Below are 51,705 nucleotides of genomic sequence, written 5' to 3'. Positions count from 1 at the left end.
GATCTCGCCCTTGAAGTCGAGCACGCCGATCATCTCGCGGCCGGTCGACTTGTTGAATTCCTCGACCTCAGGCATCGGCTCGGTCAAGAGGTACATGTGCTCCATGGCCAGCACCGGCAGCTCGACGCCGACCATGCGGCCGATCTCGCGCGCCCACAGGCCACCGCAATTGACGACATGCTCGGCATGGACCGTGCCCTGTTCGGTGACGACGTTCCAGGTGCCGTCCGGCTGCTGTGTGAGATCGACGACGCGGTTGCGCAGCACGATCTCGGCGCCGAGTTTCTTCGCAGCCTTGGAGTACGCGATGGTCGTGCCGGACGGGTCGAGATGGCCTTCGACCGGGTCCCACATGGCCCCGACGAAATTGGTCTCGTCCATCAGCGGGAACATCGCCTTGGCTTCCGAAGGCGTGATCAACTCGGTGTCCATGCCGAGATAGCGGCCCTTGGCGTGGGCCAGCCGCAGGAAGTCCATGCGCTCCGGCATGTCGGCCATCATGACGCCGCCGGTCAGGTGCAGCGAGCAGGACTGGCCGGAAATCTCCTCGATTTCCTTGTAAAGCTGCACGGTGTAGGCCTGCAGCTTGGCGACGTTCGGGTCGCCGTTCAGCGTGTGGAAACCGCCCGCCGCATGCCAGGACGAGCCGGAGGTCAGCTCCGAACGCTCGATCAGCATGATGTCGGTCCAGCCAGCCTTGGCGAGGTGATAGAGCACCGAGCAGCCGACGACGCCGCCGCCGATGACAACCGCTTTTACGTGGGATTTCATGAAGATAGGTCCGTGTTGTGCAATGTGGAGTCAGAAATGAAAATTGGCGGCGGGCAGTTGCCCAACCGACCGATGATCAGAAATCCGTCGGCGCGCCGCCTTCGGCGCGGCGCTTCTCGACGAAGTCATTGAGTTCCTCGCGGATGGCCGGATCCATATAGGGCTCCTCGTAGGAGGCAAGGCGCTCCTTCCAGACCTTGTTGGTCCGCTCCATCGCCGTCGGCGAACCAGCCTCGGTCCAGGTCTCGAAGTTGCGCCAGTCGGACACGATCGGCGAATAGAAGGCGGTCTTGTAACGCGCCTGCGTGTGCGGGGTGCCGAAGAAATGGCCGCCGGGACCGACCGACTGGATGGCGTCGAAGCCGAGCGCGTCCTCGGAGAGGTCGAGCGGGGTGAGGAACTCGGCCACCATCTGCAAAAGATCTATGTCGAGGATGGTCTTTTCGTAGGAGCAGCGCAGGCCGCCTTCAAGCCAGCCGGCGCCGTGCATCATCAGATTGCCGCCGCCCTGGATGGCGCCCCACAGCGAGAACACGCTTTCATAGGCGGCCTGGGCGTCGACCGTGTTGGCGGCGCAGGTGTTGGAGGTGCGGTAGGGGATGTTGTAGCGGCGGGCAAGCTGGCCGCCGACAAGCTGCGCCTTCATATATTCGGGCGTGCCGAAGGCTGGCGCGCCGGACTTCATGTCGACATTGGAGGTGAAGCCGCCATAGCCGACCGGCGCGCCCTTCTTCACCATCTGCGCGAAGGCGACGCCGGAGAGGGCCTCGGCGTTCTGCTGCACCAGCGCGCCGGCGACGGTGACGGGCGCCATGGCGCCCGACAGCGTGAACGGCGTGACGATCACGACCTGGCCCATGCTCGACATCTGGATGATGCCTTCCATCATCGGCACGTCGAGCTTGAGCGGCGAATTGGTGTTGATGATGGTGAAGACCGAAGGCTCCTGCATCAGTTGCTCGCGGCTGATGCCGCGCGCGATGCGGGTGATCTCGATGCCGTCGACGTTGCGCTCCTTGCCGAGCGAATAGATGTGGAAGACCTTGTCGGTCAGCGTGGCGAGGTCGCGGATGCATTCCAGGTGCCGGACCGACGGATGGATGTCGATCGGCTCCACCGGATAGCCCCCGGTGCAGTGCAGGATGTTGTGCATCTGCGCCAGGCGCAGGAAGTTGCGGTAGTCGGCCTGGTTGCCGGGCCTGCGGCCGCGGTCGAGGTCGGAGCAGTTCGGCGCCGACGCCATCATCGACAGGATGACGTTGTTGCCGCCGAAACGCAGATTGTGCGCCGGGTTGCGGGCATGCAGCGTGAATTCCGAAGGACAGTGCGAGACAAGCTCGAGGATCATGTCGCTGTCGAAGCGCACGCGCTCCGAGCCTTCGCGCACGTCCGCGCCATGCGCCTTCATGATGCGGCGGGCTTCGTCGTGCAGGACGTCGACGCCGATCTCCTTCAGCACGCGCAGCGAGGCGAGGTGGATCGATTCCAATTCGTCGTCGGACACGAGCCTGGTCGGCGACAGCGGGTTCTTCAGCTGCCGGAAGGCGGGCTGCTCGAAAGCGGCCGAGCCGCCGGCGCGCTTTCCCGCGCGTCCGCCACGGCGGGCGCGATCTGTTGCCAATGCCGGTTCGGCGGGATGGAGGGCGGCAGTCATGAGAAGCCTCGTGAGGATGCGAAATTGGCGGCATAATGAACTGGCGGCAATGTCGCCGGTGAGGAGGCGGCGACCACTAGGGCGAGGGAAGCGACATGACGGAAGGGGAGCGGACTGGATCGCCGAATTGCTTCCGCTGAGGCATCAGGAGGGCTCTCGCCACTGATAATGATGCCGTGATTGTTCAATTGCGAGCCACGATGACCGCTTCCGTCCAGACCGCCGAAGATCGACCGCAATGGGCAGCCCTTGCCGGGGTCACGGCCGCGCTCGCCATGTTCGGCGCGGCGCAAGGGTTGAGCTCGCCGCTGTTCACCCTGCTGATGCAGGGCCAAGGCTTTTCGCCGGGCTTGATCGGACTGTCCGCGGCCATGATGCCGGTCGGGCTGATCCTGTCGGCGTCCTTCGTGCCGGCGGCCGTGCGGCTGGTCGGCGCGCGGAACCTGGCGGTCGGCTGCTCCCTGCTTGGTGCGCTGTGTTTCCTGGCTATTGGCTATCTGCAGAACTGGGTCGCCTGGTACGTCATCCGCTTCATCATCGGCGTGGTCATCAACCCGCTCTATGTGCTTGGGGAGGTCTGGGCGCTGTCGCTGGCGCCGCCATCGCGGCGCGGGCGTGTCATGGGCGTGTTCAACACGCTGATGGGCGCCGGCTACGCGGCCGGGCCGTTTACCCTGACCCTTGTCGGCACCGCCGGCTGGGCGCCTTTCGGCGTCGGCATTGCCGGTTTCGCCCTTTGCGCGGTCATTCTGCGCCTCGTCTCCTCCAAGCTCACCGGTTTCGAGGACGATGGCCAGCCCGCCGGTAGTCTTGTCGGTTTCGCGCGGCTCGCACCGGCGCTGCTTTTGGCCGTGCTGGTCTCCGCCGCCGTTCAGCAGAGCACTTATGCGTTGGTGCCCGTCTTCGGCGCGGGCTACGGCCTGCCCGAAGCGACGCTTGCCGCCCTGGTGATGATGCTTTCGCTGGGCAACATCGTCCTGCAGATCCCGCTTGGCCTGCTCGCCGAACGCTTCGGCGGGCGGCCGATGATCCTCGCCTGCGCGGTGGCGACGACGGGCTGCGCGATCCTGTTGCCGCTGCTGATCGCCACGCCGCTGATCTGGGGCGTGCTGCTGGTGATGGGGGCGGTCGGCTACGGCGTCTACACGATGGCGCTGGTCGAGCTCGGCAGCCGCTTCAAGGGCTCGCTGCTGGTCACCGGCAATGCAGCCTTCGCGTTGCTGTGGGGCGTCGGCGGCATTGTCGGCCCGCCCGGCGCCGGGGCCCTGATGCAGGCGATCGGCCCGCTCGGGCTGCCTGCCGTCATCGTTGGGCTCGACGTTCTGCTGGTGGCGTTCGCCTTGTACCGTACCTTGCAGCGTCAGCGCTCCTGACAGGGACTGGCTGGAACATGCGCTTTCGCCGCCAGTTGGCTCTTACGGCAGCCGGCCATACCGGCTAAGCCTCCAGGCGATTGGAGCAAGACCGATGGCTCTGGCTGGTTCGGAGAGCGGCGAGACGGTGCAGTGGGCCGCGATCACCGGCGTGATCGCGACCGTGTCTGTCTTCGCCATCGCGCAAGGACTTTCCTATCCGCTCCTCAGCTTCATCCTGCAGCGTCAGGGCGTTTCGCCGGCGATGATCGGGCTGTCGGCGGCGATGACGCCGGTCGGCTTCATCTTGTCCTCGCCGCTGATCCCGGGATTGGCACGCCGGTTCGGGGCAGGGCGCACCGCGCTCACTTGCGCCGCGCTATCAGCGCTGGTGCTGGCGCTGGTCGGCTGGACACCAAATGTCTATCTGTGGTTTCCGCTGCGCCTCCTGATCGGCGTCGTGACCAATCCGCTCTATGTCTTGAGCGAAATCTGGGTGATTGCGCTAGCGCCGCCGGCGCGGCGCGGCCGCGTCATGGGCATCTATTCGACAATCATCTCGGCGGGCTTCGCGGCCGGACCGCTCTGCCTGCTTGCCGTCGGCACCGAAGGCTGGCCGCCTTTCCTGGTCGGCATTCTGGCCTTCCTCTTCTGCGGCGGTTGCCTGGCCGTGGTGGTGAAGCGGCTGCCGAAGGTCGACGAGGCCGATAACAAGGTTTCGGTGCTGGGCTTCATACCCTTGGCCTGGCTGCTTCTGTCGGCGGTCGTGGTGGCGGCCGGGTTCGAGCAGGCTATACTCGCGCTGCTGCCGGTCTATGGAACGCATCACGGCATTCCCGAGGCGCGCATGTCGGCGCTGCTGTCGGTGATGATCGCCGGCAACATCGCCATGCAGGTGCCGCTCGGCCTCCTCGCCGAAAAACTGACGGCGCGCCTAGTGCGGTTCGGCTGCGTGGCGGTGACCATCTTTGGATGCGCGCTTTTGCCGGCGCTGATCGAGACGCCGCTGATCTGGGGCTGCGTCTTTATCTGGGGCGCCGTTTCCTACGGCATCTACACGATGTCGATCATCGAGCTCGGCGAACGCTTCACCGGCTCGGCGCTGGTCGCCGGCAATGCCGCCTTCTCGCTGATGTGGGGTTTTGGCGGCATCATCGTGCCGCCGCTCACCGGTGGCGTTATGGATGTCATCGGCGCCGCCGGCCTGCCGGTCACGCTTGGCGCAATCTGCGCGGCGCTGGCGGCGGCGACGATCGCGCGCCGGCGGGTTTTGTAATCGGTCCCGACATGGCTCTTGAATATCAAGGCAGCGAACGCGATGTAGGCGGGGCCGCCAGATGGAGACCTGCATGACCAGCACGATGACCAGAACCCAGCCCGAGTTGACCGCCAACGATCCCTACCTCTGGCTTGAGGATCGCAACGGCAAGGAAGCGCTGGACTGGGTCCATCGCCAGAATGCGCTGGCGGTCGCCGAACTGCAGGGCGATCCTTCCTATCAGGCGACATTCGAAACCGCGCTCGACCTGATGACCGCGGAGGACAATATGCCGGTCGGGGCCGCGCTTGCCGGCCATGTCTATAATTTCTGGCAGGACAAGACCAACGCGCTTGGACTGTGGCGGCGCACGTCCGTCGCTTCCTACAAGACCGACAAGCCGGAGTGGGAGACGATCATCGATTTCGACCAACTCTCGGCGAAGGAAGGCATCAAATGGGTGTTCGGCGGGGCGAGCCGGCTCTATCCCGATTTCAACCGCTGCCTGCTCCACATGTCGCCCGATGGCGGCGACGCCAGCGAGATGCGCGAGTTCGACATCGCGACGAGGTCCTTTGTCGATGGCGGGTTTTCCGCGCGCGCCTCCAAGTCGGGCTTTTCCTGGCTGGACAAGGATACCGTCATCGTCTCCGCCGCTTTCGAGGAAGACGACAAGACGCAGTCCGGCTATCCGCGCGTGATCAAGCTGTGGCGGCGCGGCACCAAGCTCGAGGACGCGACGCCGATCTTCGAAGGCGAAAAGCAGCATCTCGCGGTCGGTGGCGGCGTGGAGCATGACGGCGACAAGCGGCATGTGCTGCTCGGCAAGACGCTCGACTTCTTCACCTCGCACAGTTTCCTGCGGCTGGCTTCGGGCGAGAACCGGCGCATCCCGCTGCCCGACGACGCCACCGACACGGCGATCTTCAAGGGCCAGCTTATCTTCGGCGTGCGCAGCCCCTGGACGGCGCCGGACGGCACGCGCTGCCTGCCGGATGGGCTCTATTCGGTCGATTTCGATCGCTGGATTGAAACGGGTGCGTTCGAACGGATCGAGACGCTCCTCGAACCGGAGCACCGCGTTTCCATTGCGGGCCTCGCCAGGACGCAGGACCGGCTGTTCATCAACCTGATGGACAATGTGCGCGGTAAGGTCATCGCCTGCGACCGCGCCGCAGATGGCTGGTCGCTGAAACGGATCGCGCTGCCCGACAACGGCAATGTCGGCATCAGCCATGTCGAGCATTTCGGGTCGAGCGTCTCCTTCTCCTTTACCGATTTCCTGACGCCAAGCTCGATCATCTGGTCGGACGACAATGGCGAGACGCTTAAAACGGTGAAGTCGCAGCCGGCCCGCTTCGACGCCTCGCCTTATGTTTCGGAGCAGTTCGAGGCGCGCTCGAAGGACGGCACGATGATCCCGTATTTCGTGGTGCGGCGCCGCGACCAGAAAGGGCCGGTCCCGGCATTGCTCTACGGCTATGGCGGTTTCGAGGTGCCGTTGCTGCCGGGCTATGCCGGCATCCGCGGCAAGCTTTGGCTGGACAAGGGCAACGCCTATGTCCAGGCCAACATCCGCGGCGGCGGCGAGTTCGGTCCGGCCTGGCACCAGGCCGCGCTCAAGGGCAAGCGCCAGAACGCCTTCGACGATTTCGCTGCCGTCGCCGAGGATGTGGTCAAGCGCGGCATCACCACGGCGGCGCAGCTCGGCATCCACGGCGGCTCCAACGGCGGCCTGCTCACCGGCACGTCGCTGACGCAGCGGCCGGAGCTGTTCGGCGCCGTCATCATCGACGTGCCGTTGCTCGACATGCTGCGCTACACCGAACTGCCGCCCGGCGCCTCGTGGATCGCCGAATATGGCGACCCGTCGAAGCCGGAGGAGGCGGCCTGGCTCGGCGCCTATTCGCCCTATCAACATATCGCGGCCGATGCCGCCTATCCGCCGGTGCTGTTGATGACTTCCACCGCGGACGACCGGGTCCATCCCGGACATGCGCGCAAGATGGCGGCGCGGCTGCAGGAGGCAGGTCACGGCCAGACGCTGTTCTTCGAGGAAACCGAAGGCGGCCATGGCGGGCGCGGCGACCGCCGGCCACAAGCGGCGCAGACGGCGATGCGCTATATGTTCCTCAAGAGGTCGCTCGGCAAGACTGCCTGACCGGGATGGCTTGAATTTTGGGGCTCAGGCGGCATAAGCTGCCGTCATGATCCGCTTCAGCACATCAGGCGCCTTCGGGGTCGCGGTGACGCCGTCACCGCGGACGCTGCGCGCCGAGCTTTTGCGGCTGTGCGCCCGCATCGGCTATTCGCCGCCTGCCTTCCTCTGACGAATCCGCCTCCGGCTCCCGCCGGATTGGTTCAAGAGGAAAGATCAAACCCATGACCTATCAGAATTATTCGCTGAAGCAGCTTCAGCAGATCGATGCCGCGCATCACCTTCATCCCTTCACCGACCACAAGGAACTGCGTGAGGCAGGCTCACGCATCATTACCCATGCCAACGGCCCGTTCATCTACGATGCCGACGGCACCGAAATCCTCGATGGCATGGCGGGCCTGTGGTGCGTCAATGTCGGCTATGGCCGCGACGAGCTGGCCGAGGCGGCTTACGCGCAGATGAAGGAGCTGCCTTACTACAACTCCTTCTTCAAATGCTCGACGCCGACGCCGGTGCTGTTGTCGAAGAAGCTGGCGGAACTCGCGCCCAAGCATGTCAGCCAGGTCTTCTACGGCTCGTCCGGTTCGGAGGCCAACGATACGGCGCTCAGGCTTGTCCGCCACTATTGGGCGCTCGAAGGCAAGCCCGAGAAGAACCGCATCATCTCGCGCAAGTCGGCCTATCACGGCTCGACGATCGCCGGCACGTCGCTGGGCGGCATGGAGCCGATGCACAAGCAGCTCGGCGGCGCGGTGCCCAACATCGTCCATGTGATGATGCCCTATGCCTATGAGCTCGCTCTGCCCGGCGAAAGCGACCATGATTTCGGCATCCGCGCGGCGAAGGCGGTCGAGGATGCAATCCTCGAAGCAGGGGCCGACAAGGTCGCCGCCTTCATCGGCGAACCGGTGATGGGCGCGGGCGGGGTGAAGATCCCGCCGATGAGCTACTGGCCGGAAGTCGAGCGCATCTGCCGCAAATACGATGTGCTGTTGATGCTGGACGAAGTCATCACCGGCTATGGCCGCACCGGCGAATGGTTCGCGGCACAGACGTTCGGGGTCGAGCCCGACACCATCACCACCGCCAAGGCGCTGACCTCGGGCTACCAACCGCTGTCGGCGCTGCTGGTCGGCGATCGTGTGGCGAGGACGCTGGTCGAAAAAGGCGGCGAATTCTATCACGGCTACACCTATTCCGGTCATCCGGTGGCCTGCGCGGTGGCGCTCAAGAACCTTGAGATCATCGAGAAGGAAGGGTTGGTCGAGCGCGTCAAGAACGACACCGGCCCCTATTTCGCGCAGGCGCTGCAGGAACGCATCGCGGGCCACAGGCTGGTCGGCGAGGTGCGCTCGATAGGCCTGATGGGCGCGATCGAGATCGTCAAGGACAAGGCGACCAAGGAACGCTATCTGCCGTCAGGAAGCGCTGCCGTCGTCGTGCGCGACCATGCGGTCGCGAACGGCATGATGATGCGGGCCACCGGCGACACCATGATCCTGTCGCCGCCGCTGATCTGGACGCGCGACACGATCGACATGGCTTGCGAACGCATCGCCAAGGCGCTCGATCTCGCGGACGCGGATTTGCGGAAGCGGTAATTGGACTTCGGGCGCTCTTCGAAGAGGGGCGCCCGTTCGATCTCGATGTTCCAGAAACGCAAAAACCGCGTCCCTTCGGGAACGCGGCTCTGCCAAATACGCATGGCATTTCGCTACAGGAATACTTGCGAAACTTACGGGCTCCGGTACGCGAGACCTGATCCGGAGCGCCGGGCAGACGCGATGTCCGCCTCGCAGTCCGTTTTAAAGGCACATCGTTACCGGTGAGTTAGCGAGACCTTAAGCAAATCTAAATTTGCCGGCTTCTGACCGGCGGATATCGAAAATAACCTTAGAAAATCAGTATCTTACGCCGGATTTCCGCGCAGGAAATTAATAATTCCGGAAAAATCGGCGCCGGCATGACCTTGGGCGTTGAACAAGGCATAGAGCTGCGTGGCTTCGGCGCCGAGCGGGGTCACGGCGCCCGCGCCCTGCGCGGCTTCCTGCGACAATTTCAGGTCCTTTAGCATCAGGGCCGCGGCAAAGCCGGGCTTGTAGTCGCGGTTGGCCGGCGAGGCCGGAACAGGGCCGGGGACCGGGCAATAGGTGGTCAGCGACCAGCATTGGCCCGACGAGGTGGAGGCGACATCATACAGCGCCTGGTGCGACAGGCCGAGCTTTTCGGCGAGCACAAAGGCTTCGGCGACGCCTATCATCGAGATACCGAGGATCATGTTGTTGCAGATCTTCGCGGCTTGGCCGGCACCGTCGCCGCCGCAGTGAACGACACGCCCGGCCATCGGCTTCAGGATCGGCTCGGCGGCGGCGAAAGCGTCATCCGAGCCACCGGCCATGAAGGTGAGCGTGCCGGCCGCGGCGCCGCCCGTTCCGCCGGAAACCGGGGCATCGATCGACTGCAAGCCATGCCTGGCGGCAATCGCATGCGCCTTGCGCGCCGATTCGACATCGATCGTGGAGGAATCTATGAACAGCGCGCCTTTCTTTGCCTTGGGCGCGATGTCCTCATAAACCGACAGCACATGCTTGCCGGCCGGCAGCATGGTGATGACGACATCGGCGTCCTTCACCGCGGCGACGGCATTGGCCATGACTGTAATGCCGTGCTCTTTCGCAACCGTGAGGTTTTCAGGCACAAGGTCGAAGCCCAGCACCGCATGCCCCGCCTTGACCAGATTGGCGGCCATCGGATTGCCCATATTGCCCAAGCCGATGAAGGCGATCGTTGCCATAGTAGTGCTCCCGTGATTTCAGTAGGCAGTAGGCAGTAGGCAGTAGGCAGTAGGCAGTAGGCAGTAGGCAGTCTATTCAGGTGCGAGTTTGATAATAAGCTGGCGAAGCATTTTTCCGATGGCTTCTGTGGCTGACAGCATATGATGAACCTCATCACGAGTGGTCAGGCCGACGCGCGTTCAGCGATCTGGAGATGCGTTTCAAGCTCCTTTAGAGAGCCTTGGGCTATCCTGAGAAACTGCTGGTAAGAGCCGGTGTTATCTCGGCCGTAACCTTCCGCAATGTTTGCAGGGATAGATGTGGCTGAGCGGCGAATTTGGCTGGTCAGCCCATACAATTCCTCTTTTGGCCATGCCTTGGTCAAGGAGTAGGTAGCCACAGCCAAATCAATGGCCTGCTGCCAGACGATCAAATCCTTGTACGAGTTTATCTTGCCGATCATCTTTCCCTACTGCCTACTGCCTACTGCCTACTGCCTACTGCCTACTGCCTACTGCCTACCAATCAGCGCCCGCGCGATGATGACGCGCATGATCTCGTTGGTGCCTTCGAGGATCTGGTGGACGCGCAGGTCGCGCACCAGCTTCTCGATGCCGTAATCGTGCAGATAACCATAGCCGCCATGCAGCTGCAGCGCCTGGTTGGCGACATCGAAGCCGATATCGGTGACGAAGCGCTTGGCCATCGCCGACCATTTGCCGGCGTCCGGCGCCTTGCGGTCGAGCTTGGAAGCGGCGGCGTAGAGGAAGATGCGGGCCGCCTGCAGCTCCGTCTCCATGTCGGCCAGCCTGAACTGCAGTGCCTGGAACTGGTTGATCTTGGAGCCGAAGGCCTTGCGCTCGGCCGTGTAGGCCAGCGCCTTGTCGAGCGCCGACTGCGCGCCGCCCAGCGAACAGGCGGCGATGTTGAGCCGCCCGCCATCGAGCCCCACCATGGCAATGCCGAAGCCGGCGCCTTCCGCGGCAAGCAGGTTTTCGGCCGGCACCTTGCACTCCTCGAAGATGACCTGGCGGGTCGACTGCATGTGCCAGCCCATCTTGTGCTCGTTGGCGCCGAAGGAAAGGCCGGGTGCGTCCTTCGGCACGACGAAGGTCGAGATGCCTTTCGGACCGTCGGCACCGGTGCGCGCCATCACGACATAAAGGTCGCTGTCGCCAGCGCCGGAGATGAACTGCTTGGCGCCGTTCAAGACATAGTCGCCGCCGCTCTTCATCGCGCGCGTCTTAAGCGCCGCTGCGTCCGAGCCCGAGCCGGGCTCGGTCAGGCAATAGCTCGCCAGCCATTCCATCGAGGTCAGTTTCGGCAGGAAGCGCTGGCGCTGCTCGTCGCTGCCGAAGCGGTCGATCATCGAGGCCGCCATGTTGTGGATGGAAATGAAAGAGGAGAAGGCCGGGTCGGCGTGGGCCAGAGCCTCGAAGATCAGCACCGCATCGAGCCGCCCAAGCGCCGAGCCGCCGACATCGTCGCGCACATAGATGCCGCCGAGGCCGAGCGGCCCGGTCTCACGGATCACATCGGCGGGGAAGTGCTTTGCCTTGTCCCAGTCGAGCGCATTGGGCGCAACGCGGTCCGCCGCGAAGGCCTGGGCCATCTCCTGGATGGCGCGCTGTTCCTCACTGAGTTCGAATTGGCCAGTGCCCGCATCGACTGCCGCGTCCATGGCGTGCTCCCTGTCGTTTCAGGCCTTCTGGCCTGTCGTTTTTGGCTTTGCGCGCCGTTCAATCTAGACCAATGATGCCGCCGCGCAACCCGGCCTCCTGCGGACCGGTTGTGCATGGATTGACCAACGGAGCCCTGCGTGCCGACAATTTTCGATGAGTTGCTGGACCGGTTCCACGCCTATCTCGCCGGCGCCGACAATAATCTGGTCGCGGACGAAGTCGCGCGCATCGGCTGGGACATGCCTGTCCGTTCGCTCGAACCGCGGGCGCTTGGCTGCCTTGGCTATCTCGATCGCATCGCCGAGCTTGCGCCGGCCGACGCCAAGCCGCTGGCGCGGTTCGTTGCCGACCATCGGGATGAGTTACGCTGGGGGCAGACCTATACCGCCGCCGATTTCGGGCAGGGCTTTGTCGACAATTACGGCTGGCTGGAAGTGTTCGGCACGCGCGGGCATTTCGTCAATGACGCGGTTGCGGCCGGGCTGCTGATTCTCGGGCCGGACATCGTCTATCCCGACCATCACCACATCGCCGAGGAAATCTACGTCCCGCTGACCGGCGGCACGGAATGGCGGATGGGCGAGGGGGACTTTCAATTTCGCGACGCCGGCGAGGTCATTCACCACGCCTCCAACGTCAGCCATGCCATGCGCACGGGCAAGGAGCCGCTGATGGCTCTCTATCTCTGGCGCGGCGGGCCGCTGGCGCAGAAGTCGACGATCGGCTCGGGAGGCAGAGGCTGATGGCCCAGGCGATCATGCTGCAGGGCACCGGCTCGGATGTCGGCAAGACGGTGCTGGTCGCGGGGCTTTGCCGCGCCGCGAAGAATCGCGGGCTGAAGGTCAGGCCGTTCAAGCCGCAGAACATGTCGAACAACGCCGCCGTCGCCGACATTCCCGGCGGCGACAAGGCCGGCGAGGGCGAGATCGGTCGCGGGCAATGGCTGCAGGCGCTGGCCTGCGGCGTCCGGCCGACTGTCCATATGAACCCGGTGCTGCTCAAGCCGCAGAGCGATATCGGCTCGCAAGTGGTGGTTCAGGGCAAGGTCTATGGCGAGGCGCGGGCGCGCGACTACCAGGCGATGAAAGCCGGACTGATGGATGCGGTGCTCGATTCCTGGGCCAAGGTGGGCGACGGCGCCGACCTGGTGATCGTCGAAGGCGCGGGCTCGCCAGCCGAGATCAACCTCCGCAGCCGCGACATCGCCAATATGGGTTTTGCGACGCGCGCACATGTGCCGGTGATCCTGGTCGGCGACATCGACCGCGGCGGCGTTATCGCGTCCGTGGCCGGCACGCATCTCATCCTGCCGGAGGAAGACCGGCGCATGATCGCCGGCTATCTCATCAACAAGTTTCGCGGCGATGTGTCGTTGTTCGACGACGGGATCAAGGCGATAGAAATCTTCACCGGCTGGCGCTGCTTCGGCATCGTGCCCTGGCTGAAGGCGGCCGGCCGGCTGCCTTCGGAGGATTCGGTCGTGCTCGAGCGCCTCGCTTCCGGCGAGAAACGGGCGCTGAAGGTGGCTGTGCCGATGCTGGCGCGCATCGCAAATTTCGACGATCTCGACCCGCTGAAAGCCGAGCCGCAAGTCGAGGTCGTGTTCGTGCCGCCGGGCAAGAAGCTGCCGGAAGATGCCGGGCTGGTTGTCGTCCCTGGCTCGAAGTCGACGATCGGAGACCTGCTCAAATTCCGCGAGAACGGCTGGGACCGGGATCTTCTCGCTCACCGCAAGCGCGGCGGCTATGTGGTCGGCATCTGCGGCGGCTACCAGATGCTCGGCCGCATGGTGCGCGATCCCGACGGCATCGAAGGCAGCGTCACCGAAGCCGAAGGCCTCGGCCTGCTCGATATCGAAACGGTGATGGAGCCCGAAAAGACCGTGCGCAATTCAAGCGCACATTCGGTGCAGTTCGGCCTGCCGCTCGAAGGCTACGAGATCCATCTCGGCCGCACCACCGGCCCGGACACGGCGCGGCCGTCGACGATCCTCAACGGTGTCGAGGACGGCGCGGTTACCGCCGACGGCAAGGTGATCGGCACCTATCTGCACGGGCTTTTTTCCGCCGACGCTTTTCGCGCCGCCTACCTGGAGAGCCTTGGCGTCAGGGGAGGCGGCATCGACTATCGCGCGGACGTCGAGAGGGCGCTGGACGAGGTCGCGTCGGAGTTGGAGAGGCATCTCGACTGTGACACGATTTTTGGGCTGGCGCGATAGGTCAGTTCCACCGCAGGGGGACTGGACCGGCCGGATGTGCCTGAGGATCGCGTGCGTTGGCGATTAGCCGAGCCGTTCATGCGGTCGTCATTCTATGGCGGAGCAAGGAGCGAAGCGACGCGCGCAGATCATAGAACCCATTCCGTGACGTCAAGGTGTTGCAAGGGTGCAGAATTCTGTTCCGCTGCATTCTTCGGCGAAAGTAACGGAATGGATCCTCGGGTCTGCGCGCGTCGCTTCGCTCCTGCTTCGCCCGTGGATGACGAAGTTCAGGCGCTGTTGCCAATCCCCAACGTCGGTGAGACTTCCTACGCCTTCTCCCCCGCCTTCGGCCAATAGGTGCCGAAGGACCAGACATTGCCTTCCGGGTCGAGGCAGATGAACTCGCGGCTGCCATAGTCGCGGTCTACCAGTTCCTGGATGATTTTCGCGCCGGCTTTCTTCGCCTTGGCATAGGTGGCATCGGCGTCGTCGACGGCGATGTAGATCGACTTGCCGCCGCCGCCGGGCTCGCCGACCATCTTGCCGTAATCGTCGTCGCGCGCCGTGCCCAGCATGATCATCGAGGAACCGAAAGTGAGCTCGGCGTGGTGGACGATATCGCCCTCGCCATAGCGGGCGCGCAGTTCGAAGCCGAAGGCTTCGCTGAGCCAGTCGATCATCTTAGCGGCGTTCCTGTAGCGCAGGGCCGGATAGAGACGGGGTGCTTCGTTTGCTGTCGGCATGACAATCTCCCTGTGTCGGTTGATGAATGCCAGCCTGTGCGAAAGCGGTTTCCGCGTCTTGAAGAAATGTTACCTCGGTCAGGCCTAAATCGACGCCGCGAGCCGGGTCGGCGTTTCGCCGGCAAGCTGGCGGAATTCGCGCACCAGATGCGCCTGGTCGGCGTAGCCGCAATCGGCGGCGATGCCGGCCCAGTCGTCTTCCTGCCGCCTGGACAGCGAGAGCGCGCGGTTGAAGCGCACGATGCGCGACAATGTCTTCGGGCCGATGCCGATCGTGTCGGTGAATCTCGCCGCCAGATGCTTGCGGCTCCAGCCGATCTCGCCGGCGAGCGCCGAAACACGGGTGCGGCCGCCCGACATGATGACTGTTCTGTACGCCCAGGCGATTTCGGGCGAAAGCGCATTCGCCTCCGCAAGTCGGCCGGCGATGAAGCCCTCGGCAATGTCGAAGCGCGCGTTCCAATCCGATGCCTCGCCAAGCCGTTCGCGCAATGCCATGCCGTCAAAGCCCAGCGCGTCGTCCAACCCGACCATGCGATCGCGCAACTCGCTCATCGGCAGGCCGAAGAACCGCCTGGCGCCAAGCGGCGTGAAATTGACCTGGACGCAGCAGGAGCCGCCGAAGGATTCGACCATGACCGGCCCAGCATAGAGACCGGCGGCGAAACTGGCGTAGCGATCGTTGTCGCCCGGGCTGTGACCGAGGCCGATGGCGAAGGCTTCGGCGAAGCTGATCACCAGCGGCACGGTCAGCGAAGCATATTCGACGATGCGGAAATGGCCGGGCAATGTCTCGCGATAGCCGCAGATATCCGTGACAATGCCGGCCAGCGAGGCGGGGGGCTTGCGCCGCACCATCTCGAAATGGATGGTCGGAGAGCGGTTATCCTGTCGAAGGCGCTCTGTCTCGTCGGACATGCCGAGAGCCTATCAGAATATGCTCGCAAGAATCAAAAGCGCCCGGCAGGGCCGGGCGCTCCGAGTTGCCTGAGATTGGCTATTAACGGTTAACGCAATTCGGGACGGAAAACTTTTCCTGGAATTGCTTTAGGTGCCGCGCATCAAACAGCCGGCGGCAAGCACGATATAGGCGATGAGCATGATCCAAACGGACGCAAGCGGAATGAATGCAAGAACGCCAAGCGCGGCGATAAGGCCGATGACGGCGATGACCAACGAAATAATGAACACGATCTGGGTGGGCGCACTGAGATTCATGTCTGGTCCCTCCAACCTGATTCGCAACACCCGAATTCTACCAGCATGCGCCTCACATACCAATGAGCTGGCGTAAGGGATTGGCCGGATCGGCCAGCAGCTTCACAGCGAGCGCCAGGCAGACGACCACCAGCAACGGCTTGATCAGCTTGGCGCCGATGCGGATGGCAAGGCTCGCGCCGACACGGGCGCCGATGAACTGCGCCACGCCCATCATCAAGCCGATCTTCCAATCGATGACGCCGACGGCGGCGAAGACGACGAAACCGCCGATGTTGGAAGCGAAGTTGAGCAGCTTGGTATGCGCCGTCGCCTTGAGCACGCCGTAGCCGGCAAGGGTGACGAAGGCGAGCATGTAGAAGGAGCCGGCGCCGGGACCGAAGACGCCGTCATAGAAGCCGATCAGCGGCGGGATGATCAGCCCGAACAGGAAAGGCGATAGCCGCTCGGCGCGGTCGACGTCGTTCATGTTCGGCTTCAGCGCGAAATAGAGGGCGATGGCGATCAGGAGCAGCGGCAGCAGGGCGCGCAGGAAATCGCCGGGCACGACCGTCGCTAACAGGGCGCCGACCGCGCCGCCGACAAGCGCCAGCAGCGCCGACGGCAGCTGGCGGCGCAGGTCGACCTGACCGTTGGCGGCATAATGGATGGTGGCCGAGCCGGACCCGAACATGCCCTGCAATTTGTTCGTGCCAAGTGCCGCGACCGGCGAAAAGCCGGCGAGCAGCAGCGCCGGGATCGTGATCAGCCCGCCGCCGCCGGCGATCGAGTCGACGAAGCCGGCGGCAAAGGCGGCGGCGATGAGGATGAGGACGGTCTGCAGGGTAAGGTCGATCATCGGGGAGGGGTGTTTGGAAGGAAGCCGCAGCTTCCATCACGCCCCACCAGTTTGCGCAAGACCAATTCCACGCCTAAACGCTCACACTTTTCCTGGAATTGCTCTAACAATCCAATCGGAATCGCAAAGGGAGCTTGGTGGCGATGGCGCTGCTCGACCAGATACGTTCGATCTTCGACGGTGACCCGGGTGTGCGCAAGGTGGCGGACGACCCGGTGCTGTCGGCGGAACTCTTGATGCTGTTCCGCATGATCCTGGCCGACGGCTCGGTCTCGGAGAGCGAGATGGTCGTCTTCCGGCATATCTGCAAGGAAGCCTTCGGCATTCCGGAGGCCTCGATCGACAGCGTCATCGAATATCTCAACGATTATGGCTACGAGACCAATGGCTCGCAGGCGATCGCGCTGTTCCGCGACCTCGATGTCGAGCGCCGAAAGCTGCTTGCGCGCCACATGGCTGAGATCGCCAAGGCCGATGCCAAGCTGGCGGAGAGCGAGGTGAAGCTCCTGCGCCGCACGCTCGACCTGCTCGACATCAGCCCCGTCGATTTGGTGAAGCCGGAGAGCTGAAGCAATTCCAGGACAAGCGTGAGCGTTTAAGCTCAGCGACTTCGCCGTAGCCTTCTGCCCGGAATTGCGTCAAAAAGAGGAGGCTGGCTCACCCCTGTTCCTGCATGCGCCGCGCGATGGCGCGGTGAAGGTCGGGCGCCGCCGCGACCAGCGCCTGCGCCGCTTCCGAGCGCGGATGGTCGAGCACTTCGGCCGCCCGGCCGCGTTCGACGATCTTGCCCTCATGCATGACCAGCACTTCGTCCGCCATGGCGCGGGCGACCGTCAGGTCATGGGTGATGAAGAGATAGGCGATGCCGAGCTTCTGATTGAGCTCGGCGAAAAGGTCGAGGATCTGGGCGCGGATCGAGACGTCCAGCGCCGAGACCGGCTCGTCGGCGACCACCAACTTCGGCCGCGTGATGATGGCGCGGGCGATCGACAGGCGCTGGCGCTGGCCGCCGGAGAACTCATGCGGGTATTTGTCCATGTCGCGCCGCCCAAGGCCAACTTCATCGAGCGCATGCGCGACCATCTCGCGGCTCTCAGCCTTTGCCGGCTGCTTTTCCAGAAGATGCAGCGGCTCGGCCACCAGCTTCTCCACCTTCTGGCGCGGGTCGAAGGAGCCGTAAGGATCCTGGAACACCACCTGCATGTCGCGCCGGGCCGGCCTCAGCGCAGATTCCGGCCTGCCGGTGATGGCCTCGCCGCGAAAGCGGATCGTGCCCGCCGTCGGCTTGTCCAGGGCGAGGATCATGCGGGCAAGCGTGGACTTGCCGCAGCCCGAGCGGCCGACCAGCGCCACCGATTGGGCGGGCTCGATGGTGAGCGAGACATCCTCGACGGCGCGGATCGATTGCGCCGGCCGAAACAGGGATATGCGCCGTCCCGGATAGTCCCGGCCGACGTTTTCGACTTCGAGCAAGGGTTTTGCCGAGCCGGCAAGGTGCGGTTTCGAGCGCGCCGGCACATGCATGGAGGCCAACGCCAGCTCGCGCGTGTAGGGATGCTGTTGCTCCGACAGCGTGCGTGCGGTGTCGCCGGCCTCCGTCACCTCGCCGTGACGCAGGATAGTCAGCCGATCGGCCATCTCGGTCACAACCGCGAGGTCGTGCGAGATGAGCAGGAGTCCCATGCGGTTTTCCCTGACCAGATTGCGTAAAAGGTCGAGGATCTGGGCCTGCAGCACCACGTCGAGCGCCGTCGTCGGCTCGTCGGCGATCAGCAATTTCGGTTTAAGCGCGCAGGCGATGGCGATGACGACGCGCTGGCGCTGGCCGCCTGACAGTTCGTGCGGGTAGCGCGACAGCGGGAATTTGGCCTCCGGCAGCCCGACGCGATCGAGGATCTTTCGCGCGCGGTCCTCGGCCTCGGCGCGGCCCGCCCTGGTGTGCCAGCGGATGCCTTCGGCGACCTGCTCGCCGATGGTCTTGACCGGGTTCAGCGCCGTCATCGGTTCCTGGAACACCATGCCGATGTCATCGCCGCGCAGGGCGCACATCTGGTCTTCGCTCGCGGCAAGGATATCGATGCCGTCGAAGGCGACGCGGCCTTCGGCGCGGGCCAGATGCGGCAAAAGCCGCATGATCGTCAGCGCTGTCATCGACTTGCCGGAGCCGGATTCGCCGACCAGGCCGACCACCTCGCCGGGCGCGATTGTCAGCTCGACGCCTTTCAGGATCGGCGTATCACCGATCGAAAGCGACAGGTTTTCGATCTCGAGCAGGCTCATCGGCGCCGCCGTGATTTTGGATCGAGGATGTCGGCAATGCCGTCGCCGAGCAGGTTCAGCCCGAGCACGGTGACGACGATCGCCATGCCGGGGAAGATCGCCATCCAGGGTGCGGTCACCATGCGCGTCTGCGCGTCGAACAGCATGCGGCCCCAGCTCGGCATCGGCGGCTGGGCGCCAAGGCCGACATAGGAAAGCCCGGCTTCGGCGAGAATGCCGAGCGCGAACTGGATCGTGCCCTGGACCAGCAGCAGCGTGGCGATGTTGGGCAGGATGTGCTCGACGGTGATGCGCGTCATGCCCTTGCCCGCGGCGCGCGCGGCAAGGATGAATTCGCGCGGCCAGATGGCCAAAGCTCCGGCCCGCGCCACGCGGGCGAAGACCGGGATGTTGAAGATGCCGATGGCGATGATGGCGTTGACGGCGCCCGGGCCGAAGATCGCGGTGATCATGATTGCCGAGAGCAAGGCCGGAAAGGCGAACACGAGATCGTTGACGCGCATCAGCGCCTCGTCGGCTATCCCGCCGCGCGCCGCCGCGAAGGTGCCAAGCGGCACACCGATGCCCATGCCGATGCCGACCGCGACCAGCGCGACGGCGATCGAATTGCGGGCGCCGACCATGATCATCGACAGGATGTCGCGGCCGAAATGATCGGTGCCGAACCAGTGCGCCCAGGAGGGCGCCTGCGTCTTGTCGGCGATCACCAGTTTTGTGACGTCGTAAGGTGTCCAGACGAAGGAGAGGAGCGCGACCGCCACGATTAGCAGCGTGATGACAAGCCCGATCAGGAAAGAGCGATTGCCAAAAGCCTTGGCCAGCACGCCGGCAAGGGTTTCCTCGGGCAGGTCGACGCGCATGGTCATTGCCGGCCTCTGAGGCGTGGGTCGACGATGGCGTAGGAGAAATCGACAACGAGGTTGATCAGGATCACGGCGGCGACCAGCAGCATGACGATGCTTTCGACGACGATTAGGTCGCGCTGGGTGATGGCCTGGAAGATCAGCCGGCCGAGGCCCGGCAGGTAAAAAACATTCTCGATGATGATGGTGCCGGCCAGCAGGAAGGCGAATTGCAGGCCGAGGATTGTCAGCACCGGGATCATGGCGTTGCGCAGCGCATGGCGCCAGAGCACGGCGCGATAGGGCAGGCCCTTGGCGCGCGCGGTGCGGATATAGTCTTCGTTGAGCACCTCGATCAGCGCCGAACGGGCGACGCGCCCCAGGATCGCCGCCTGCGGCAGCGCCAGGGCCACGGCCGGCAAGACCAAGGACTTCAACGCCGTCCAGATACCGGCGCCCCAGCCCGGAAAGCCGCCGGCCGGCACCAGACGCAGCCAGACGGCGAAGAGGTAGATCAGCATCAGCGCGAACCAGAAATTCGGCACGGCGACGCCGAGCTGGGCGGCGCCCATGGCCAGCGTGTCGCCGGCCCGGCCCTGGCGGCTGGCCGAGAACACGCCGACCGGGATGGCGATGACGGTCGAGAGCGCCAGCGCGATCAGCGCCAGCGGCAGGGAGACGGCGATGCGCTCGCGCACGAGGTCGATGACGGGGACCGAATAAGTGTAGGAGCGGCCGAAATCGAGGCTGAGCAAGCCCGCCGCCCAGTGCAGGTAGCGCAGGACCAGCGGCGCGTTCAGCCCCATCTGGTTGCGCAGCACCTCGACTTGGTCGGCGCTGGCATTGAGGCCCAGCATCAGGCGCGCCGGGTCGCCGGGCAGGATCTCCATGACCGCGAACACCACCATCGAGGCCAGCACCAGTGTGAGGGCCGCGATGATCAGGCGCTTTACGAGGTATGCGGTCATGGGAGGCGATCGGGCGATCGCGCCGGCCTCAATCCGTCCACTTCACCTTGGTGAGATCGTCAGCCTCGATCGGCCAGTTCGTCCACATGCCCTGCAGCTTGGCGTCCCAGACGCCAATCTTGGGCAGCTCGAACAGGTAGACGGCGGGCACGTCGTGCGCGAGAATCCTCTGTGCCTCACCCAGCAGCTCCAGCCTCTTGTCCTTGTCGACCGTGGTGCCGAGCTCCTCGATGACATCGTTGAACTTCGGATTGTCATACTGGAAATAGTAGCCGGGCCGCGAATAGATATCGATGTCGTTTGGCTCGACATGGGAAACGATCGTCAGGTCGTAGTCCTTGTTGGTGAAGACCTGGCTCAGCCACTCCGCCCATTCGACCGGAATGATCTGCAGATTGACCCCGATCTCCTTCAGTTGGGACTGAATCACCTGGCCGCCATCGCGTGCGTAAGGTACGGGCGGCAGCTTGATCGTGGCCGAAAAGCCGTTCTCCAACCCCGCTTCCTTCAGATACTCCTTGGCCTTGGCGATGTCGTGCGGGTAGACGCCGGTGAGATCGACATAGCCCGCATCGCCTGGCGAAAAATGAGAGCCGATCGGCTTTCCAAGACCGTTCGAGGCTGCGTCGATGATGGCACTGCGATCGATCGCCGAGGCGAGCGCCTGCCGCACCGCAAGCTTGTCGAAAGGTGGCTTCTTGTTGTTGATCGACAGGATTGTCTCGCCCTCGGTCGAGCCGATCACGACGCTGAAGCGCGGATCGGACTGGAGCTGTGCAAGCGCGTCTTGCGCGGGCATGTTGGCGAAAGCCTGGATGTCGCCCGAGAGCAATGCGGGGACAGCCGCGGCGGCGTCGGGCACGATACGGAATGTCGCCTTGTCGAGCGCGGCGGGCGTACCCCAGTAGTCCGAGTTCTTGACGAGCGTGATCTCGGAGCCTTTGGCCCAGTGATCGAGCTTGAATGGACCGGTGCCGATCGGCTTGTCCTTATTGCCGTCGGCCGACCCCTTCGCCACGATCACCGCCGCAACCTGGCCCATGTCGTAGAGGAAACTGCCCTGCGGCCCGTCGAGAGTGACCTTGACGGTCGACGGATCGACCGCCGTGACATCGGTGATGTGCGCAAAGAGCTGCTTTTGCGGATTGAGCGAATCCTTGGCGCGCGCTCGGTCCAGCGAGAATTTCACGTCGTCGGCGCTGAAGGCCGAGCCATCGTGGAACTTCACGCCGGAATGCAGCTTGAACGTGTAGACCTTGCCGTCGTCGGAGACGGCCCAGCTCTCGGCGAGAGCGGGCTCGACCTGGCCGTTGTCGTCGATGCGCGCCAGCCCTTCGAAGACATTGGCATAGGTGACTTCGCCGATGGCAGCGGCCGCGCCGGCGGTCGGATCGAGATGCGGCGGCTCGAGCACGATCCCGAGCGTGAGATCGGTGCGCGCGGCAAAGGCCGACGTGGCGGCGGCAAGCGACAGCGCAGCCGCGGCCAAGATGGTCTTCCACAGTTTCATCGCTGAACTCCCATTTGCTCAAACGTGCTCAAGCTGGCGGATAGAAGCGTGATTTCGCGCGCGAGTAAATCGCGTTTCATGCTGCCTTGCCTCGCCCGGCGGAATGTTTTTCCCACTGTCGTCCGATCAGTCCGTCGTTCCTCTCAAAAGCACATTGAGACCGATCGCCATCACCTTGGCCGATTCCACCATGTCGGCGATGCCCACCCATTCGTCCGGCCTATGCGCAAGGTCGAGAATGCCCGGGCCATAGGCGATGCAGTCATAGAGGTGGCCGATGCGCGCGACATGCTTCTGGTCGTAGGTGCCGGGCGAGATCACATAGTCGGGCTCGCGCTCGAACACCGCCATGATGCCTTTCGCGACAGCCTGCACCACCGGCGCGTCGCGCTCGGTCATCAGCGGCAGAACCTCCATCAGGTCGCGGATCTCGTAGTCGAATTTCTTGCGCTCGCGCTTCAGCCGCTCGAGGATGCCCGTGACTTCGCCTTTGACGGCGGCGATGTCCTCTTCGAGCAGGAAACGCCGGTCGATGGTGAGCCGGCAGGAATCCGGCACATTGGGCGAGGGGAGGCCCGGCCGGAAATCCTCGGTCTGGCCGCCATGGATGGAATTGATGTTCATGGTCGAGCGCCGGGCGCCCTCCGGCACCACCGGCATGCGCGTCATCTTGCGGTCGAGGGCCGGGAACAGCTCGTCCTCGAAGGCTTGCAGCACGGCGCCCATATGGCGCACCGCGTTGTCGCCGAGGAACGGCATAGAGCCGTGCGCGATCTCGCCCTTGGTCTCGATCTCGGCCCACCAGACACCGCGGTGGCCAAGGCAGATGCGGTCCTTGTTCAGCGGTTCGGGGATGATGACGTGGTCGACTTTCGGCTTCGAGAAATAGCCGAGCCGCGCCAGATGGGCGACGCCGCCGAAACCGCCGGATTCCTCGTCCGCCGTGCCCGATATCTCGATGGCGCCCGGAAAATCTGGATAAACCTCCATGAAGGCTTCGATGGCGATGACGGAGGCGGCCAGGCCGCCTTTCATGTCGCAGGCGCCGCGGCCATAGACCCTGCCGTCCTTCACCACGCCGGCAAAGGGATCGACGGTCCAGCCGTCGCCGGCCTCGACCACGTCGATATGCGAGTTGAAGTGCACGCAGGCGCCGGGCGAGCGGCCGTCGAAGCGGGCGACGACATTGACCCGCGGGTAGCGGTCGCTGTCGCCGGGCGCGCCTTCGGCACGGATGAACTCGGTTTCGAAGCCGCGTTTCCTGAGACGCGCGCCAAGAAACTCGGCGCATGGCCGGTAGGCCTCGCCTGGCGGGTTGACGGTCGGAAAGCGGATCAGGTCCGCGGTCAGCGCAACGAGGTCGTCGACCCGGTCCTCGACCGCCTTGAGAAGTCGTTCATTCATCCGGCGGATTGAAGAAGGAACGCAGCACTTTTGCAAGCAACCAGTCGCTCATTGCCACACGACGGTCCGGGCATGGACCAACACCTCGCCTAAACTTCAGAGGGTGCGTGGCGACGTGGCAACTATACCGCGAAAATCGTTCAAATTCGTCGCATTGGATTGGCGGAATCGTCAAGGAGTGTGTGGTACTTAACGCATCTGCCCGCAAAAAGATGGAAAAACCGCGCGAATGGCAGGGGGCAATCAAAGGGGTTTGATCGCATGAAAAAGTTCGTTCTCATGGCAACCGTGCTGGCAACCGCGTTGTTCGGCATGTCCGTCGCAAGCCGGGCGGCCACGCTGGTCGCCAATATCGACGTCTCGTCGCAGACCATGACCGTCAGCAAATACGGCCAGGTGGTCTATCGCTGGAGCGTGTCGACCGCGCGCAAGGGCTACTTCACTCCGCGCGGCAGCTATCGGCCGCAATGGACCGCCCGGATGTGGTATTCGCGCAAGTATGACAACTCGCCGATGCCCTATTCGGTGTTCTTCCACGGCGGCTACGCCATTCACGGCACGGGGTCGGTAAGAAATCTCGGGCGCCCGGCCTCGCATGGCTGCGTGCGCCTGCATCCGGCCAACGCAGCGACCTTCTATGCGATGGTCAAGGAAGTCGGCTTCGGCAACACGCGGATCGTCGTCGCCAACTGATCCGGGACGGCGGAGCGACCGGGTTACTGGCCGGCTGTCGTCCTCGCCTGTCCGCGCTTGCGGCGACGCCCGCTGATTTCCCAGCGCTTGTGGAACCACATCCACTGCCCAGGGTCCTCACGCACCCAGCGCTCGACCACATCGGTGAGCAGCTGGGTGGTGGCAGCGACATCGACACTGCCGCTTTCGCTGCGCGGCAAGGTCAGCCTGTCCTCTATTTCCAGACGGAAGCGGTTGCCCGGCAGCCTGACGCAGCGGGCGGGGTAGACATCGCAGTCATAGTGACGGGCCAGCATGCCGAGCATCGGGTTGCTCTGGCACCGGCGGTCGAAGAAAGTCGTGTCCACGCCGCCCGAGAATTTCTGATCGACCAGCACGCCGATATTGCCGCCCTTCTCCAGGATGGCGGCAAGGGCGAACGACGCGCCGGCGGCGGAGGGCAGCAGGGCACCCATCGAGGAGCGGCGCGTCGAGTGAATGTAGTCGGCGAGATACGGGTTGTTCGGCGGGCGAAAAAGCGCCGTGATGTTCATGCCGAACGTGGCTGCGGCCACCGGCAGCAACTCGAAATTGCCGAGATGGCCGGTGAACAGGATATGCGACTTCTTCTCATCGGCGATCTCGAGGAAATGCTCGACGCCGCGCACCTCGACCCGGCCCGGCTTCGAAGCGTTCGGATCGAAGTCGAACAGCGCGTCGAGGAAGATGTACTCGGCCGCGAGGCGGGCCATGTTGCCCCACATGTCGCGCGCGATGGCTTCGACCTCGGCGTCGCTCTTTTGCGGATAGGCAAGGCGCAGATTGTTGACCGCAACGCGATGGCGTCCGACCATCGGACCGATGCGGCGGGCGATGCGGTCGGCGAAATTGAGCGCGCTGTCCGGCGGCAGAAGGCGCAGCAGCGAGAGCAGAACGATAGCAAGCTTCGCGACCAGCCAATGCTCCAGCTGGCGCAGTCGCCGGCCGTAGCGGAACATGAAGTCCCGGCGGGCTTTCCTGAGCACCTTGCCGACCATCTTGTCTTAGGAAACGCGCAGGATGATCTTGCCGAAGACGTCGCGGCCTTCCATGCGCTTCAGCGCGGCGTCGATGTCGTCGAAGCCGACTTCGGTATCGATGACGGGGGCAACGAACCCCGCCGCCATCTTCTGCATGGCGTTGGCCATGTTCTCCATGCGGCAGCCGAAGGAGCCGAGCAGTTTCAGCTGCTGCTGGAAGAGCTGCATCAGGTTGACCTGCGTCGACACGCCGGAGGTCGAACCGCAGGTGACGAGACGGCCGCCGCGCTTCAAGGACAGCATGGAGCCGGCGAAGGTGTCGGCGCCGACATGCTCGAACACGACGTCGACGCCCTTCTTCCTTGTCAGCTTGCGCACCACGCCTTCGAAACGATCCTCGCGGTAGTTGATGACATGGTCGGCGCCAAGTGCCTTGGCCTTGTCGATCTTGTCGTTCGAGCCGACCGTGGTGATCACCGTGCAACCCATCTTCTTGGCGAGTTGGATGGCAGCGGAGCCGATGCCGGAGCCGCCGGCATGGACGAGAATGGTTTCGCCCGGTTCCAGCTTCGCGTTGTCGAACAGCATGTGCTCGACCGTGCCGAAGGTGACCGGCGCGACCGCCGCGCCGATTTCGGTGACGCCGGGAGGCGCGGGCACCAGAAGGCGCGCCGGCAGGTTGATCTTCTCCTGGGCAAAGCCGTCGAGATGGAAGCCATGGACGCCGGAAACATGCTCGCAGAGATTGTCGCGGCCTTCGCGGCAGGCACGGCAGAGCCCGCAGGTGCGCGCGCCGTAGATCGACACCAACTGTCCCGGCAGGAGGTTGGAGACGCCCGGTCCGACCGCCTCGACCTCGCCGGCGGCCTCGGCGCCGACGACCAGCGGCAGCTTGCGCTTGGCAAACGCCATGCCGCGCCAGCCCCAGACGTCGATATGGTTGAGCGCCACCGCCTTGATGCGGAGCGTCACTTCGCCCAGCGAAGGCGGCGGGGGAGGCGGCAGGTCCACCGTTTCAAGGCGGCGGTCCTCGATAAGTTGCAATGCGCGCATGTGGCCTGTCAGGTTCTGCTCTAAAGCGCGATGCGCTTTAGTTTCTTTGTTTATGCATGTCGTTGTAGCAAAACCGATTTCACTTTTGCGCGACATGCATTAGCGGAAAAAGTCCGATTAGACCGGTTCCCGCGCCATGACAAGGCAGGTGTTCTGGCCGCCGAAGCCGAAGGAATTCGACAAAACCGTGCCGACCTCGGCGTTGCGCTTCTTGTTCGGCACGACATCGAGCACGATCGCCGGATCGGGATTGTCGTAGTTGATGGTCGGCGGGATGACGCTTTCGCGCATGGTCAGCAGCGAAAAGGCGGCCTCAACCGCGCCGGCGGCCGACAGCGTGTGGCCGATCATCGACTTGTTGGACGAGATCGGCATCGAGCCGATGCGTTCGCCGAAGACGGTGGACAGCGACAGGTGCTCCATCTTGTCGTTTTCAGGCGTCGAGGTGCCGTGCGCGTTGACGTAGTCGATCTCGTCTTCGCCGAGGCCCGCATCGGCCAGGGCGGCGCGCACGGCGGCGATAGCCGGCGAGCCGTCGGGCTTGGAGCGGGTTCGGTGGAAATCGTCGGCCTTTTCGCCGCAGCCGCGCATGATGCCGAGGATCGTCGCGCCGCGCGCAAGGGCGGCTTCCAGCGATTCCAGCACGAGCGCGCCGGAGCCTTCCGCCAGCACGAAGCCGTCGCGGTCCTTGGAGAAGGGCTTTGAGGCCTTCTCGGGGATATCGTTGTGAGTGGAAAGCGCCGAGAGCAGCGAGAAGCGGATCAGCGCTTCGGCGGTTGCCGAGCCGTCGGCGCCGATTGACAGCGCCTTGTCGCATTCGCCGCGCCGGATCGCCTCGACCCCGAGCTGGATGGCGGTGGCGCCCGAGGCGCAGGCGGTCGACAGCGTGATCGGCAGGCCGCGCGTGCCGAAGCGGTCGGCCAGGCGATCGGCGATCGAGCCGAACTGCGTGGTCTCGAAGACATCCAGCTCCTTCAATCCGCGCGCCACGCGCAGCAACCTTTCGGCGCCAGCGTCCTGCTTGTCGGAATTATAGAGCGAGAAGCGGTCGGCCCAGTCGAGCTCGACCGGCGGCGAGGCCAGGAACAGCGGGCCACCGAAATCGCCGGACTCCAAACCAGCTTCCGAGACGGCCTCCTGGGCCGCGGTCTCGGCCAGTTCGTAGGTGAGGTGGCTGGCGCCCTTGGAGCTCGACGGCAGGAAATCCACCATGCCGGAAATGCGGGTGTTGAGCTGATCGACCGGAAAGCGGGTGATCGGATGGATGCCGGATTTGCCCGAGGTCAGCGCCGCCCAGTTGTCTTTCTTGCCGACGCCGAGCGAGGTCACCACGCCGATGCCGGTCACGGCGACGATAGGCCTGCCCATATGGTCTCGGAGATTGGCCATGTTTGCGTCTCTTTCTAGGCGGCCTTGATCAGCCCCAGGCCCTCGAATTGGTGATAGCCGATCGCCGTTGCAAGGACGCTATTGGGCGCGCCCTCGAATTGCCGTTCCACTGTGGCATCGAAGACAGGGTAGGCGGCCTTGCGGTCGACGGCCATTGCCGCGAGCGCAACCGCAAAGGGGAATTGAGCCTCCTTCATGTGGCCGGTCAATGTCGAGAAGGCACGCATGGCCAAGGCCGGGTTGGCGTCGAGCACCGCCTTTTCGGCCGCCGTGGCGGCGTGGGCGCCGGAAGCGGCGGAAATCGTCAGCAGATCGCCGTCGGGAAGGGCGGCCTGCTTCAGCAATGCGGCGATTTCGGCATTCAGTTCACCGCGCCGGCGCCTGGCGCGGCCGGAGATGACGGGGCCAAGCTCGGCGTAGATCTTGCGGCCGCGGTTTTTTGCGTGCTCGCGCTGTTCCAGCACCAGGAAGGCGCCGCCGGAGCCCGTCACCACACCGCCGCCTTCGGCGCCCTGGCGTTGCCAGACCGGCTTCCATGGGCCGCGATGCAGGTAACCGGCCAGCTCATAGCCGAGCAGCATGTCGGAATGCTCGGTCTGAAAGGCGCCGCCGACCAGAACATGGGTCGACTGTCCTGAGCGGATGCGCGCGGCCGCCGTCTCGACAGCCGAGACGCCGGCGCCTTCCTCGCCCATGAAGGTGCGGGAGGAGCCGGTGACCTTGTGAACGATCGAGATGTTGCCGGCGAGCAGGTTGGAGAGCTGGGCCAGGAACAGGGTCGGCCGCAGTTCCGTGGTCAGCTTCTCGTTGAGCAGCACGTCGCGGTCGTTGCGGCTCTCGGAGGCCGCGAGGATCGCGGCATCGACGGCTTCGTCGCGCTCGCCGCCACCGGCCGCCACCACCATGTCCATGGTCGCGCAAAGCTCGTCGTCGCCCTTGATGCCGGCGTCATCCAGCGCCAGGCCGGCGACATAGGTGCCGAGGCGCTGCCAGGTTTCCATCTGGCGCTGGTCGCCGCGCTTGGCGATCTGCAGGTTCCAGTCGATCTCGGGCAGGGGATGGATGGTGTAAGGCGCAAAGCGCTCTGCCTCGAGCACCGGCTCAAGGCCCGGTCGGGTGAGCTTCTGCCAATGCGCATCCGGACCCTCTCCAAGCGAAGAGACAAGGCCGATGCCGGTGATGACGACGTCGTGAGAACTCATGGGCGGCTGTTGTGGGTCAGCTGGCAGGGCGCGTCAAGACCGCGCCCGAGCCGGCTCAGGCGGCCTTGGCCGCGACCAGCGCGTCGATCTTGGCGCACAGGTTCTTCATGACGAAGTAGTCGTCGGTCGAGGCCTTGCCGTCATTGACCTCCTGCGTCCACTTCTCGAGCGGCACCTTGATGCCGAATTCCTTGTCGATGGCAAAGACGATGTCGAGGAAATCGAGGCTGTCGATGCCGAGATCGTCGATGGTGTGGCTCTCGGGCGTGATGGTGTCGATATCGATCTCGCTGGTGTCGGCAATGATCTTGGCGACTTTCTCGAACGTGGTGGACAAGGGCTCTTCCTTCGGTTGCGGGCGGAATCTGTCCGCATCTTGTTTGGGCGCTGTCTAATCGGTTTTTCCCGGCAGGAAAAGGCCTGATGCGCCGGGGCAGATGGGATGCCGGCTTTGGGAACGCAAGAAGGGCCGCCGGTCTATCCGGCGGCCCTTCCCATTTTACGCGGCGTCAGCTTTCTATTCCGATGCATGTCGTTGTTCCAAAACCGGAACCACTTTTGGGCGACATGCGTCAGTCGCGGAGCTTAACCAGGTCGTTGAGCAGCCCGCCCGTCCCGTTGTGGACGGTGAGCCGCTCGACCTTGCCGGCGATGGTTTCGAGAGCCTCGAGCTCCTTCAGCCGCAGCATCACCGGGTTCTCGGCCATCACCTTGGCCGTGTTGAGCAGCGAACGCGTGGCGTTCGTCTCCTCGCGGCGGCGGATGACGTTGGCCTCGGCCTGCTTCTCGGCCGCGACCACCTGGTTGAGGATCTCGCGCATATCGCCCGGCAGGATCACATCCTTGAGGGCGATATCGCTGACCTCGACGCCGATCGCGGCCATGTCGTCGCGCACCTTGGCCGCCGCGTCCTCGTCGACCGTCACCTTCTTGTCGAGGATCTGGTCGAGCGTGAGCGCGCCAAGCGTCTTGCGGAAGGCATACTGCAGGGCGCGGTAGAGGGCTTCCGAGAAGTCCTTCACCGTGCTTACCGCCTTGACCGGATCGACGACCCGGTATTCGGCGGCGATGTTGACGCGGATCGTCACGCGATCCCTGGTCAGCATTTTCTGCCCGGCGACATCGAGCGACTGACGCTTGATGTCGACGACCTTCACCTGGACCATGCGGCCGACACTCCAGAAGGCGTGCACGCCCGCTTCAAGCGTGCGGGAAAAGACGCCGTCCACGAAGAGCAGCCCGACCTGACCGTCCACGACCGGATTGACGAAGATGTGCTCCGTCTTCCGGGCCTGGCCGATCCGGCGCATCAAGTCCGGATCGACGGCGAGATCGGCTGCCGTATCGACAGACGTCACCTTCCACGGTCCGGCATCCGTCCACAGCACGAGCTTGCGGTCCGGCGACAGCACGGCATGGAGGGCGCCGTCGCGCTCGATGACGGCGACGTCCGTACGCCCGGTGCGAGCGACGGTGAAATGACGCGCGGCCACGTCCGGGAGCTTGTCGAACAACGCCTTCTCGTATGCCGAAACGAATTCCGGGTTCTTCAGGTCGTGCCTGGAGATTTCCAGGTTTCCGCGCCGGTTGGCGAGCCAATGTTCGCCCGGCATCAGGATTGCCTGGATCTCGCCCTTGTAGAGGGCGACGGCACGTTCATTTTCCTTCACGAGCACGCGCTGGCGTCCAAGAAGCTTTTCGAGAATGGTCTTCATTGTCTTACTCCTGTCGGGCATGGCCCCATGCGAGGCGTCACGTCATGCGTCGATCATCCCTTCGTTTTCTCGTTTCACGTCGTCGTACTTCATGTCCCGGGCACGAATGATCCAGGGACCGGTGGCATCGATCCGCGGCGGGCCTTCGGGAGCGGATCGCGGGGCGGCGAAGCGGGCGCCGGAAGCCGAAGCTTCCCTTGCCGGCCGCGCCGCGCCTTGATCGTCACCGCGGGCCTGGCCGCGAGCCGATGGCGCAGAACATCGCCGACCGGCAAGGCCGAAGCCCTGCCGTCCGTGAAGTCCTCGCATTCCGGTCCCCGGACCGTTTCGAATAACACCGTGGAGGGTGCTGGCTTTCGAGGCCAATGGAGAAGGATTCGAACCTTCGACCGTCAGATTATGAGTCTGATGCTCTAACCAATTGAGCTATCCGTGGTGCTGATGAAGGGACTCGAACCCCTGACCTCCGGACCCAAATCCGGCGCTCTCCCTCTGAGCTACATCGGCGATCCCAACACCCGAAACGGCGCCGTACACAGCGCGGCAAAGCCGGCTGCGCGGGCGGAGACGAAAGCTCCAACCGTTGTGCTCGCTTCGGTTTTCGTGACCGGGAGCGCGCCTATAGACCCTGCGACGGGTTGTCGCAAGCGGCATTGTCGCGGCGGATGTGCGGCTTCTTCCGGATGTGGCATTTCGGCCACTGTAGCGAGCCGCGCGGGCCGGCGCCCTCAGAAGGTGACGCGGCCGAGCACCTTGAGGGCGTCGCCTTCCGGCACCACAACCACGGCTTCGCCCTCGCGCGGCGCTACGCCGGTGAGCGCCTCGATGTTTTCCACATGCGTGACCAGCACCAGATTGTCGGAGCCGGAATAGCCGCGGATTTCCTTCATGACCGCTTCCATTTGCGCGGCCTTTTCGGCCGGGTCGGTTTTCAGCAGGTCGAGCGGCGCGAAGGGCTGCGGCTCGGATTCGAAAGCGATGCGGGCAGTGTCGAGGCAGCGGCAGTAGCGGCTGGAGAGCACGTGATCGATCGGAGCCGCGCGGGCCGCGAACAGCGCGCCGATGCGGCTTGCCTGCTGCTTGCCGCGCTCCGACAGGTTGAGCTGCGTGGCGCAATTGCCGATGTCGAAATTGGCCGGGTCGGCAGCTCCGGTGACGAAGGCATGGCGAAGCAGCACGACATGGCCGCCGTCGCGCAGCAACGCCCAGCCGGCGTCCGTCGCGTGGGCAAGGCTCGGAGCGGCCAGGAGAAAAAGCGCCAGAACAATTCGCAGCATCGGAAGTCCTTTGGCGGCCCGGCGGGGGCCAAGACCGTGATCGGCATATAGGGATCGCAAAGCCGGCCGGAAAACAAGCAGCGGCGCCGGGGAACGGCGCGCGGCGCCAATTGCATGGCGAACAGGGCTCGCCTATCACGGGAAAAATGTCTCCGCCCAGAAAATGACTCCGCTCACCGAAACCGTCCTCTTCGTCTTCAGCCTTGTGGCGCTCGGCTATCTGGCCGGGCTCACCTTCTATCTGAGGCCGGCGAGCGGGGAGGGCATTTCCGAATTCGCCGTCAACGTGGCGATGCCGTTGCTGCTCTTCCAGACCATGGTCAAATCGGACTTCCATGGCGTCACGCCGTGGTCGCTGTGGGGCGCCTATTTCGCGGCCGTGGCCATCACCTGGGCCGCGGGCCATCTGGTGATGACGCGGCTGTTCAGGCGAGATGCGCGCGCGGGCATCGTCGGCGGCGTGTCGTCGGCCTATTCCAATGTCGTGCTGCTCGGCGCGCCCTTCATCCTCGGCATCTTCGGCGCGAGCGGCTTCGAGGTGCTGTCGCTGCTGGTCTCGGTCCACCTGCCGATCATGATGATGGCCTCGATCGTGCTGTTCGAGATGTTCGGGCGCGGCAGCGGCGAGGCGATCCATCCGCTGCGCGTCGTCAAAAGCTTCCTCAGGCGGCTGTTTATCAATCCGCTGATCATAGGCATCCTGGTGGGGCTCGCTTGGCGCCTCACCGGCGCGGCGCTGCCGGACCTTATCGAACGGCTGGTCGACACGCTCGCCGACACGGCCGGTCCGGTGGCGCTGTTCGCCATGGGGCTCAGCCTGCGCCGCTTCGGCATCTCCGGCAATATCCGGCCGGCGCTGGCGCTGTCTGGACTGAAACTGTTCCTGATGCCGGCGCTGGTGCTGGCGTTCGTGTGGCTGCTCGGCCTGCCGCCGCTGACTGCCAAGGTCGCGGTGGTGGTTGCAGCACTCCCTTCGGGCATCAATTCCTACCTGATCGCCGTCCAGTTCAACACCGGCCAGGCGCTGGCCTCGAACCAGATGACGCTTGCCACCGCAAGCGCGGTGGTGACTACGTCGTTCTGGTTGACGGTGGTGATCCACGTCTTCGGATAAGGGATGTCGTTATTCAGGTGAGGCCGGCCTGACCTGAATCTCAACATCCCTCCACCAATCTCGCACGCAAGCAATCCGCGCTCGCCTTTGCTGGCCCAACCCCTATATGCCATCTTGTGATTGCTTGCCCGCCTTTCCCTAGGTAAGAGCAATGCGCCAGCGTGCGGCTAGCGAGCACGCTTCAACGGATATCCAGAAAAACGGCCGATCAGCGCGCCGAACGGAGGCCAGACCATGCTTCAGAAAACCAGTCATTTCATGCGCCAGGCCAATCTCATCAATGGTGAATGGGTGCAGGCCGACAGCGGCCAGACCATCGACGTCAACAATCCGGCGACGGGTCTCAAGATCGGCACCGTGCCGAAGGCCGGCAAGGCCGAGACTCGCCGCGCCATCGAGGCGGCCGAGGAGGCCTTCAAGAGCTGGCGCAAGACCACCGCGCTCGAGCGCTCGAAGCTCCTGCGCAAGCTGCATGACGCGATGATGGACAATCAGGACGTGCTGGCCGAATTGCTGACCATCGAGCAGGGCAAGTCGCTCGCCGAATCCAAGGGCGAGATCGGCTCGGCCGCGGCCTACATCCTGTGGTTCGCCGAGGAAGGCCGCCGCGTCTATGGCGACATCGTGCCGTCGCCATGGGGCGACCGCCGCATCCTGGTGACCAAGGAGCCGGTCGGCGTCATTGCCGCCATCACGCCGTGGAATTTTCCGTCCTCGATGCTCGCCCGCAAGATCGGCCCGGCTTTGGCCGCCGGCTGCACGGCGGTGGTCAAGCCCGCCTCGCAGACGCCTTATTCGGGCCTCGCCTGGGGCGCGCTCGTCGAGGAAGTCGGGTTCCCGAAAGGCGTCGTCAATGTCGTGACAGGTTCGGCTGGCGAGATCGGCGACGAAATCTGCGCCAATCCGCTGGTCAAGAAGATCACCTTCACCGGCTCGACCGAGGTCGGCAAGATCCTCATCCAGAAGTCGGCAACGACGGTCAAGAAAGTGTCGATGGAGCTCGGCGGCAACGCGCCGTTCCTGGTCTTCGACGATGCCGATGTCGACCGCGCGGTGGCCGGCGCCATCACCGCCAAGTACCGCAACTCCGGCCAGACCTGCGTTTGCACCAACCGCTTCCTCGTGCAGGCCGGCATCTACGACAAGTTCGTCGAGAAGCTCGCCGCCGCCAGCAACAACCTCAAGGTCGGCTCGGGCCTGGAGGAAGGCGTGCAGCAGGGGCCGCTGATCGACGAGAAGGCGGTCGAGAAGGTCGAGGAGTTCATCGCCGACGCAACCTCGAAGGGCGGCAAGGTCGTCGCCGGCGGCAAGCGCCATGCGCTGGGCGGCTCCTTCTTCCAGCCGACGGTCATTGCCGACGCCACGCCGAAGATGCGCTTCATGAAGGAAGAGATCTTCGGGCCGATCGCGCCCGTGTTCAAGTTCGAGACCGAGGAAGAGGCGGTCGCCTTGGCCAACGACACCGAGTTCGGCCTCGCCGCCTATTTCTACACCGGCGATCTCGGCCGCGCTTTCCGGGTAATGGAAGGCCTGAAATACGGCATGGTCGGCGTCAATGAAGGCCTGATCACCACGCCCGAGGCGCCGTTCGGCGGCGTCAAGGAATCCGGTCTCGGCCGTGAAGGCGGGCATCAGGGCATCGAGGACTATCTCGATACCAAATATGCCTGTTTCGGCGGCCTCGGACTCTGATATCGATCCCTGGGATAGGGCAGGCGTTTGGCCTGCCCTTGCCGGATGATGCGCCATCGGCCTAAATCCACGGATCAGGAAATGACATTTCGGGCATGGCGATGAAAGACGGCGAGGTCTTCGGCACGACGCAGGCGGGCGAGGCTGTGCGCCGCTTCACCATTCGCGGCGGCGGCATCACCGCCAACATCATCGGGCTTGGCGCCATCGTCCAGGATCTCAGGCTGAGCGGCCACGATGCGCCGCTGGTGCTGGGCTACGACCGTTTCGAACCCTACGAGAGCGACCGCGCCTTCTTCGGGGCGGTAGTCGGACGCTTCGCCAACCGCATCGGCGGCGGCCGCTTCACCATCGCCGGCAACCGCTACCAGACCGAGCAGAATTTTCTCGGCAAGCACACGCTGCATGGCGGCTCGGAAGGCTTTTTCCACCGGCCATGGACCGTCTCGCTGCACGGCCGCGATTTCGTGACGCTGACATTGCACGATCCGGACGGCGCCATGGGATTCCCGGGCGCGCTCGACGTCACCTGCACCTACCGGCTGAAGATCCCCGGCACGCTCAGCATGGAACTGACCGCGACCTGCGAGGAGCCGACGCTCTGCAACCTCGCGCAGCACTCCTATTTCAATCTCGACGATGGAGGGGCGGGCGACATCCTCGACCATCGGTTGATGCTCAACGCCGGCGCCTACACGCCCGTCGATGACGAGATGATCCCGACCGGCGTGGTGAAGCCGGTCGACGGCACGCCTTTCGATTTCCGGCAGGCGCGGGCGCTGCGCATGGAAATGGAAGGCGAGCAGCTTCGCTATGACCTGAATTACTGCCTGGCCTCCAGCCGCGGGCCGCTACACCAGGCTGCCTGGGTGCAAGGCGCCAATTCAGGCGTCGAGATGGAAGTGTGGACCACCGAACCGGGACTGCAGCTCTATAGCGGTCAGTTCGTCGCGCCGACATCGCCGGGGCTCGACGGTCGCCGCTACAGGGCGTTTTCGGGCCTCTGCCTCGAAGCGCAGACGTGGCCTGACGCGCCGAACCGGCCCTATTTCCCGCAGGCGACGCTATGGCCGGGGCAGATCTATCATCAGGTCACCGAATACCGGTTCCGGCTGCTTTAAAGTTCTACGATATTGAAGTAATGCCTGCTTAAGCTTCGACGGAGCTTAACTGTCGAAGGCTGCCCTCAACGTATCGAACGGGGCAAGCGCGCCGCGAACCTGCACGACCGCGGCGGCGACTTTATGCGCGCGGCGAGCGGCGGCGTCGGGCGCATGGCCGGCAAGCCGCGCAGCGAGATAGCCGCCATTGAAGGAATCACCAGCGCCGGTGGTGTCGACGGGGGCGGCCACATGCACTGCGTCGACTGTTTGTAAAACGCCGTTCAGCGCAATCAGGGCCGGCTGCTCGCCATTCTTGACCACGACCTCGCCGGTCAGCTTGCCAAGGCGCTCCGCCGTCGCCCGCGGCGTCGGATCCCCGAACAGCATCTGCTCGTCCGGGAAGGTTGGCAACGCGATGTCGCAGACCGCAAGCGCATTGATGATCGCGGCTTGGGCTATCTCACGGCTTGGCCACAGACGCGGCCGATAGTTCGGGTCGAAGGCGACGAGCGAGCCGGCGGCCCGGGCCGCAACTATGGCCGTCAGCAAAGTTTTCCGCGCGGCCTCGTCCAAAATTGCCAGGGTGATTCCGGAAAGATAGACAAGCGCCTGGTTTTCAAGGCTTTTCACGAGTGCTGCCGGATCGGAGGCAAGCTGGCGCGCGGCCGCGTCGCTTCGCCAGTAGGTGAAGGCGCGCTCGGCCCCGGTGAGCGTTATGGCGTAAAGGCCGGGGCGCGCGCCGGCAATGACCGGACTGTTGCCGACGCCTATGCCGTTCTCGGCAAGGAAGGCAATCTGGTCGCGCGAGAAGGGGTCGTCGCCGAAGGCCGACACGTAGGTCGCGGGCCGATCCGGGCTCAAGGCGTGCAACGCCCAGAGCGTGTTGAAGGTATCGCCGGCAAAACCCATGCGCCAGTTCGGGCCGGCCTGGCCCGACAGTTCCAGCATGCATTCACCGATCGACGCGATACCCTTGTCCATGCGGGCTTGTCCCTTCCTAAGATATTGTTGCTGTAGCTTTTTGCGACCGGCAGCGCCATGCTTGGCTAGCGGCGAATTTTGCGCCAGAAGCGATTTCCCACAGGCAGGGCGGGACGCGACAAGCGAACCGCGACGTTAACAGCCGAAGAGGAACGGGTTTGGCATCGATATGGCGTTACATTCTTGCGGGTCTCGGCCTTGCCGCTCTGCTGGTCGGCATCGTGGCCGCGGTCTATCTGATGCTGCCGCAATCGGCGTCCGGCCCGGACATTTCACGCTCCAAGAAGACGGCGAACGGCCTGTTCGTCGCGAGCTTCGAGCCGGAACGCGGCGTGATCCGGCAGGGCGAGTTGCAATCCTGGCTGCTGACGCTGAAGACCGCCGCCGGCGCGCCGGTGGAGGGGGCAGCCATCACCGTCTCCGGCGGGATGCCGCAGCACGACCACGGTCTGCCGACCAGTCCGCAGGCGACCGATTACCTCGGCGACGGACGCTACCGCATCGACGGCGTGAAGTTCACGATGAGCGGCTGGTGGCAGCTGCATTTTGGTATTTCGGCGGCGGCCGGGTCCGATTCCGTCGTCTTCAACGTCGTGTTGTGAGGGGGCGATGAGACGGCTGGCCAGCGTTGCAGGTCTGCTCGCATTGGCGACGCTTTTGCTCCTCGGCGGTTGCGGCAAGCCGCAGTTCAGCGATGCGGAGAAGAAGACCATCGCCTCACTGGCGTTGAACACCTTGCCCTCGCTCAAACCCGACACCACGAACCAGTATGCGGATGTGCCGGCGGCCGCCGCGCTTGGCTCGACGCTGTTCTTCGATGTCGACATGAGCCGCGACGGGACGGTGTCCTGCTCGACCTGCCACAAGATCGACCGCCAGTTCCAGGACGACCTGCCGCAGGCGGTCGGCGTCAGCCGCACCAACCGCCGCACCATGCCGCTGGCAGGCGTGGCGCGCGATCCCTGGTTCTTCTGGGACGGCAGGCGCGACAGCCTGTGGGCGCAGGCGCTGACGCCGCTGGAAAATCCGCTGGAGCAGGCGGGAAACCGCGCCGCCTTCGCGCATTACATCAAGAAGCGGTTCGGCGAGCGCTATGAACGCATCTTCGGGCCGCTGCCGGACCTTTCGACCGTGCCGGCCAACGCCAGCCCGCTCGGCACGGATGCCGAGAAGGCGGCGTGGAACGCCATGCCCGCCGGCCAGCAAGACGACGTCAACCGCGTCTATGCCAATATCGGCAAGGCGATCGCCGCCTTCGAACGCTCGATCGAGCCTCGGCAAACGCGCTTCGACCGCTTCGCCATCGATCTGGCCACCGGGGCAGCGCCGCAAGGCGACGCCGCGTTCTCGCCGGAGGAGATTCTCGGGCTGAAGCTGTTCATCGGCAAGGCCAACTGCGTGACCTGCCACAATGGCCCGCGCTTCACCGACAATTCCTTCCACAACACCGGCGTGCCGCCGGTCGAAGGGCTGCCGCCGGACCGCGGGCGCGTCGATGCGGTGGCGCAGGTCGAGGCCGACCCGTTCAACTGCCTCGGCAAATTCCGCGACGGCGACGAAAGCGCCTGCCGCGAGCTGCGCTTCATGGTCAAGGACGGTCCGCAGATCATGCGCGCCTACAAGACGCCGTCGCTCAGGGGCACCGCAAGCCGGCCGCCCTACATGCATGCCGGCCAGTTCTCGACGCTCGATGAGGTGGTGGCGCATTATTCGAAGGCGCCGCTTGCCGTCGAAGGCGTTTCCGAAGTGCACTCGCTCGACCTTTCCGAGCGCGAGCGGGCGGCGCTGGTGGCTTTCCTGAAAACGCTGTCGGATTAGCGATCCTTCACCGTTTCCATCGCCACGAAGGTCGAGGTCTGGGCGACGTGGGGCAGGGCCGATATGCGCTCGCCGAGCACCCGCCGATAGGCGGCGATGTCGGTGGTGCGGACCTTCAACAGATAGTCGAAGCTCGAGGCCATCATGTGGCACTGCTCGATCTCCGCCACGCCCTGCACCGCGCGGTTGAAGGCGTCGAGCGCCGCCGAGCGCGTGTCCGACAGTTTCACCTGGACGAAGGCGACGTGGCCTTCACCCATGCGCTCGCGGTCGATGACTGCGCGGTAGCCTCTGATGTAGCCGTCCTTCTCCAGCCGCTTAACGCGCGCCTGCACCGGTGTCTTCGACAGGCCGACCTTGCTTGCGAGTTCCGACATGGAAAGCCGGCCGTCGCGCCCGAGCGCGGCCAGGATGTTGCGATCGATGCGGTCCAATTGGTCTTCAATCATCGATATTGCAGTCAATACGATTGAAAGGATGCCTATATGATAGATCGAACGGACTGCTTTGTCGATTTCTTTGGACCGACTGAAATTCGCAGCTGTGCTAGCTTGCGCCATTCGGTCCGGCGACCGCCAGACCGCTCGCTCACGCTCGCTTTCATGGACCCGACATGCCGCTCGACGCCATCCGCCAGCAGATTCGCGCCAATTATTTGCCCGACGAAGACGAGGCGGTGAGGCGCCTGTCGGCGACAGCGGGGCTTTCGGCGGAGGAGCGCAAGGCGATCTCGGCCCGCGCGGCCGAACTGGTGCGCGCGGTGCGCGGCTCGACCGACCCCAGGCTGATGGAGGTCTTCCTCTCGGCCTACGGCCTGTCGACCAAGGAAGGCGTGGCGCTGATGTGCCTGGCCGAAGCGTTGCTGCGTGTGCCCGACACCGAGACGATGGACGACCTCATCGCCGATAAGATAGCGCCGCATGACTGGTCGGCGCATTCTGGCGGCTCGAGCTCCATCTTCGTCAACGCCTCGACCTGGGCGCTGATGCTGACCGGCCGCGTGCTCGACGAAGGCGAGGGCGGCATCGAAGGCACGCTGCGCGCCATGGTGCGCCGGCTGGGCGAGCCGGTGATCCGCAAGGCGGTGGCCGCCGCCATGCGCGAGATGGGCGAGCAGTTCGTGCTTGGACGCACCATCGCCGAGGCGATCAAGCGCGGCCGGCCGATGACGCAGAAGGGCTATCTCTATTCCTTCGACATGCTGGGCGAGGCGGCCCGCACGGAAGCCGATGCGCTGCGCTACCACCGCGCCTATGCCGACGCGATCTCCTCGCTCGATTCCGGCTCCAACGGGCCCGACATCCGCTACAACCACGGCATATCGGTGAAGCTCTCGGCGCTGCACCCGCGCTACGAGGAGGCGCAGAAGGAAAAGATGCTGCCGGTGATGGCCGAGCGGCTTCTGTCGCTGGCGCTAGCGGCGCGGCATTCGCGCATGGGCCTCAACATCGACGCCGAGGAAGCAGACCGGCTCGACCTGTCGCTCGACGTCATCGAACGCGTGCTGGCCGAGCCGGAACTCGCCGGATGGGACGGGTTCGGCGTCGTCGTCCAGGCCTATGGGCCGCGCGCGGCCTTCGCCATCGACTGGCTCTATGCGCTCGCGAAAAAATACGACCGCCGGATCATGGTGCGGCTGGTGAAGGGCGCCTATTGGGACACCGAGATCAAGCGGGCGCAGACGCTCGGCCTGTCCGGCTATCCGGTCTTCACCCGCAAGGCCAACACCGACGTTTCGTATCTGGCCTGCGCGAAGAAGCTTTTGTCGATGACCGACCGCATCTACCCGCAGTTCGCCACCCACAACGCGCACACGGTTGCCGCCATCCTGTCGATGGCGAAGGACCGCGACAGCTTCGAGTTCCAGCGTCTGCACGGCATGGGCGAAGCGCTGCACGAGACGGTGCGCCAGGCCGAAGGCACGCGCTGCCGCATCTACGCGCCGGTCGGCGCGCATTCCGACCTGCTCGCCTATCTGGTGCGGCGTCTGCTGGAAAACGGCGCCAATTCCTCCTTCGTCCACCAGTTGACCGACGAGGAAGTCGAGCCCGAGGAGATCGCGCGCGATCCGCTCGAGGCCGTCGAGACGCAGGGGCCGGCCGCCAATCCGGCGATTGCGCGCCCCGCCGCGATTTTCGGCGCCGGACGCCGCAATTCCAGGGGCTTCGACATCACCGATCCGGTGACGCTTGCGGCCATCGACAAGGCGAGGGCGGAATTCGCCGGAACGGACCGCTGGCACGCCAAGCCGGTCACGCGCGCCGCCGGCTACGGCAAGCCGCGCCAGATCGTCAATCCGGCAAAGCCCGACGAGGTCGTCGGCACGGTGCACGAGGCGGCGGCCAAACAGGTGGCGACCGCCGTGCGCATCGCCGTCGACGCGCAACCCGCCTGGGGGAAGCGCCCGGTTGCCGAGCGCGCCGCGATCCTCAACCGCGCCGCCGACCTCTACGAAGCCAATGCCGCCGAATTCTTCGCTCTCGCCACCCGCGAGGCCGGCAAGTCGCTGGCCGACGGGGTCGCCGAGGTGCGCGAGGCGGTCGACTTCCTGCGCTACTACGCGACCGAGGCGGCGAATGCCGAAGCGGGCACGCAAGCGCGGGGCGCGATCGTCTGTATCTCGCCGTGGAACTTCCCGCTGGCGATCTTCACCGGCCAGATCGCCGCGGCTTTGGTCACCGGCAATTCGGTCGTCGCCAAGCCGGCCGAGCAGACGCCGCTGATCGCCTTCCGCGCCGTCGAGATGCTGCGCGAGGCCGGTGTGCCGGAGGACGTCATCCAGCTTCTGCCGGGCGATGGCCCGTCGGTCGGCGCGCCGCTCACCGCCGATCCGCGCATCGCCGGTGTCTGCTTCACCGGCTCGACCGAGGTTGCCAAGCTGATCGAAAAGCAGCTGGCCGAAACCGCGGCGCCCGATGCCATGCTGATCGCCGAGACCGGCGGCTTGAATGCGATGATCGTCGATTCCACCGCGCTGCCGGAGCAAGCGGTGCGCGACATTCTCGCCTCGGCCTTCCAGAGCGCCGGCCAACGCTGCTCGGCGCTGCGCGTGCTCTACGTTCAGAAGGACGTCGAGAAGAAGATGCTGGAGATGCTGAAAGGCGCGATGGAAGCGCTCACTATCGGCAATCCCTGGGCCATCTCGACCGATGTCGGCCCGGTCATCGACGACGAGGCGCAAGCTTCGATCCGCGACTATTGCAAGAAGAAAGGTCTGGAGGGCCGGCTGATCGCGAAATTGGAAGCGCCGGCAACCGGCCGTTTCGTCGCGCCGCATGTCTTCCGCGTCAAAGGCATAGAGGAAATGGAGCGCGAGGTGTTCGGCCCGGTGCTGCATGTCGCGACCTTCGATGCCGACGAGATCGACGCGGTGATCGCCGCCATCAACCGCAAGGGCTACGGCCTGACCTTCGGCCTGCACACCCGCATCGAGGGCCGCGTGCAGCATTTCGTCGACGGCATCCATGCCGGCAACATCTATGTCAACCGCAACCAGATCGGCGCCGTCGTCGGCTCGCAGCCCTTTGGCGGCGAGGGGCTTTCGGGCACCGGCCCGAAGGCCGGCGGACCGCATTACCTGCGCCGCTTCCGCAAGGGGCCGGAGGCGGGCACCGAGGTTGGCGAGGGTCACAAGGTGACCGCGACGGAGCTTGCCGACAATCTGCCGGATCCGACGCTCGGCGGCTGGTCGACGCGGCCGGATCGCGTGGCGATCCTGAGAAAGCATCTGCGCGGCAAGGGCGCGGCGGCGATCGCCGCCGCAGCAAGCCTCGATTTCGGCCAGGTCGACCTGCCGGGGCCGACCGGCGAAGCCAACACGCTGTCGCTGTCGCCGCGCGGGAGGGTGCTGTGCCTCGGCCCGGATGCCGAGACGCTGCTCTCGCAGACGATCCAGGCGCTCGCGGCCGGCAATGCCGTGCTGGCGGTGGCGCCGGGCGCTCCGGCGGCGCTGTCGGCGCTGACCGGCAAGGGCCTGCCGCTGGCGGCTATCGACGGCCGGCCCGATCCGGTCGAGGCGCGCTCGCTGCGGGTCGATGTCGTCGCCTTCTCCGGCACGCCGGAGGCGGCGCGGATCGTGCGCAAGGTGATTGCCGAGCGCGCCGGTCCGATCGTGCCGCTGGTCAGCGAGGTGCTCAACCCGGCGGCTTACGCGCATGAGCGCGCGGTCTGCGTCGACACGACGGCCGCAGGCGGTAACGCCAGCCTGCTGGCGGCTGCATAACAGGCGAGCAAGGCTGGAAGCGCCGTCGCGAACCGGCGACGGTCAGGCGCCTTCGACCACCGAAAAGCCCTCGAATTGGGGATGGCCGAGATAGTGCACTTTCGAGCCGCCGGCATTGCGATGGACGGCGCGGAAGTTCTCCGATTTCGTCCAGGCGACGAAATCCTCCTGGCTTGCCCAGACGGTGTGCGAGGCAAACAGGGTATAGCCCTCGGTCTCGTTGACCGGGCCGCGCAGCAGGTGGAACTCCCTGAAACCCTGCATTTCGGAGAGGCTTGAATCGCGGTTCTTCCAGACGTCCTCGAAGGCTTCTTCCGAGCCGTTCTGGACCTTGAAGCGGTTCATGGCGATATACATCTGGTTCCTTTCGAAAATGGACGAATTCTTAGGGTGGTGAAGGTTTAAAAAGGGCCGATCCGCGCCTTGAACACCCAACTTGATTTTCCGGTCTCGGGTGGAATGGGAGGGAACGGTGCCTGCTTGCGCACCAGCGTCAAAGCGAACTGATCGAGCTCGGCGGACCCTGAACTCTCAGCGAGCTGCAGGTCGCTGACGCTGCCGTCGGCCGCGACGACGAAAACCACCCTGGCATTGTTGCGAGCCTTGGCCTGGATCGATTTCGAAACGCGACGGTTGGCGCGGGCAAGCTTCTTCTGGATTTCACCGCTGTAGCGGGATTCGAGCGCGTTGCCGGCGGCCTGTTTCTTCCCCTTGCTGGCGATGACCGGCGCATCGCGCGTATCGCCATCCGCCGTGCCGCGCGGTTCAACGGTTTCACTTGGCCCCGCCGATCCGGCTGGTGCGCTCGATGTCGCGCTCGGGACCAGTGATTGCTCGGGCTCGGCAGGGGGCGCTTGTGTGCTTTGCGGCTCGATCGCGGGCGTCGGCTTGCTGTCCGTGGGGACGCTCCGATCATCCTGGCGCGGCGTGGCGGCCGCCAGGATATCCGGCGTGGGGGCCGGCTCCTTGACGGCTTCGGGCGGAGGCTGAGGCGTCACCTGTTCACTTACCGGCTGCGGCGACTCGGCCGGCGGAGCGGGCTGGACAGCCTGGTGTTTTGCCGGTTGCGGATCCGGCACCAGGGTAACATCCACCGCGCCGGACGCCTGGTCATCCAAGGCGCTGCCGATGACGTTGGCGCCGGACTGGTCGGTGCCCTCGGCCCTGATCGCGTCCGCAGAGTCGAATGTCCCCGCGGGTGCGATCAGAAACGCCGCCGCGGCGGCGCCATGGAGCAGGCCGGAGGCGATGATCGCCACCGTCCATCTGCGGTCTCCGGCGGATTGCCGCGTCCGCATGAGCGGCTCGGCCGGCTTGATCGCCAGTTCACTGCCTGCATCGGAAGGGTGATCGATATCCTGCATGTCTCGCGCCGAGACCTGCCGCACGCGACAAGGAATTGTCAAATCAAGATCGGTTGCCGCCCATGGCGGTGGACGGCAGGCAGTCCACGCCATTGCGTCAAGCGGGAAGGCCGGATGCAGTCCCACCCTATACGCCGAAAGCGATGGCGATCCTGGTCGAGGTCTTCAGGCCGCGCATGCAGGCCGCCGGCTCGACGCCGGTGCCGGCGCATTGCGTCGCGCCGTTGATCAGCACGCGGCTGAGCTTGCCGCAGTCGGCGCCGGTGAAGTCGAAGCGCGTGACCTTGGTCTTGCCGGCCGGCAGGTCCTTGAAATCGAGCACCGTGAGGCGGTCGACGGCGCCGGCCTCGTTGAACAGCGCAATCTCGAAAGCCGCCTTGGACAGGTCGGCGCCGAGCGCGTTGTTGACGACGAAGGTCAGCCGGCAGCCCTTGTCCGAAGGCCGTGCCGCATTGAGCTCCAGGTTCAGGGCCGGAGCCGGCGCGGACTGGGCCCACGCCGGCGCCATCGCAAGCGGAATCGCAAACGTCGAGGTCAGCAGACGAAAGGATGCCGTCAAGCGTTTCATGTCTTCCTCAACCTCCAAAGCGCATGGTTGCCGCCAGCTTCAGCGTGACGCCGGGTTCGTAGAGGACGGCGGTCGTGCTTCCGTTGAGCGGGTTGGTGTATTTGACGTCGAACAGATTGTCGGCGCGGAAGTCGAGCTTGAGATTGTCCGTCGCCTGGTAGCTGGCGAAGGCGTTGACCAGCGTATAGTCCTTGGCCACCGGATTGCCCTTGGGCTTGCCGTTGTACTGCACTTCGCCGCCGACGGTCAGCTTGTCCTCGAGGAAGCGCAGGCCGAGCTGGGCCGTCACCTGGGAAGAGGGGACGGTGGCCAGGTCGGCGCGCTCGCCTTCATAGGAGATGGTGTGGCCATTGATTATGGAGGCGGACAGGCCGGCATAGCCCCAGCCGGCGTCGTAGACGCTTTCCAGCTCGAAGCCGTTGATCTTGGCCTTGGCAAAGTTCTGGTACTGGAAGCAGATCGGAATGCCCGGGCCGAACGGGCAGCCGCTGGTCGGATCGAAGGGCGAGAGCGTCACGCCGTCGATATAGTCGTCGACATTGTTGTTGAAGTAGGCGGCCTTGAGCCGCAGAGCGTCGCCGCCCTCGATCATGTCGTTTTGCTTGTAGTTGACGCCGAACTCGACGGTCTTGCCGGTCTCGGGCTTGAGGTTCGGGTTGGGCAGGAAGGGGAAGCTGACGCCGGCCGGATGGTTGCCGCTGATCAGCGTCTCGGTCAGCGAGGGCGAGCGATAGCCTTCCGCGTAGGTGCCGTAGAATTGCAGGCCGGCCAGGCCAGCGCTTTCGAAGGGCGAGACGCCGATGGTGATGCGCGGCGATACCCGGTCGCCGGAGGTCTCATTCGTATCGTCCTTCAGGCTGTAATTGTCGTAGCGCAGGCCGCCAATGACCTCGAGCCACTCCCAGGTCAGCTTGTCCTGGATATAGGCGCCGGAGACGTTGCGCTTGCCCGATGGCGTGTAGAAGCTGTCGCCGCCGGCCGTGCCGCCGGTCTCGACATCGTCGCCGACCCAGTCGCCGCCATAGGTCAATTCGTGGGCGACGCTCGCCGTCTCGAAGCGCGACGTGTTCCAGATGTCGATGCCGGTCGTGCCGACGTCGAAAGTGGACAGCGAGCCGGCCGGCAGCACCACGGGCAGGCCGGTGGTCGGATCGAAGCGATTCTGCGCGGTGAGCGTGGTCAGGTCTAGAACTGTCTTGTTGTAGGAAGCGTTGATGTGGAGGTCGAGCCAGCTCCTGGCGTCGTCTGTGATGTTGTAGCGGGCCGTGAAGGTGTTCGACTTCAGATCGACGTCATTGGCCGGCACGCCGCCGCTGGTTTCCGTCCATCCGTCGCTCGAGCCGACCCAGCCGAGCTTCAATTCGCTGTTCTCGGTCGGGCGAATCGAGGTCTTGAGCAGGCCGCTCAACACGTCGAAACCGGTGCCGGCAACGGTATCGCCGCCGCCATTCTTGTAGTCGTCGTAGTCGCGGTAGACGATGTTGCCCAGAACGTCCCAGTTCTCGTTGATCCGGTAGGCGCCGGTGGCGCTGGTGGTCCAGCCCTTGCCGTTGCTTTCATAGCGCCCGGTCAGCGACCCGGCCCATGTCTCCTCCGGCTTGAGGAAATCCTCGGCGTCTTTGGTGTCGAAGAAGACGACGCCGCCGATGGCGCCGGAACCGTAGGTATTGGCAACCGGACCGCGGATGACGTCGACCGACTTGATGAGCTCGGGATCGACATAGAAGGTCGACTGCGTGCCGTGGTCCGAGCGCTGGAAGTCCTGCCGGGCGCCGTCGACGATGACTGCGACGCGGCCGAAATCCTGCAGGCCGCGGATGTTGATGCTGGAGCTGACGCGGCGCGCGTCGGCCTGCACGGCGACGCCGGGCACGCCGAGCAGCATTTCGTTCGGCGTGGTCGCCATGCGGCGGTCGAGCTGCTCCTGGTCGACATGGCTGGCCGAGGCCAGCGACTGGATCGCCGTTTCGCCCGTGCGGCTTATGACGAGGATCTTGTCGAGCAGGGTTCCTTCGGCCGCGGCCTTTTCATCAGCCTTCTTTTCCTGATCGGCCTGCTGCTGGTCGGCCGCCGGCTGCGCGGCCTGCTGCGCTTTGGCGGCGGGCGCGCCAAGCGCGATCGCCGCCGAACCGGCCATCAATATCGCCACCGCCCGCGCCAACGATCGGAAGCCCGGGCCCGCGCTGTCGCCCGCCAGGCCCGTCCGTCCCCAAGTCACCAACCCCATGCCCCAACTCCAGATTCAGGCTCACAGCTGGCTGGCCAGTGGCTCGCTCGCATTTTTGATCACGTCCGGCGTCTTAAATGTTGACTCATTTAGTCCGGTAATGCACTGACTAGTAAACATGATTATTCGAGTCAAGAATTTAATCGGCATTTTACGAGGCTGCGGCCAAGGTGGCCGTCAGAGAAAAGGACCGACCCGATGAACACGCACAATCCCAACGATTTTCGCTATCGCGTCCGCCGCCCGGAGGACACGCAGATGCGTTACGAAAGGGTGCCGTTGGCGGTGAGGACGCTGTCCAGCAACACGCTGTTCCAGGGTGAGCACGAGATCGGCATCGAGCATCACGGCGCGCTTTACCGCCTGAAGATCACCCGCCAGGGCAAGCTGATCCTCAACAAGTGAGGATCGGCGGTGGGGCAGGCGAGCACAGATCAGGCATCACAGGTGGAAGACATTGCAGGTGGAAGTCATGGACCAGCGCGTTAAGCCGTCGCCGGAGGAAATCCGGCGGGCGCGAGAAGAAAATCCGAAAATGCGGGAGCGCGATCTTTCGGCGCAATTGGGCATTTCGGAAGCGGAGCTGGTCGCGGCGCAGTGCGGCGTCGGCGCTGTCCGCGTCGAGCCGCGCGTCAACGATCTGCTGACCGGCCTCGAGGCGGTCGGCGAGGTGATGGCGCTAACCCGCAACGAAAGCGCCGTGCATGAAAAGATCGGCGTCTACGACAAGGTCGTTACCGGCAACCACAACGCCATGGTGCTCGGCGAAAATATCGACCTGCGCATCTTCCCGAAGGTCTGGGCGCATGGCTTTGCCATGGAGAAACGCGACGGCGGCGAAATCCGCCGCAGCCTGCAGTTCTTCGATGCGGCGGGCGAGGCGGTGCACAAGGTGCATCTGCGGCCGGCGTCGAACCTCTATGCCTACCAGAAATTGGTGGCGAGCCTCGAATCGTCGAACCAGGAGCCGACCGTCGCGATCCTCCCAAGCGCGGCGGAAGGGGAGGGTGAGGGGCAGGGTTCTGCCGCCTCGATCGACGATCTGCGCGACCGCTGGAGCCGGCTCACCGACGTGCATCAGTTCTTCGGCATGCTGAAGACGCTGAAGCTCAGTCGCCGCGAGGCGGTGCGCATGGTGGGCCAGGACTATGCTTGGCTGCTCGACAACGACGCGGTGAGCGCCATGTTCCATCACGCGGCGGCAGGCGAGATGCCCATCATGTGCTTCGTGGGCAACCGCGGCTGCATCCAGATTCATTCCGGTCCGATCAAGTCGGTCAAGCCGATGGGGCCGTGGATCAACGTGCTCGACGAAACCTTCCATCTGCATCTGAGGACCGACCACATCCACGAGGTCTGGGCGGTGCGCAAGCCCACCAAGGACGGTCATGTCACGTCGCTGGAGGCCTATGACGCCAGTGGCGACATGATCATCCAGTTCTTCGGCAAGCGTCATGAAGGCGAAGGCGAGCGGGAAGACTGGCGCTTCCTGGCCGAGAACCTGCCCCGCATCCCCAATCCGACCGCTGCTTGAGGTAGCACCCAATGCACTTTGTTCTCCGTTTCCGCGCGGCGCTTGCGCCGATGCTCGGTGTCCTGCTTGCGTTCACCGCGCCGTCGGCCGGCGCTAACGAGGGGGTGGCCGTCTTTTCGGACACCTCGCGGATCGCCTCCATAGGCGGCTCGATCACCGAGATCGTCTACGCGCTCGGCGAGGAAGGCCGTCTCGTGGCCCGCGATTCGACCAGCAACTATCCCGAGGCGGCGGCGAAGCTGCCGGATGTCGGTTACATGCGCGCGCTCTCGCCCGAGGGTGTCCTGTCGGTCAATCCGACCGGAATCCTGGCGCTGCACGGCAGCGGTCCGAAAGAAGCGGTCGACGTGCTGAAGAAGTCGAGCGTGCCGTTCATCGAGGTGCCGGACCACTACAATCATGAGGGCATTCTCGAAAAGATCCGCATCGTCGGCAAGGCGCTGGGGGTCGAGGCGAAGGCGGAGAAGCTCGCCGCGGAGACGGACGCGAAGCTGACGGCGGCCGAAAAGCAGATGGCTGCGATCAAGGATCGCAAGCGCGTGCTGTTCGTGCTGTCGACGCAAGGCGGCAAGATCCTTGCCGCGGGCAGCGACACCGCGGCCGACGGCATCATCAAGCTTGCCGGCGCGGTCAACGCGGTCGAGGGCTTTTCCGGCTACAAAGGGATGACCGACGAGGCGATCGTCAGCGCCAGGCCGGATGTCATCCTGACGATGAAGGGCGGCGGACCGCCGATCTCGGAAGAGGAGCTGTTCGCCAACCCGGCCGTCGCTTCGACACCGGCGGGCACGAGCCGCAAGATGATCAGCATGTGGGGCGGCTATCTGCTCGGCTTCGGCCCGCGCACGGCCGAAGCCATCCATGATCTTGCCGTCTCGCTCTATGGCAACCAGGTCACGGACTGAGCGGCGATGGCCGAACAGTCCATTGCCGGCGCGGTCAGGGTGATGGCGGCCGATGGCGACCGCTCGGCCCGGGCAAGGCTTGTCATCCTGCTCTTGTGCCTGGCGCTCGCGCTCTGCGTGTTCCTGTCGCTGACGTCGGGCGCCTCCGACGCCTCCGCCGTCCGCGTCATCCGTGACTGGTTTACAGGCGCCATGCCCGCCGACGCGGCGCTGGCCGCGCGCGACAAGTTGATCGTCTACGACATCCGCATGCCGCGCATGCTGCTCGGCGCGCTGATCGGCGCCGCGCTCGCCGTCTGCGGCGCGGTGATGCAGGGGCTGTTCCGCAATCCGCTTGCCGATCCCGGCCTGATCGGCGTTTCCGCCGGCTCCAGCCTGGGAGCGGTAGCGATCATCGTGCTCGGCGCCACGTGGCTTGCGCCCGCCACGCTTGCATTCGGCACGCTCGCGCTGCCGCTCGCGGCCTTCTTCGGCGGGCTAGCGGTGACGTTGCTGCTCTATGCCATCGCCACGCGCCAGGGGCGGACGTCGGTCGCCACGATGCTGCTTGCCGGCATCGCCATCAGCGCCCTTGCCATGGCGCTCACCGGCATCCTCATCTTCATGGCCGACGACCGGCAACTGCGCGACCTGACCTTCTGGCAGCTCGGCTCGCTTGCCGGCGCGACATGGCCGAAGATCGGCACAGTGGGGCCGGTGATCGTGCTGGCGATGGCCGCTATGCCGTTCCTGTCGCGCGGCCTCAACGCGCTGGCGCTGGGTGAAGCGACCGCGAGCCATCTCGGCATTTCGGTGCAGCGGCTGAAATACACGGCCATCGTCGCGGTGTCGGCGGCGGTCGGCGCTTCGGTCGCGGTCAGCGGCGGCATCGGCTTCATCGGCATCGTCGTGCCGCATGTCCTGCGGCTGGCGATCGGTCCGGACAACCGCTATTTGCTGCCGGCTTCCGCCCTGCTCGGCGCCTCGCTGCTTCTCATCGCCGACGCGGTCGCGCGCACCATCGTCGCGCCGGCCGAGCTGCCGATCGGCATCGTCACGGCGGTTGCCGGCGCGCCGTTCTTCCTGTGGATCCTGCTGCGCAAGCGCGGCGTCATCGATTTGTGAGCTTGCCATGATCGAAGCGCGCGACATCTCGGTGGCGATCGGCGGCAAGCGCATCGTCTCGCATGTCGATTTCGCCGCACGGCCCGGCGAGGTCTCGGCCATCGTCGGCCCGAATGGGTCCGGCAAGACGACCTTGCTCAAGGCGCTGACCGGCGAGCTCGCCTATACCGGTACCGTCACGCTCAACGGCCGCGACCTGTCGGCCATGAAGCCGGTCGAGGCAGCCACGCTGCGCGCCGTGCTGCCACAGGCCACGACGCTGTCCTTCCCGTTCACCGTGCGCGAGATCGTTCGCCTCGGCCTGATCGGCGGGCGCTCCGGCTTGCTGCCGGGCGAGGCCCAGCGCCTCCCGGAACGGGCGCTGGCGCGTGTCGACCTCGACGGTTTTGCCGGCCGCTTCCACCAGGAGCTTTCCGGCGGCGAGCAGCAGCGCGTGCAGCTTGCCCGTGTGCTCTGCCAGGTCTGGGCGCCGGTGCTCGAGGGCAGGCCGCGCTATCTCTTCCTCGACGAGCCTGTCTCCAGCCTCGACGTCAAGCACCAGCTCATCATCATGAACATCGCGCGTGATTTCGCCCGACGCGGCGGCGGCGTGGTGGCGATCCTGCACGACCTCAACCTGACGGCCATGTATGCCGACCGCATTTTCGTGCTGCATGGCGGCCAGCTGGCCGCCGCGGGGTCGCCAACGGACGTGCTCAATGACGAGCTGATCGAGAGGGTGTTCGACTGCCGGCTCAGGGTCGGCGCGTTGCCTGCCGGAAGCGTGCCATTCGTGTTGCCGCAATCGGCCGCTTAGGCTTGGCGGTGAACTTCGTCATCCACGGGCGGAGCAAGGAGCGTAGCGACGCAGCGCAGACCCGAGGATCCATTCCGTGACATCAACCGAAGAATGCGGCGATCCAGAAGGAGCGCTGGCGCCTACGCCGCTCGTTCTGCATCGCCGCGGCGCTCGCACGTCACGGAATGGATTCTAGGGTCTGCGCTGCGTCGCTGCGCTCCTTGCTCCGCCCTAGAATGACGAAGTCGAGGGTGGGCGGTGGCCCTCGAGAAAACAGGTCGCAGGTCTTGATCACGCAGCAGGCGCGCGCTGC

At 64.8% G+C, this 51,705-nt stretch carries 46 protein-coding genes, 2 tRNA genes and 1 pseudogene; 20 read left to right on the top strand and 29 right to left on the bottom strand.

Translation table 11 applies throughout. The features are described 5' to 3' along the window. Both FJ417_RS29470 and FJ417_RS29465 read right to left on the bottom strand, forming a co-directional pair. The coding region (locus FJ417_RS29470) for an FAD-binding oxidoreductase (protein WP_140785869.1) at positions 1 to 771 on the bottom strand (771 nt) is incomplete at its 3' end. Positions 772 to 847: 76 nt separating this feature from the next. Continuing rightward, entirely contained in the window at positions 848 to 2,425 is a 1,578-nt protein-coding gene (locus FJ417_RS29465) for a trimethylamine methyltransferase family protein (RefSeq protein ID WP_140785868.1), read from the bottom strand. 200 nt (positions 2,426 to 2,625) lie between these two features. Here FJ417_RS29465 and FJ417_RS29460 point away from each other — a divergent pair, with 200 nt between their 5' ends. From FJ417_RS29460 to FJ417_RS29440, 5 genes are all read left to right on the top strand, one after another. Next, positions 2,626 to 3,798: an MFS transporter gene (locus FJ417_RS29460; RefSeq protein WP_140785867.1), complete on the top strand. Its 1,173-nt coding sequence runs from the start codon at positions 2,626 to 2,628 to the stop codon at positions 3,796 to 3,798. Between the two features lie 94 nt (positions 3,799 to 3,892). Continuing rightward, a complete protein-coding gene (locus tag FJ417_RS29455) occupies positions 3,893 to 5,053 on the top strand; it encodes an MFS transporter (protein WP_140785866.1) in 1,161 nt (386 codons plus the stop codon). A gap of 73 nt (positions 5,054 to 5,126) precedes the next feature. Then, positions 5,127 to 7,196 (top strand): prolyl oligopeptidase family protein, encoded by a 2,070-nt coding sequence (locus tag FJ417_RS29450; protein ID WP_140785865.1) that lies wholly within the window; start codon positions 5,127 to 5,129, stop codon positions 7,194 to 7,196. 46 nt (positions 7,197 to 7,242) lie between these two features. Then, entirely contained in the window at positions 7,243 to 7,365 is a 123-nt protein-coding gene (locus FJ417_RS29445) for a hypothetical protein (protein WP_041003987.1), read from the top strand. A gap of 52 nt (positions 7,366 to 7,417) precedes the next feature. Beyond that, positions 7,418 to 8,797 carry an aspartate aminotransferase family protein gene (locus FJ417_RS29440; RefSeq protein ID WP_140785864.1) on the top strand — a complete coding sequence of 460 codons (1,380 nt, stop codon included), beginning with the start codon at positions 7,418 to 7,420 and terminating at the stop codon, positions 8,795 to 8,797. Between the two features lie 308 nt (positions 8,798 to 9,105). Here the strand turns inward: FJ417_RS29440 and mmsB are convergent, their stop codons facing one another. From mmsB to FJ417_RS29420, 3 genes and pseudogenes are all read right to left on the bottom strand, one after another. After that, positions 9,106 to 9,990: a 3-hydroxyisobutyrate dehydrogenase gene (gene mmsB, locus FJ417_RS29430; RefSeq protein ID WP_140785863.1), complete on the bottom strand. Its 885-nt coding sequence runs from the start codon at positions 9,988 to 9,990 to the stop codon at positions 9,106 to 9,108. 72 nt (positions 9,991 to 10,062) lie between these two features. Continuing rightward, a pseudogene (locus tag FJ417_RS29425) lies at positions 10,063 to 10,433 on the bottom strand (four helix bundle protein). A 48-nt stretch (positions 10,434 to 10,481) separates the two neighbouring features. Next, positions 10,482 to 11,651, bottom strand: coding sequence for an isobutyryl-CoA dehydrogenase (locus FJ417_RS29420; protein WP_140785862.1), 1,170 nt, complete (start codon positions 11,649 to 11,651; stop codon positions 10,482 to 10,484). Positions 11,652 to 11,789: 138 nt separating this feature from the next. Here FJ417_RS29420 and FJ417_RS29415 point away from each other — a divergent pair, with 138 nt between their 5' ends. After that, complete coding sequence (locus FJ417_RS29415; RefSeq protein ID WP_140785861.1) at positions 11,790 to 12,395, top strand: dimethylsulfonioproprionate lyase family protein; 606 nt, start codon at positions 11,790 to 11,792, stop codon at positions 12,393 to 12,395. Then, on the top strand, positions 12,395 to 13,870 hold the full coding sequence (locus FJ417_RS29410) for a cobyric acid synthase (protein ID WP_140785860.1): 1,476 nt from the start codon (positions 12,395 to 12,397) through the stop codon (positions 13,868 to 13,870). Before FJ417_RS29415 ends, FJ417_RS29410 begins: the two co-directional genes overlap by 1 nt. Before the next feature lie 308 nt (positions 13,871 to 14,178). Here the strand turns inward: FJ417_RS29410 and FJ417_RS29405 are convergent, their stop codons facing one another. The 4 genes from FJ417_RS29405 to FJ417_RS29390 form a co-directional block, all read right to left on the bottom strand. Then, entirely contained in the window at positions 14,179 to 14,595 is a 417-nt protein-coding gene (locus FJ417_RS29405) for a VOC family protein (protein WP_140785859.1), read from the bottom strand. Between the two features lie 84 nt (positions 14,596 to 14,679). Then, positions 14,680 to 15,513 (bottom strand): AraC family transcriptional regulator, encoded by an 834-nt coding sequence (locus FJ417_RS29400; protein ID WP_140785858.1) that lies wholly within the window; start codon positions 15,511 to 15,513, stop codon positions 14,680 to 14,682. Positions 15,514 to 15,642: 129 nt separating this feature from the next. Then, positions 15,643 to 15,813 (bottom strand): hypothetical protein, encoded by a 171-nt coding sequence (locus FJ417_RS29395; RefSeq protein WP_140653476.1) that lies wholly within the window; start codon positions 15,811 to 15,813, stop codon positions 15,643 to 15,645. Positions 15,814 to 15,865: 52 nt separating this feature from the next. Beyond that, positions 15,866 to 16,651: a TSUP family transporter gene (locus FJ417_RS29390; protein WP_140785857.1), complete on the bottom strand. Its 786-nt coding sequence runs from the start codon at positions 16,649 to 16,651 to the stop codon at positions 15,866 to 15,868. 137 nt (positions 16,652 to 16,788) lie between these two features. Between FJ417_RS29390 and FJ417_RS29385 the strand changes: the two genes are divergently transcribed. After that, complete coding sequence (locus tag FJ417_RS29385; protein WP_140785856.1) at positions 16,789 to 17,220, top strand: TerB family tellurite resistance protein; 432 nt, start codon at positions 16,789 to 16,791, stop codon at positions 17,218 to 17,220. Between the two features lie 88 nt (positions 17,221 to 17,308). On the opposite strand, the gene FJ417_RS29380 is transcribed toward FJ417_RS29385, so the two are convergent. The 5 genes from FJ417_RS29380 to FJ417_RS29360 all read right to left on the bottom strand — a co-directional run bounded on the left by FJ417_RS29380 (position 17,309) and on the right by FJ417_RS29360 (position 23,655). Beyond that, the gene (locus tag FJ417_RS29380; protein WP_140785855.1) at positions 17,309 to 18,931 is read right to left on the bottom strand and encodes a dipeptide ABC transporter ATP-binding protein; all 1,623 of its coding nucleotides are present in this window, start codon (positions 18,929 to 18,931) and stop codon (positions 17,309 to 17,311) included. Next, a complete protein-coding gene (locus FJ417_RS29375; RefSeq protein WP_140785854.1) occupies positions 18,928 to 19,797 on the bottom strand; it encodes an ABC transporter permease in 870 nt (289 codons plus the stop codon). Before FJ417_RS29375 ends, FJ417_RS29380 begins: the two co-directional genes overlap by 4 nt. After that, positions 19,794 to 20,741 carry an ABC transporter permease gene (locus FJ417_RS29370; RefSeq protein WP_140785853.1) on the bottom strand — a complete coding sequence of 316 codons (948 nt, stop codon included), beginning with the start codon at positions 20,739 to 20,741 and terminating at the stop codon, positions 19,794 to 19,796. The genes FJ417_RS29375 and FJ417_RS29370 overlap by 4 nt, the downstream gene beginning before the upstream one ends. Before the next feature lie 28 nt (positions 20,742 to 20,769). After that, positions 20,770 to 22,251: an ABC transporter substrate-binding protein gene (locus tag FJ417_RS29365; protein WP_140785852.1), complete on the bottom strand. Its 1,482-nt coding sequence runs from the start codon at positions 22,249 to 22,251 to the stop codon at positions 20,770 to 20,772. Between the two features lie 126 nt (positions 22,252 to 22,377). Next, complete coding sequence (locus FJ417_RS29360) at positions 22,378 to 23,655, bottom strand: acetylornithine deacetylase/succinyl-diaminopimelate desuccinylase family protein (protein ID WP_140785851.1); 1,278 nt, start codon at positions 23,653 to 23,655, stop codon at positions 22,378 to 22,380. 261 nt (positions 23,656 to 23,916) lie between these two features. On the opposite strand from FJ417_RS29360, the gene FJ417_RS29355 reads away from it, so the two are divergent. Beyond that, positions 23,917 to 24,348, top strand: coding sequence for a L,D-transpeptidase (locus tag FJ417_RS29355; RefSeq protein WP_140647951.1), 432 nt, complete (start codon positions 23,917 to 23,919; stop codon positions 24,346 to 24,348). 23 nt (positions 24,349 to 24,371) lie between these two features. On the opposite strand, the gene FJ417_RS29350 is transcribed toward FJ417_RS29355, so the two are convergent. From FJ417_RS29350 to FJ417_RS29310, 9 genes are all read right to left on the bottom strand, one after another. Continuing rightward, positions 24,372 to 25,364, bottom strand: a complete 993-nt coding sequence (locus FJ417_RS29350; RefSeq protein ID WP_140785850.1) for a lipid A biosynthesis lauroyl acyltransferase — start codon at positions 25,362 to 25,364, stop codon at positions 24,372 to 24,374. Between the two features lie 6 nt (positions 25,365 to 25,370). Beyond that, positions 25,371 to 26,399: a zinc-binding dehydrogenase gene (locus FJ417_RS29345; RefSeq protein ID WP_140785849.1), complete on the bottom strand. Its 1,029-nt coding sequence runs from the start codon at positions 26,397 to 26,399 to the stop codon at positions 25,371 to 25,373. 117 nt (positions 26,400 to 26,516) lie between these two features. Further along, the gene (locus FJ417_RS29340) at positions 26,517 to 27,788 is read right to left on the bottom strand and encodes a beta-ketoacyl-ACP synthase (protein WP_140785848.1); all 1,272 of its coding nucleotides are present in this window, start codon (positions 27,786 to 27,788) and stop codon (positions 26,517 to 26,519) included. Between the two features lie 14 nt (positions 27,789 to 27,802). Next, positions 27,803 to 28,990, bottom strand: coding sequence for a beta-ketoacyl-ACP synthase (locus FJ417_RS29335; protein WP_140647947.1), 1,188 nt, complete (start codon positions 28,988 to 28,990; stop codon positions 27,803 to 27,805). Between the two features lie 55 nt (positions 28,991 to 29,045). After that, positions 29,046 to 29,327: an acyl carrier protein gene (locus FJ417_RS29330; RefSeq protein ID WP_027167184.1), complete on the bottom strand. Its 282-nt coding sequence runs from the start codon at positions 29,325 to 29,327 to the stop codon at positions 29,046 to 29,048. Between the two features lie 235 nt (positions 29,328 to 29,562). Next, positions 29,563 to 30,705, bottom strand: coding sequence for a slipin family protein (locus FJ417_RS29325; RefSeq protein WP_140785847.1), 1,143 nt, complete (start codon positions 30,703 to 30,705; stop codon positions 29,563 to 29,565). 362 nt (positions 30,706 to 31,067) lie between these two features. Continuing rightward, positions 31,068 to 31,136: transfer RNA gene (locus FJ417_RS29320), tRNA-Ile, on the bottom strand. A 2-nt stretch (positions 31,137 to 31,138) separates the two neighbouring features. Further along, positions 31,139 to 31,212 (bottom strand) — tRNA-OTHER (locus tag FJ417_RS29315). A 221-nt stretch (positions 31,213 to 31,433) separates the two neighbouring features. Continuing rightward, a complete protein-coding gene (locus tag FJ417_RS29310; protein WP_140647659.1) occupies positions 31,434 to 31,982 on the bottom strand; it encodes a histidine phosphatase family protein in 549 nt (182 codons plus the stop codon). A 163-nt stretch (positions 31,983 to 32,145) separates the two neighbouring features. Between FJ417_RS29310 and FJ417_RS29305 the strand changes: the two genes are divergently transcribed. From FJ417_RS29305 to FJ417_RS29295, 3 genes are all read left to right on the top strand, one after another. Then, entirely contained in the window at positions 32,146 to 33,096 is a 951-nt protein-coding gene (locus FJ417_RS29305) for an AEC family transporter (RefSeq protein ID WP_140785846.1), read from the top strand. A gap of 234 nt (positions 33,097 to 33,330) precedes the next feature. Continuing rightward, positions 33,331 to 34,788: an NAD-dependent succinate-semialdehyde dehydrogenase gene (locus FJ417_RS29300; protein WP_140647661.1), complete on the top strand. Its 1,458-nt coding sequence runs from the start codon at positions 33,331 to 33,333 to the stop codon at positions 34,786 to 34,788. A gap of 95 nt (positions 34,789 to 34,883) precedes the next feature. Next, the gene (locus FJ417_RS29295) at positions 34,884 to 35,909 is read left to right on the top strand and encodes an aldose epimerase family protein (RefSeq protein ID WP_140785845.1); all 1,026 of its coding nucleotides are present in this window, start codon (positions 34,884 to 34,886) and stop codon (positions 35,907 to 35,909) included. 45 nt (positions 35,910 to 35,954) lie between these two features. On the opposite strand, the gene FJ417_RS29290 is transcribed toward FJ417_RS29295, so the two are convergent. Continuing rightward, positions 35,955 to 36,872, bottom strand: a complete 918-nt coding sequence (locus tag FJ417_RS29290; protein ID WP_140785844.1) for a sugar kinase — start codon at positions 36,870 to 36,872, stop codon at positions 35,955 to 35,957. Between the two features lie 158 nt (positions 36,873 to 37,030). Here FJ417_RS29290 and FJ417_RS29285 point away from each other — a divergent pair, with 158 nt between their 5' ends. Together FJ417_RS29285 and FJ417_RS29280 are read left to right on the top strand one after the other, a co-directional pair. Then, positions 37,031 to 37,474: a FixH family protein gene (locus FJ417_RS29285; RefSeq protein ID WP_140647664.1), complete on the top strand. Its 444-nt coding sequence runs from the start codon at positions 37,031 to 37,033 to the stop codon at positions 37,472 to 37,474. 7 nt (positions 37,475 to 37,481) lie between these two features. Continuing rightward, positions 37,482 to 38,690: a cytochrome c peroxidase gene (locus FJ417_RS29280; protein WP_140785843.1), complete on the top strand. Its 1,209-nt coding sequence runs from the start codon at positions 37,482 to 37,484 to the stop codon at positions 38,688 to 38,690. On the opposite strand, the gene FJ417_RS29275 is transcribed toward FJ417_RS29280, so the two are convergent. Further along, a complete protein-coding gene (locus tag FJ417_RS29275) occupies positions 38,687 to 39,139 on the bottom strand; it encodes an Lrp/AsnC ligand binding domain-containing protein (RefSeq protein WP_140647666.1) in 453 nt (150 codons plus the stop codon). The two genes, FJ417_RS29280 and FJ417_RS29275, sit on opposite strands and share 4 nt — an antisense overlap. 164 nt (positions 39,140 to 39,303) lie before the next feature. On the opposite strand from FJ417_RS29275, the gene putA reads away from it, so the two are divergent. Continuing rightward, positions 39,304 to 42,912 (top strand): bifunctional proline dehydrogenase/L-glutamate gamma-semialdehyde dehydrogenase PutA, encoded by a 3,609-nt coding sequence (gene putA / locus FJ417_RS29270; RefSeq protein WP_140785842.1) that lies wholly within the window; start codon positions 39,304 to 39,306, stop codon positions 42,910 to 42,912. 42 nt (positions 42,913 to 42,954) lie between these two features. On the opposite strand, the gene FJ417_RS29265 is transcribed toward putA, so the two are convergent. The 4 genes from FJ417_RS29265 to FJ417_RS29250 all read right to left on the bottom strand — a co-directional run bounded on the left by FJ417_RS29265 (position 42,955) and on the right by FJ417_RS29250 (position 46,981). Further along, the gene (locus tag FJ417_RS29265) at positions 42,955 to 43,269 is read right to left on the bottom strand and encodes an antibiotic biosynthesis monooxygenase (RefSeq protein WP_140785841.1); all 315 of its coding nucleotides are present in this window, start codon (positions 43,267 to 43,269) and stop codon (positions 42,955 to 42,957) included. A 44-nt stretch (positions 43,270 to 43,313) separates the two neighbouring features. Then, entirely contained in the window at positions 43,314 to 44,276 is a 963-nt protein-coding gene (locus FJ417_RS29260; protein WP_140785840.1) for a TonB family protein, read from the bottom strand. A 127-nt stretch (positions 44,277 to 44,403) separates the two neighbouring features. Then, positions 44,404 to 44,844, bottom strand: coding sequence for a hypothetical protein (locus FJ417_RS29255; RefSeq protein WP_140785839.1), 441 nt, complete (start codon positions 44,842 to 44,844; stop codon positions 44,404 to 44,406). A 7-nt stretch (positions 44,845 to 44,851) separates the two neighbouring features. Continuing rightward, the gene (locus FJ417_RS29250; protein ID WP_140785870.1) at positions 44,852 to 46,981 is read right to left on the bottom strand and encodes a TonB-dependent hemoglobin/transferrin/lactoferrin family receptor; all 2,130 of its coding nucleotides are present in this window, start codon (positions 46,979 to 46,981) and stop codon (positions 44,852 to 44,854) included. Between the two features lie 288 nt (positions 46,982 to 47,269). On the opposite strand from FJ417_RS29250, the gene hemP reads away from it, so the two are divergent. From hemP to FJ417_RS29225, 5 genes are all read left to right on the top strand, one after another. Further along, a complete protein-coding gene (gene hemP / locus FJ417_RS29245; protein ID WP_040981784.1) occupies positions 47,270 to 47,476 on the top strand; it encodes a hemin uptake protein HemP in 207 nt (68 codons plus the stop codon). Positions 47,477 to 47,543: 67 nt separating this feature from the next. Beyond that, on the top strand, positions 47,544 to 48,605 hold the full coding sequence (locus FJ417_RS29240; RefSeq protein ID WP_140785838.1) for a hemin-degrading factor: 1,062 nt from the start codon (positions 47,544 to 47,546) through the stop codon (positions 48,603 to 48,605). An 11-nt stretch (positions 48,606 to 48,616) separates the two neighbouring features. Then, on the top strand, positions 48,617 to 49,510 hold the full coding sequence (locus FJ417_RS29235) for a hemin ABC transporter substrate-binding protein (protein ID WP_140785837.1): 894 nt from the start codon (positions 48,617 to 48,619) through the stop codon (positions 49,508 to 49,510). 6 nt (positions 49,511 to 49,516) lie between these two features. Further along, a complete protein-coding gene (locus tag FJ417_RS29230; protein ID WP_140785836.1) occupies positions 49,517 to 50,614 on the top strand; it encodes an iron ABC transporter permease in 1,098 nt (365 codons plus the stop codon). Positions 50,615 to 50,621: 7 nt separating this feature from the next. Further along, positions 50,622 to 51,410 carry a heme ABC transporter ATP-binding protein gene (locus tag FJ417_RS29225; protein WP_140785835.1) on the top strand — a complete coding sequence of 263 codons (789 nt, stop codon included), beginning with the start codon at positions 50,622 to 50,624 and terminating at the stop codon, positions 51,408 to 51,410. Positions 51,411 to 51,705: the final 295 nt, after the last annotated feature.

The organism is Mesorhizobium sp. B3-1-7, from assembly GCF_006439385.1.
Classification (GTDB): domain Bacteria; phylum Pseudomonadota; class Alphaproteobacteria; order Rhizobiales; family Rhizobiaceae; genus Mesorhizobium.
Note: the sequence above shows the minus strand (reverse complement) of the source record. Positions and strands in the feature narration are given on the sequence as shown.

Bases quoted from the DNA above. Each gene is read 5' to 3' on its own strand.
- FJ417_RS29465 (WP_140785868.1), bottom strand. From the start codon at position 2,425: ATGACTGCCGCCCTCCATCCCGCCGAACCGGCATTGGCAACAGATCGC.
- FJ417_RS29460 (WP_140785867.1), top strand. From the start codon at position 2,626: ATGACCGCTTCCGTCCAGACCGCCGAAGATCGACCGCAATGGGCAGCC.
- FJ417_RS29455 (WP_140785866.1), top strand. From the start codon at position 3,893: ATGGCTCTGGCTGGTTCGGAGAGCGGCGAGACGGTGCAGTGGGCCGCG.
- FJ417_RS29450 (WP_140785865.1), top strand. From the start codon at position 5,127: ATGACCAGCACGATGACCAGAACCCAGCCCGAGTTGACCGCCAACGAT.
- FJ417_RS29445 (WP_041003987.1), top strand. From the start codon at position 7,243: ATGATCCGCTTCAGCACATCAGGCGCCTTCGGGGTCGCGGTGACGCCG.
- FJ417_RS29440 (WP_140785864.1), top strand. From the start codon at position 7,418: ATGACCTATCAGAATTATTCGCTGAAGCAGCTTCAGCAGATCGATGCC.
- mmsB (WP_140785863.1), bottom strand. From the start codon at position 9,990: ATGGCAACGATCGCCTTCATCGGCTTGGGCAATATGGGCAATCCGATG.
- FJ417_RS29420 (WP_140785862.1), bottom strand. From the start codon at position 11,651: ATGGACGCGGCAGTCGATGCGGGCACTGGCCAATTCGAACTCAGTGAG.
- FJ417_RS29410 (WP_140785860.1), top strand. From the start codon at position 12,395: ATGGCCCAGGCGATCATGCTGCAGGGCACCGGCTCGGATGTCGGCAAG.
- FJ417_RS29405 (WP_140785859.1), bottom strand. From the start codon at position 14,595: ATGCCGACAGCAAACGAAGCACCCCGTCTCTATCCGGCCCTGCGCTAC.
- FJ417_RS29400 (WP_140785858.1), bottom strand. From the start codon at position 15,513: ATGTCCGACGAGACAGAGCGCCTTCGACAGGATAACCGCTCTCCGACC.
- FJ417_RS29395 (WP_140653476.1), bottom strand. From the start codon at position 15,813: ATGAATCTCAGTGCGCCCACCCAGATCGTGTTCATTATTTCGTTGGTC.
- FJ417_RS29390 (WP_140785857.1), bottom strand. From the start codon at position 16,651: ATGATCGACCTTACCCTGCAGACCGTCCTCATCCTCATCGCCGCCGCC.
- FJ417_RS29380 (WP_140785855.1), bottom strand. From the start codon at position 18,931: ATGAGCCTGCTCGAGATCGAAAACCTGTCGCTTTCGATCGGTGATACG.
- FJ417_RS29375 (WP_140785854.1), bottom strand. From the start codon at position 19,797: ATGACCATGCGCGTCGACCTGCCCGAGGAAACCCTTGCCGGCGTGCTG.
- FJ417_RS29370 (WP_140785853.1), bottom strand. From the start codon at position 20,741: ATGACCGCATACCTCGTAAAGCGCCTGATCATCGCGGCCCTCACACTG.
- FJ417_RS29365 (WP_140785852.1), bottom strand. From the start codon at position 22,251: ATGAAACTGTGGAAGACCATCTTGGCCGCGGCTGCGCTGTCGCTTGCC.
- FJ417_RS29360 (WP_140785851.1), bottom strand. From the start codon at position 23,655: ATGAATGAACGACTTCTCAAGGCGGTCGAGGACCGGGTCGACGACCTC.
- FJ417_RS29355 (WP_140647951.1), top strand. From the start codon at position 23,917: ATGAAAAAGTTCGTTCTCATGGCAACCGTGCTGGCAACCGCGTTGTTC.
- FJ417_RS29350 (WP_140785850.1), bottom strand. From the start codon at position 25,364: ATGGTCGGCAAGGTGCTCAGGAAAGCCCGCCGGGACTTCATGTTCCGC.
- FJ417_RS29345 (WP_140785849.1), bottom strand. From the start codon at position 26,399: ATGCGCGCATTGCAACTTATCGAGGACCGCCGCCTTGAAACGGTGGAC.
- FJ417_RS29340 (WP_140785848.1), bottom strand. From the start codon at position 27,788: ATGGCCAATCTCCGAGACCATATGGGCAGGCCTATCGTCGCCGTGACC.
- FJ417_RS29335 (WP_140647947.1), bottom strand. From the start codon at position 28,990: ATGAGTTCTCACGACGTCGTCATCACCGGCATCGGCCTTGTCTCTTCG.
- FJ417_RS29325 (WP_140785847.1), bottom strand. From the start codon at position 30,705: ATGAAGACCATTCTCGAAAAGCTTCTTGGACGCCAGCGCGTGCTCGTG.
- FJ417_RS29310 (WP_140647659.1), bottom strand. From the start codon at position 31,982: ATGCTGCGAATTGTTCTGGCGCTTTTTCTCCTGGCCGCTCCGAGCCTT.
- FJ417_RS29305 (WP_140785846.1), top strand. From the start codon at position 32,146: ATGACTCCGCTCACCGAAACCGTCCTCTTCGTCTTCAGCCTTGTGGCG.
- FJ417_RS29300 (WP_140647661.1), top strand. From the start codon at position 33,331: ATGCTTCAGAAAACCAGTCATTTCATGCGCCAGGCCAATCTCATCAAT.
- FJ417_RS29295 (WP_140785845.1), top strand. From the start codon at position 34,884: ATGGCGATGAAAGACGGCGAGGTCTTCGGCACGACGCAGGCGGGCGAG.
- FJ417_RS29290 (WP_140785844.1), bottom strand. From the start codon at position 36,872: ATGGACAAGGGTATCGCGTCGATCGGTGAATGCATGCTGGAACTGTCG.
- FJ417_RS29280 (WP_140785843.1), top strand. From the start codon at position 37,482: ATGAGACGGCTGGCCAGCGTTGCAGGTCTGCTCGCATTGGCGACGCTT.
- FJ417_RS29275 (WP_140647666.1), bottom strand. From the start codon at position 39,139: ATGATTGAAGACCAATTGGACCGCATCGATCGCAACATCCTGGCCGCG.
- putA (WP_140785842.1), top strand. From the start codon at position 39,304: ATGCCGCTCGACGCCATCCGCCAGCAGATTCGCGCCAATTATTTGCCC.
- FJ417_RS29265 (WP_140785841.1), bottom strand. From the start codon at position 43,269: ATGTATATCGCCATGAACCGCTTCAAGGTCCAGAACGGCTCGGAAGAA.
- FJ417_RS29260 (WP_140785840.1), bottom strand. From the start codon at position 44,276: ATGCAGGATATCGATCACCCTTCCGATGCAGGCAGTGAACTGGCGATC.
- FJ417_RS29255 (WP_140785839.1), bottom strand. From the start codon at position 44,844: ATGAAACGCTTGACGGCATCCTTTCGTCTGCTGACCTCGACGTTTGCG.
- FJ417_RS29250 (WP_140785870.1), bottom strand. From the start codon at position 46,981: ATGGCCGGTTCGGCGGCGATCGCGCTTGGCGCGCCCGCCGCCAAAGCG.
- hemP (WP_040981784.1), top strand. From the start codon at position 47,270: ATGAACACGCACAATCCCAACGATTTTCGCTATCGCGTCCGCCGCCCG.
- FJ417_RS29240 (WP_140785838.1), top strand. From the start codon at position 47,544: ATGGACCAGCGCGTTAAGCCGTCGCCGGAGGAAATCCGGCGGGCGCGA.
- FJ417_RS29235 (WP_140785837.1), top strand. From the start codon at position 48,617: ATGCACTTTGTTCTCCGTTTCCGCGCGGCGCTTGCGCCGATGCTCGGT.
- FJ417_RS29230 (WP_140785836.1), top strand. From the start codon at position 49,517: ATGGCCGAACAGTCCATTGCCGGCGCGGTCAGGGTGATGGCGGCCGAT.
- FJ417_RS29225 (WP_140785835.1), top strand. From the start codon at position 50,622: ATGATCGAAGCGCGCGACATCTCGGTGGCGATCGGCGGCAAGCGCATC.